The organism is Chryseobacterium carnipullorum, from assembly GCF_003815695.1.
Lineage (GTDB): Bacteria > Bacteroidota > Bacteroidia > Flavobacteriales > Weeksellaceae > Chryseobacterium > Chryseobacterium carnipullorum.
In genome coordinates this window covers 2,505,661-2,563,331 of sequence record NZ_CP033920.1, presented here as the reverse complement: position 1 = coordinate 2,563,331, position 57,671 = coordinate 2,505,661, and the positions used below count along the sequence as shown (strand labels likewise).

56 protein-coding genes, 2 tRNA genes and 1 other RNA gene (2 of these 59 only partly in view) are annotated in these 57,671 nt (G+C 37.1%); 35 read left to right on the top strand and 24 right to left on the bottom strand.

Features of this window, described 5'->3' with window-relative positions; all coding sequences use genetic code 11:
- From EG346_RS11720 to EG346_RS11705, 4 genes are all read right to left on the bottom strand, one after another.
- Nucleotides 1-647, bottom strand: partial view of an efflux RND transporter periplasmic adaptor subunit gene (locus EG346_RS11720; RefSeq protein WP_073335108.1) — the 5' portion only. 547 nt of this gene lie to the left of the window's left edge; 647 of the gene's 1,194 nt are visible here — the first part of the coding sequence; its start codon is at nucleotides 645-647; the stop codon falls past the left edge of the window.
- A 128-nt stretch (nucleotides 648-775) separates the two neighbouring features.
- Entirely contained in the window at nucleotides 776-2,047 is a 1,272-nt protein-coding gene (locus EG346_RS11715) for an ABC transporter permease (protein WP_073335109.1), read from the bottom strand.
- A gap of 56 nt (nucleotides 2,048-2,103) precedes the next feature.
- Nucleotides 2,104-3,333: an ABC transporter permease gene (locus tag EG346_RS11710; protein ID WP_073335110.1), complete on the bottom strand. Its 1,230-nt coding sequence runs from the start codon at nucleotides 3,331-3,333 to the stop codon at nucleotides 2,104-2,106.
- A 97-nt stretch (nucleotides 3,334-3,430) separates the two neighbouring features.
- Nucleotides 3,431-4,120, bottom strand: coding sequence for an ABC transporter ATP-binding protein (locus EG346_RS11705; protein ID WP_047449905.1), 690 nt, complete (start codon nucleotides 4,118-4,120; stop codon nucleotides 3,431-3,433).
- Between the two features lie 426 nt (nucleotides 4,121-4,546).
- Here EG346_RS11705 and EG346_RS11700 point away from each other — a divergent pair, with 426 nt between their 5' ends.
- The 5 genes from EG346_RS11700 to EG346_RS11680 all read left to right on the top strand — a co-directional run bounded on the left by EG346_RS11700 (nucleotide 4,547) and on the right by EG346_RS11680 (nucleotide 10,437).
- Nucleotides 4,547-5,521, top strand: coding sequence for a ribonucleotide-diphosphate reductase subunit beta (locus EG346_RS11700; RefSeq protein WP_073335112.1), 975 nt, complete (start codon nucleotides 4,547-4,549; stop codon nucleotides 5,519-5,521).
- Nucleotides 5,522-5,653: 132 nt separating this feature from the next.
- Nucleotides 5,654-5,941, top strand: a complete 288-nt coding sequence (locus tag EG346_RS11695; RefSeq protein ID WP_073335113.1) for a hypothetical protein — start codon at nucleotides 5,654-5,656, stop codon at nucleotides 5,939-5,941.
- Between the two features lie 48 nt (nucleotides 5,942-5,989).
- Nucleotides 5,990-7,657 carry a ribonucleoside-diphosphate reductase subunit alpha gene (locus tag EG346_RS11690; RefSeq protein WP_262487928.1) on the top strand — a complete coding sequence of 556 codons (1,668 nt, stop codon included), beginning with the start codon at nucleotides 5,990-5,992 and terminating at the stop codon, nucleotides 7,655-7,657.
- A gap of 632 nt (nucleotides 7,658-8,289) precedes the next feature.
- Entirely contained in the window at nucleotides 8,290-8,862 is a 573-nt protein-coding gene (locus EG346_RS11685) for a phage tail-like protein (RefSeq protein ID WP_123878800.1), read from the top strand.
- A 6-nt stretch (nucleotides 8,863-8,868) separates the two neighbouring features.
- Nucleotides 8,869-10,437, top strand: coding sequence for a hypothetical protein (locus EG346_RS11680; protein WP_123878798.1), 1,569 nt, complete (start codon nucleotides 8,869-8,871; stop codon nucleotides 10,435-10,437).
- Between the two features lie 183 nt (nucleotides 10,438-10,620).
- On the opposite strand, the gene EG346_RS11675 is transcribed toward EG346_RS11680, so the two are convergent.
- Nucleotides 10,621-13,806: a TonB-dependent receptor gene (locus EG346_RS11675; RefSeq protein WP_123878796.1), complete on the bottom strand. Its 3,186-nt coding sequence runs from the start codon at nucleotides 13,804-13,806 to the stop codon at nucleotides 10,621-10,623.
- Nucleotides 13,807-14,281: 475 nt separating this feature from the next.
- Here EG346_RS11675 and EG346_RS11670 point away from each other — a divergent pair, with 475 nt between their 5' ends.
- The 3 genes from EG346_RS11670 (at nucleotide 14,282) to EG346_RS11660 (ending at nucleotide 17,731) form a co-directional block, all read left to right on the top strand.
- Nucleotides 14,282-16,375 (top strand): T9SS type A sorting domain-containing protein, encoded by a 2,094-nt coding sequence (locus EG346_RS11670; protein WP_123878794.1) that lies wholly within the window; start codon nucleotides 14,282-14,284, stop codon nucleotides 16,373-16,375.
- Nucleotides 16,376-16,471: 96 nt separating this feature from the next.
- Nucleotides 16,472-17,362, top strand: coding sequence for a DUF72 domain-containing protein (locus EG346_RS11665; protein WP_073335119.1), 891 nt, complete (start codon nucleotides 16,472-16,474; stop codon nucleotides 17,360-17,362).
- A gap of 138 nt (nucleotides 17,363-17,500) precedes the next feature.
- A complete protein-coding gene (locus EG346_RS11660) occupies nucleotides 17,501-17,731 on the top strand; it encodes a hypothetical protein (protein ID WP_073335120.1) in 231 nt (76 codons plus the stop codon).
- A gap of 60 nt (nucleotides 17,732-17,791) precedes the next feature.
- Here the strand turns inward: EG346_RS11660 and EG346_RS11655 are convergent, their stop codons facing one another.
- The 7 genes from EG346_RS11655 to EG346_RS11625 all read right to left on the bottom strand — a co-directional run bounded on the left by EG346_RS11655 (nucleotide 17,792) and on the right by EG346_RS11625 (nucleotide 24,643).
- A complete protein-coding gene (locus EG346_RS11655; RefSeq protein ID WP_123878792.1) occupies nucleotides 17,792-18,385 on the bottom strand; it encodes a hypothetical protein in 594 nt (197 codons plus the stop codon).
- A gap of 39 nt (nucleotides 18,386-18,424) precedes the next feature.
- Nucleotides 18,425-19,069 (bottom strand): HD domain-containing protein, encoded by a 645-nt coding sequence (locus EG346_RS11650; protein ID WP_123878790.1) that lies wholly within the window; start codon nucleotides 19,067-19,069, stop codon nucleotides 18,425-18,427.
- Complete coding sequence (locus tag EG346_RS11645) at nucleotides 19,066-19,911, bottom strand: alpha/beta hydrolase family protein (RefSeq protein ID WP_123878788.1); 846 nt, start codon at nucleotides 19,909-19,911, stop codon at nucleotides 19,066-19,068. Before EG346_RS11645 ends, EG346_RS11650 begins: the two co-directional genes overlap by 4 nt.
- Before the next feature lie 89 nt (nucleotides 19,912-20,000).
- On the bottom strand, nucleotides 20,001-20,891 hold the full coding sequence (locus EG346_RS11640) for a ribokinase (protein ID WP_073335123.1): 891 nt from the start codon (nucleotides 20,889-20,891) through the stop codon (nucleotides 20,001-20,003).
- A 66-nt stretch (nucleotides 20,892-20,957) separates the two neighbouring features.
- Complete coding sequence (locus EG346_RS11635; RefSeq protein WP_073335124.1) at nucleotides 20,958-21,593, bottom strand: DUF4241 domain-containing protein; 636 nt, start codon at nucleotides 21,591-21,593, stop codon at nucleotides 20,958-20,960.
- A gap of 141 nt (nucleotides 21,594-21,734) precedes the next feature.
- Nucleotides 21,735-21,989 (bottom strand): GIY-YIG nuclease family protein, encoded by a 255-nt coding sequence (locus EG346_RS11630; RefSeq protein WP_123882648.1) that lies wholly within the window; start codon nucleotides 21,987-21,989, stop codon nucleotides 21,735-21,737.
- 38 nt (nucleotides 21,990-22,027) lie between these two features.
- Nucleotides 22,028-24,643: a valine--tRNA ligase gene (locus tag EG346_RS11625; protein ID WP_123878786.1), complete on the bottom strand. Its 2,616-nt coding sequence runs from the start codon at nucleotides 24,641-24,643 to the stop codon at nucleotides 22,028-22,030.
- Nucleotides 24,644-24,772: 129 nt separating this feature from the next.
- Between EG346_RS11625 and EG346_RS11620 the strand changes: the two genes are divergently transcribed.
- Together EG346_RS11620 and EG346_RS11615 are read left to right on the top strand one after the other, a co-directional pair.
- A complete protein-coding gene (locus EG346_RS11620) occupies nucleotides 24,773-25,237 on the top strand; it encodes a DUF1573 domain-containing protein (protein WP_034729320.1) in 465 nt (154 codons plus the stop codon).
- Nucleotides 25,238-25,456: 219 nt separating this feature from the next.
- Complete coding sequence (locus tag EG346_RS11615) at nucleotides 25,457-26,326, top strand: polyphosphate kinase 2 family protein (protein WP_123878784.1); 870 nt, start codon at nucleotides 25,457-25,459, stop codon at nucleotides 26,324-26,326.
- A gap of 42 nt (nucleotides 26,327-26,368) precedes the next feature.
- Here the strand turns inward: EG346_RS11615 and rnpB are convergent.
- Nucleotides 26,369-26,693: RNase P RNA component class A (rnpB, locus tag EG346_RS11610), an RNA gene on the bottom strand.
- Nucleotides 26,694-26,950: 257 nt separating this feature from the next.
- Here rnpB and EG346_RS11605 point away from each other — a divergent pair.
- The 3 genes from EG346_RS11605 to EG346_RS11595 are packed head-to-tail and all read left to right on the top strand — an operon-like array spanning nucleotide 26,951 to nucleotide 29,796.
- Nucleotides 26,951-27,442 carry an RNA polymerase sigma factor gene (locus EG346_RS11605; protein WP_034729370.1) on the top strand — a complete coding sequence of 164 codons (492 nt, stop codon included), beginning with the start codon at nucleotides 26,951-26,953 and terminating at the stop codon, nucleotides 27,440-27,442.
- Nucleotides 27,435-28,109 (top strand): DUF8845 family protein, encoded by a 675-nt coding sequence (locus EG346_RS11600; protein WP_123878782.1) that lies wholly within the window; start codon nucleotides 27,435-27,437, stop codon nucleotides 28,107-28,109. Before EG346_RS11605 ends, EG346_RS11600 begins: the two co-directional genes overlap by 8 nt.
- Nucleotides 28,110-28,167: 58 nt before the next feature.
- Nucleotides 28,168-29,796, top strand: coding sequence for an AMP-binding protein (locus EG346_RS11595; RefSeq protein WP_123878780.1), 1,629 nt, complete (start codon nucleotides 28,168-28,170; stop codon nucleotides 29,794-29,796).
- A 90-nt stretch (nucleotides 29,797-29,886) separates the two neighbouring features.
- Here EG346_RS11595 and rpoN read toward each other — a convergent pair whose 3' ends face one another.
- Together rpoN and asnS are read right to left on the bottom strand one after the other, a co-directional pair.
- The gene (gene rpoN, locus EG346_RS11590) at nucleotides 29,887-31,350 is read right to left on the bottom strand and encodes an RNA polymerase factor sigma-54 (RefSeq protein WP_076508197.1); all 1,464 of its coding nucleotides are present in this window, start codon (nucleotides 31,348-31,350) and stop codon (nucleotides 29,887-29,889) included.
- A gap of 158 nt (nucleotides 31,351-31,508) precedes the next feature.
- Entirely contained in the window at nucleotides 31,509-32,957 is a 1,449-nt protein-coding gene (asnS, locus tag EG346_RS11585) for an asparagine--tRNA ligase (RefSeq protein WP_073335131.1), read from the bottom strand.
- Between the two features lie 489 nt (nucleotides 32,958-33,446).
- Between asnS and EG346_RS11580 the strand changes: the two genes are divergently transcribed.
- The 3 genes from EG346_RS11580 (at nucleotide 33,447) to EG346_RS11570 (ending at nucleotide 35,533) form a co-directional block, all read left to right on the top strand.
- Complete coding sequence (locus EG346_RS11580; RefSeq protein WP_123878778.1) at nucleotides 33,447-34,028, top strand: Crp/Fnr family transcriptional regulator; 582 nt, start codon at nucleotides 33,447-33,449, stop codon at nucleotides 34,026-34,028.
- Between the two features lie 87 nt (nucleotides 34,029-34,115).
- Nucleotides 34,116-34,802: a hypothetical protein gene (locus EG346_RS11575; protein WP_123878777.1), complete on the top strand. Its 687-nt coding sequence runs from the start codon at nucleotides 34,116-34,118 to the stop codon at nucleotides 34,800-34,802.
- A 110-nt stretch (nucleotides 34,803-34,912) separates the two neighbouring features.
- On the top strand, nucleotides 34,913-35,533 hold the full coding sequence (locus EG346_RS11570) for a DUF2306 domain-containing protein (RefSeq protein WP_123878776.1): 621 nt from the start codon (nucleotides 34,913-34,915) through the stop codon (nucleotides 35,531-35,533).
- 208 nt (nucleotides 35,534-35,741) lie between these two features.
- Here the strand turns inward: EG346_RS11570 and EG346_RS11565 are convergent, their stop codons facing one another.
- The 3 genes from EG346_RS11565 to EG346_RS11555 are packed head-to-tail and all read right to left on the bottom strand — an operon-like array spanning nucleotide 35,742 to nucleotide 37,455.
- A complete protein-coding gene (locus tag EG346_RS11565; RefSeq protein ID WP_123878774.1) occupies nucleotides 35,742-36,341 on the bottom strand; it encodes a CDP-alcohol phosphatidyltransferase family protein in 600 nt (199 codons plus the stop codon).
- The gene (locus tag EG346_RS11560; protein ID WP_123878772.1) at nucleotides 36,338-36,979 is read right to left on the bottom strand and encodes a hypothetical protein; all 642 of its coding nucleotides are present in this window, start codon (nucleotides 36,977-36,979) and stop codon (nucleotides 36,338-36,340) included. The genes EG346_RS11565 and EG346_RS11560 overlap by 4 nt, the downstream gene beginning before the upstream one ends.
- An 11-nt stretch (nucleotides 36,980-36,990) precedes the next feature.
- On the bottom strand, nucleotides 36,991-37,455 hold the full coding sequence (locus tag EG346_RS11555; RefSeq protein ID WP_123878770.1) for a hypothetical protein: 465 nt from the start codon (nucleotides 37,453-37,455) through the stop codon (nucleotides 36,991-36,993).
- A gap of 96 nt (nucleotides 37,456-37,551) precedes the next feature.
- Here EG346_RS11555 and EG346_RS11550 point away from each other — a divergent pair, with 96 nt between their 5' ends.
- The 3 genes from EG346_RS11550 (at nucleotide 37,552) to EG346_RS11540 (ending at nucleotide 40,996) form a co-directional block, all read left to right on the top strand.
- On the top strand, nucleotides 37,552-38,478 hold the full coding sequence (locus EG346_RS11550; protein ID WP_123878768.1) for an XRE family transcriptional regulator: 927 nt from the start codon (nucleotides 37,552-37,554) through the stop codon (nucleotides 38,476-38,478).
- A gap of 1 nt (nucleotide 38,479) precedes the next feature.
- On the top strand, nucleotides 38,480-39,283 hold the full coding sequence (locus tag EG346_RS11545; protein ID WP_123878766.1) for an AraC family transcriptional regulator: 804 nt from the start codon (nucleotides 38,480-38,482) through the stop codon (nucleotides 39,281-39,283).
- 66 nt (nucleotides 39,284-39,349) lie between these two features.
- Nucleotides 39,350-40,996 (top strand): serine hydrolase domain-containing protein, encoded by a 1,647-nt coding sequence (locus EG346_RS11540; RefSeq protein WP_123878764.1) that lies wholly within the window; start codon nucleotides 39,350-39,352, stop codon nucleotides 40,994-40,996.
- A 427-nt stretch (nucleotides 40,997-41,423) separates the two neighbouring features.
- Here EG346_RS11540 and rimM read toward each other — a convergent pair whose 3' ends face one another.
- The 6 genes from rimM to EG346_RS11510 all read right to left on the bottom strand — a co-directional run bounded on the left by rimM (nucleotide 41,424) and on the right by EG346_RS11510 (nucleotide 45,286).
- Nucleotides 41,424-41,966: a ribosome maturation factor RimM gene (gene rimM, locus EG346_RS11535; protein ID WP_073335140.1), complete on the bottom strand. Its 543-nt coding sequence runs from the start codon at nucleotides 41,964-41,966 to the stop codon at nucleotides 41,424-41,426.
- A gap of 11 nt (nucleotides 41,967-41,977) precedes the next feature.
- Entirely contained in the window at nucleotides 41,978-42,541 is a 564-nt protein-coding gene (locus tag EG346_RS11530; protein ID WP_073335141.1) for a 30S ribosomal protein S16, read from the bottom strand.
- A 179-nt stretch (nucleotides 42,542-42,720) separates the two neighbouring features.
- Nucleotides 42,721-43,233: a nitroreductase family protein gene (locus EG346_RS11525; protein WP_123878762.1), complete on the bottom strand. Its 513-nt coding sequence runs from the start codon at nucleotides 43,231-43,233 to the stop codon at nucleotides 42,721-42,723.
- Nucleotides 43,234-43,274: 41 nt separating this feature from the next.
- Nucleotides 43,275-43,868, bottom strand: coding sequence for a DoxX family protein (locus tag EG346_RS11520; RefSeq protein ID WP_228429388.1), 594 nt, complete (start codon nucleotides 43,866-43,868; stop codon nucleotides 43,275-43,277).
- Between the two features lie 227 nt (nucleotides 43,869-44,095).
- Entirely contained in the window at nucleotides 44,096-44,545 is a 450-nt protein-coding gene (locus tag EG346_RS11515; RefSeq protein WP_073335144.1) for a hypothetical protein, read from the bottom strand.
- Between the two features lie 210 nt (nucleotides 44,546-44,755).
- On the bottom strand, nucleotides 44,756-45,286 hold the full coding sequence (locus tag EG346_RS11510; protein ID WP_123878758.1) for an SRPBCC family protein: 531 nt from the start codon (nucleotides 45,284-45,286) through the stop codon (nucleotides 44,756-44,758).
- 255 nt (nucleotides 45,287-45,541) lie between these two features.
- On the opposite strand from EG346_RS11510, the gene EG346_RS11505 reads away from it, so the two are divergent.
- The 16 genes from EG346_RS11505 to EG346_RS11430 all read left to right on the top strand — a co-directional run.
- Nucleotides 45,542-47,578, top strand: a complete 2,037-nt coding sequence (locus EG346_RS11505; protein WP_123878756.1) for a M3 family metallopeptidase — start codon at nucleotides 45,542-45,544, stop codon at nucleotides 47,576-47,578.
- 17 nt (nucleotides 47,579-47,595) lie between these two features.
- Nucleotides 47,596-48,024 (top strand): immunity protein PIM1 family protein, encoded by a 429-nt coding sequence (locus tag EG346_RS11500; protein ID WP_073335147.1) that lies wholly within the window; start codon nucleotides 47,596-47,598, stop codon nucleotides 48,022-48,024.
- Nucleotides 48,025-48,113: 89 nt separating this feature from the next.
- Nucleotides 48,114-48,854 (top strand): CPBP family glutamic-type intramembrane protease, encoded by a 741-nt coding sequence (locus tag EG346_RS11495; RefSeq protein ID WP_123878754.1) that lies wholly within the window; start codon nucleotides 48,114-48,116, stop codon nucleotides 48,852-48,854.
- Nucleotides 48,855-49,083: 229 nt separating this feature from the next.
- A complete protein-coding gene (locus EG346_RS11490) occupies nucleotides 49,084-50,076 on the top strand; it encodes a phosphotransferase (RefSeq protein WP_123878752.1) in 993 nt (330 codons plus the stop codon).
- A gap of 54 nt (nucleotides 50,077-50,130) precedes the next feature.
- Complete coding sequence (locus EG346_RS11485) at nucleotides 50,131-50,916, top strand: DUF4919 domain-containing protein (RefSeq protein ID WP_123878750.1); 786 nt, start codon at nucleotides 50,131-50,133, stop codon at nucleotides 50,914-50,916.
- A gap of 59 nt (nucleotides 50,917-50,975) precedes the next feature.
- Nucleotides 50,976-52,106: a lactonase family protein gene (locus tag EG346_RS11480; protein ID WP_317126644.1), complete on the top strand. Its 1,131-nt coding sequence runs from the start codon at nucleotides 50,976-50,978 to the stop codon at nucleotides 52,104-52,106.
- A 332-nt stretch (nucleotides 52,107-52,438) separates the two neighbouring features.
- Entirely contained in the window at nucleotides 52,439-52,645 is a 207-nt protein-coding gene (locus tag EG346_RS11475; RefSeq protein ID WP_123878746.1) for a hypothetical protein, read from the top strand.
- 13 nt (nucleotides 52,646-52,658) lie between these two features.
- On the top strand, nucleotides 52,659-53,375 hold the full coding sequence (locus tag EG346_RS11470) for a hypothetical protein (RefSeq protein WP_123878744.1): 717 nt from the start codon (nucleotides 52,659-52,661) through the stop codon (nucleotides 53,373-53,375).
- A 79-nt stretch (nucleotides 53,376-53,454) separates the two neighbouring features.
- On the top strand, nucleotides 53,455-54,765 hold the full coding sequence (locus EG346_RS11465; protein ID WP_123878742.1) for a hypothetical protein: 1,311 nt from the start codon (nucleotides 53,455-53,457) through the stop codon (nucleotides 54,763-54,765).
- Between the two features lie 15 nt (nucleotides 54,766-54,780).
- Nucleotides 54,781-54,855, top strand: a tRNA-Lys gene (locus EG346_RS11460).
- 3 nt (nucleotides 54,856-54,858) lie between these two features.
- Nucleotides 54,859-54,931 (top strand) — tRNA-Lys (locus EG346_RS11455).
- A 25-nt stretch (nucleotides 54,932-54,956) separates the two neighbouring features.
- Complete coding sequence (locus EG346_RS11450; protein WP_123878740.1) at nucleotides 54,957-55,688, top strand: class I SAM-dependent methyltransferase; 732 nt, start codon at nucleotides 54,957-54,959, stop codon at nucleotides 55,686-55,688.
- A gap of 59 nt (nucleotides 55,689-55,747) precedes the next feature.
- Entirely contained in the window at nucleotides 55,748-56,200 is a 453-nt protein-coding gene (locus EG346_RS11445; protein ID WP_123878738.1) for a hypothetical protein, read from the top strand.
- A 30-nt stretch (nucleotides 56,201-56,230) separates the two neighbouring features.
- Nucleotides 56,231-56,431: a YqaE/Pmp3 family membrane protein gene (locus tag EG346_RS11440; RefSeq protein ID WP_228423788.1), complete on the top strand. Its 201-nt coding sequence runs from the start codon at nucleotides 56,231-56,233 to the stop codon at nucleotides 56,429-56,431.
- A gap of 126 nt (nucleotides 56,432-56,557) precedes the next feature.
- Entirely contained in the window at nucleotides 56,558-57,634 is a 1,077-nt protein-coding gene (locus EG346_RS11435; RefSeq protein ID WP_123878736.1) for a serine hydrolase domain-containing protein, read from the top strand.
- A gap of 8 nt (nucleotides 57,635-57,642) precedes the next feature.
- On the top strand, nucleotides 57,643-57,671 hold the start of the coding sequence (locus EG346_RS11430; protein WP_123878734.1) for a hypothetical protein. Its footprint extends 421 nt past the window's final position; the window shows 29 of its 450 coding nt (coding positions 1-29); its start codon is at nucleotides 57,643-57,645; the stop codon falls past the right edge of the window.

The following is a 57,671-nucleotide window of genomic DNA, read 5'->3' as shown; positions in this document are numbered from 1 at the left end:
TGACTTCCCACTTTTACAGGAACTTCAAGAACAGTACCAGCGGCTTTGGAACGAATTTGCGTAGTCGCAAGCCCCTGAAGTTCAGGAGTAGCCCCGGTTTTTACAATCTGTAATCTTTTTTGAGCGGTAGCCAGCTGCTGATTGGCATTTCTAAGCGTCTGCTGTTGAGTGTACAACTGCTGCTGTGCGTTTAAATACTCCTGCTTGGAAATCACGCCCTGCTTGTACAGTTTTTCCTGCATTGAATACTGCTTCTGCATATTATCAACATTCAACTTGGCATTACTGATCTGCAGTTGGGAATTCACTACTTCCTGCTGAGCATTGTTTACGTCAGCAATGTTAGGGATGATTCTCACTGTAGCGATCAACTGTCCGGCTGTCACCTTATCTCCTTCATCTACTAAAATTTTATCAATGATTCCCGCAATGTTCGGCTTGATCTCAATTTCTTCTTTCGGAACGATTTTTCCTGTAGCCATTACCTTGTCCTCCATGTTCTGGTAACTTGGTTTTCTGGTCAGGAAAGCCTCACTTTCTTTAGAATTTGATTTCACGAGATACCCGATCCCGGAGAACAATGCCACTGCAAATAAAAGCCCGAGTACGATATAAATGGCTTTTTTCCAAGTGAATTTCTTTTTCATATATCTAGTTTATTTTTTACTATTAAAGTTTTTTTTAACTGATTTAAATATTTAATGATTTAAGAATTTAAACATTAAAAAAATCCGTCATTATTTTCAAATTACTACATCAACCTATTACCCCATTATTATTCTGATCTCAAGGCTTCAATTGGTCGGATCTTTACTGCTCTCTGCGCAGGGATCATTCCGATAATTAATCCCAGAACAACCATTACTGCCATAGCTCCAAATACGTTTCCGTAATTTACCGTAGGATTATAGAAAGGAAATTGATCCTGATTCTGTGTCAATGCATTTAAAATGATGAGGACAAAGATTCCGCACATGAACCCGAGAATTCCCGAGGACAGTGTAATCACAACGCTTTCCAATAGAATCTGGTTGCGTACTTCTGCAGGTTTTGCTCCTAAAGCTCTCCTGATCCCGATTTCCTTTGTTCTTTCTTTTACCGTGATTAAGAGGATATTGGAGATCGCAATCACTCCGGCAAGAATGGTCAGCGTTCCCACAATGATCGTTAAAAGCTGCATCCCTGTAAGGAATCCTGTCAGTTTTTTAAATTCTTTTCCTAAATTGAAACTTCCGAAGGCATTGGTATCTTCAGGAGATACTTTATTTTTCGTTTTCAATACCTGCTTGACATTTTCTTCTACTCCATTCACATTGGCATTGGGTTTACTTACAATAGCAAACATATCGATCTGCTCTCCGGCATTGTACATTTTGGTATAGGTTGACAGCGGAATAAATGCTGTCTGATCATTTTCAAAGCCGCCTCCTTTTTTAACCCTGAAGACCCCAATTACATTAAAAAATATTCCTTTTATGTTCACCTGTTTTCCAACCGGATTTTCTTTTTTCTTGGCATCAAAGAAGTTCTTGTAGATTTCTTCTCCAATCACTACCACATTCTTATTTCCCATCACATCGGCATCATTGATATACCGTCCGAAAATAAGTTTCTTTTCTGAAATTTTATTTCCTACCGAATAATCTCCCGTAAGAGAATAGGTACCGTTTTTACCGTTTCTTGACATGGATTCACCGGGTGTTCCGGTAAAGCTTCCTCTTGCGTTTTGCGGTGAAATATAGTCGATAGCGTTCACTTTTCTTTTCAGCATATCCATATCGGATAATTTCAGATGTACTTCTCTTCCTTTAGGAAATCCATCGTAAGGAATAGAGGTTTTCTGAGCCCAGAGAAAAATAGAATTGGTTGCAAATCCGGAAAACAATTTATCAAAACCATTTTCCATCCCTTTTGCTGCTCCAAGAAGGCTCACATACAAAAACATTCCCCAGCCTACACCAATCATGGTAAGGAACGTACGAAGCTTATTATTCCTCAATGAATAATAAATTTCCTGCCAAGTATCTTTTTTAAATAAAATGTTCACTTCTTTGAGTTATAAGTTTATACTATATAATGGATCAATTATTATTGATCATATTCCTACTCTGTCCTTAATGCTTCAATCGGCTTGATTCTCGAAGCTCTGTATGCCGGAACGAATCCTGCAATAAGTCCTGAAAATACCAGAGCAATAAATGCCATAAAGATCGTCACCCAGCCTACACTCGGGCTTTTGATGAAATATTCTTCGAGGCTGTCTCCTATTAAACTAAGCACCAGCACTCCTACTCCAACACCAACAATACCTGAAACTACCGTGATCACGACACTTTCCTGTACAATTAAAGCTACAATACTTCTAGGTTTAGCACCGATTGCTTTACGGACACCAATCTCTTTGGTTCTTTCTTTTACGATATACACCATGATGTTACTGATCCCAATAATTCCTGCAAGCAAAGTTCCTAACCCGATAAAACCTACAATAATCGTAAGCACAGCCATAAACTGGAAGGTTTCGTTCATGTTTTTGGCATTATTCCAGACACGGACTCCGTTTTCATCGTCAGGAGCCACATTTTTTCTTGCTTTCAATCTGTCCTTCAGCTCATCACCATATTTAATAGCTTCCTCAGGAGATAGTTTTTGATTATAGGCAATATAGGCAGTCGATACGGTATCGGACCCTTTTTTCATTTGCTGAAGCGTTGTGATAGGAACGACAATATGTCTTTCATCCCAGTCTCCCCCATCATCAGAAAAAACACCCACCACTTTGAACATGGTTCCGTTGATATTCAGGTCCTTTCCTACCGGACTTCCGTTTTTGATAAGGTCACGCTGAACCATTCTTCCGATGACCGCAACATTTTGCTTTCTGGAAAGGTCCATAGAAGTAAGATAACGCCCATCAAGCATCTTTCGGTTCTCAATAACCTGTTCTCCAGGTTCTGCCCCGTTTACCTGATAAGTACCGCTTTCTTTACCGTATTTTATCATTAAGCTTGTGCTGTATCTTGGACTGGCATCGCCTACTTTTTCTTTATCCGTATTGATCAGAAAATCGTAGTCGTCATTATTCATGGTAACAGTTCTATCAGACTGAAGTCCTTTATAAGCCATCGTAGTTTTACCGGTATAGATGGTGATAAGGTTTTGTGCATCTCTTGCAAATCCTGCGGTAAAAGCATTTTGCAATCCCTTTCCTATTCCGAAAAGAACCACAAAAATAAACAGCCCCAAAGCCACTGTAAACCCCGAAAGCACCGTTCGCAATACATTACTGCGAATAGAACTGAATATTTCCTGCCAACGATCTAGGTCAAACATTTTTTATTGTATTTAAAGATTGAAAAATTTAAAGATTAAAAAATTGTACTTTAAATTTTCAAATTATCTTATTATCAAATTTTCAAATCAGCACATTTTACAAAACGATCTGCTTGATAAACTCATCACTTTCAATAATTCCGTCTTTCAGGATTACGTTTCTCTTGGTCTGTGCAGCTACGTCAGGTTCGTGAGTTACCACGATGATTGTTCTTCCTTCATTATTGATATCCTGAAGAAGTTTCATAATATCATGTGTCGTTTTTGAATCCAGTGCACCGGTTGGCTCATCTGCAAGAACCACCTTTGGATCCGTGATCAGTGCTCTGGCGATCGCTACTCTTTGTTTCTGTCCTCCGGAAAGCTCATTGGGTAAGTGATCCGCCCATTGAGCAAGACCTACTTTCTCCAGATACTCCATTGCTTTCTTGTTACGTTCTTTTCTGGGAACATTCTGATAGTATAAAGGAAGTGCTACATTTTCCAGCGCCGTTTTATAGCTGATCAGATTAAAAGACTGAAATATAAAGCCTAAGAACTTACTTCTGTACTCTGCAGCTTTCACTTCAGACAGATGCTCAATAGGAACGTTATCCAGTTCATAAGTCCCCGAATCTTTTTCATCCAGAATACCGATGATATTAAGAAGCGTAGACTTTCCGGACCCGGAACTTCCCATAATAGAAACAAACTCGCCCTCAGAAATATTAAGATTAATTCCTTTAAGAACGTGCAGCTTGCTTTTCCCCGTATCGTATGACTTATGTAAATCCTGAATTACTAACATGAAGTGATGCTTGTTTTATACCCCTATAAGTAGATGATATTTTCAATTTGTTACAAGAACCATAATATATTCGAATATTTTATTGTTTAATTCATTTCACCTTTATTTAAAGCATATTACACAAACCTGTTTAACTGTAAGTCTGGTTTTCCATTTATTTTTTACCCAGAACGCGCTGTAAGCCATTACCCGTGCTGGTTTCATGTAAATGTGGAAAACTTTTACAGTTAAAACTCAGCCAATTAGTATTTACCCCTTTCAAAATCAGTTCTTTTTTTCGAACTTTGTCCCTAGTTCTTTACAAGAAACCGACATTCATGAATGTGAATATGTTTCAAATGTAAATGCCAAACATACAAGAAGTTAAGCATTACTTCCACTTTATCCACAGTGATGCTGATTATTTAATTTTAAAGCTATTTTAATATGGGAATTTTCGATAAGAGAGTAAGTTACAAGCCATTTGAATACCCTGAGGTTCTTCAGTTTGTAGAAGCGATCAACAAATCGTTCTGGGTGCATTCGGAAGTGGATTTTACTGCAGATGTTCAGGATTTTCATTCGCAGTTAGAGCCGAACGAAAAACACGCTGTGAAAAATGCGCTTTTAGCCATTGCACAGATCGAGGTGTCTGTCAAGACATTCTGGGGAAACCTATACAACCACTTACCAAAACCTGAATTCAATGGACTGGGCGCTACTTTTGCAGAATGCGAGTTCCGTCACTCAGAAGCTTATTCCCGTTTGGTAGAAGTGTTGGGATACAACGAAGAATTTACGAATGTTATAGAAATTCCTGCCGTAAAAAAGAGAATTGACTTTCTTTCCAACGTTCTGAAACATGCCAATTCTACAACACCAAAAGAATATGTATCTTCTCTTTTATTATTCAGTATCCTGATCGAAAATGTATCTCTTTTCTCACAATTTGCGATCATCCTTTCTTTCACAAGATTCAAAGGATATATGAAGAATGTTTCCAACATTATTGCATGGACCTCTATCGATGAGCAAATCCACGCTAATGCAGGAATCTACCTGATCAACAAAATCCGTGAGGAACAACCGGACCTATTAACAGATTCAGATATCGAGGACATCTACACCTTGGTAGATCAGTCTATTGAACTGGAAGGCGAAATCTTAGACTGGATCTTTGAACTGGGAGAATTAACCGTTTTCTCAAAAGAAGACCTTCTGAACTTCATGAAATACCGTGTAGACGACAGTTTAAAGAAAATCGACATGGAAACCCGTTACAACGTTTCTCCTGAACAATACCGTCCAATGAAATGGTTTGAAGAAGAAGTTTTTGCCAATTCTATGGATGATTTCTTTGCTAAAAGACCAGTGGATTATACAAAGCACGATAAGAGTATTACAGCGAACGATTTGTTTTAAATAGGAAAGCGCGAGCGAAGCGAGCGTCAAAACACTAAGTATTAGCGATGCCCTACTGACTAAAAATAAGTATTTCATAATCATATAATTCCTTAGTCCCTCAGAAAAATAAAATATTTCAAAGCATAAAAAATGATCAATGTCATTGTAACCTATACCGTAAAGCCTGAATATGTTTCAGAAAACAAAGCCCATATTCAAAAGTTTTTAGATGATTTTAAAAATCTTGATCAGGAGACATTTGAGTATAAGGTGTATGTAAAAGAAGACGGAGTTACTTTTGTACATTATTCAAATTATATCAATGAAGAGGTTCAGCATGAGGTTTTAAATGTACCGTCCTTTAAGGAATTTCAACGATTAAGAGATGAAAGCGGACTGAACGGTACGCACAAAGTGGAAATTTTACAATCAATATAAAAAGCAACAAAATTCCGGAGTATAAAAACTGCTCCGGAATTCGAAAATATAACATCTATGGAAGAACAAAATTCAAATATATGGTGGCTCAATGAAGAGTCTGAGCAGATGCTAAACAGAGGATATCTGTTAAAAGGGGAAACTGTAGACGGAGCCATCGACAGAATCACCACTGCTGCCGCAAAAAAATTATATAAGCCGGAACTGCAAGCCGCTTTCAAGGAAATGATCGTGAAAGGGTGGATCAGCTTCTCTTCTCCGGTTTGGGCGAATATGGGAACACAGAGAGGTCTTCCTATCTCTTGTTTCAACGTTCACATTCCGGACAGCATTGAAGGCATTACCCACAAAATGGGTGAAGTGATTATGCAGACAAAGATCGGAGGTGGAACTTCAGGATATTTCGGAGAACTTAGAAACAGAGGGACTGCCGTTACAGACAACGGAAAATCTTCAGGAGCAGTTTCGTTCATGAAATTATTCGATACTGCAATGGATGTGGTTTCTCAGGGTGGTGTAAGAAGAGGTGCTTTTGCAGCCTATTTAGATGTAGACCACGGTGACATTGAAGAATTCTTATCCATCAAAGACATCGGAAGTCCTATTCAGAACTTATTTACAGGGATCTGCGTTCCTGATTACTGGATGCAGGATATGATTGACGGTGATATGGACAAACGAAAAGTATGGGCAAGAGTACTTGAAAGCCGCCAGCAGAAAGGTCTTCCTTATATCTTCTTTACCGATAACGTTAACAGAAATAAGCCACAGGTTTACAAGGATTTAGGAATGACGGTGAACGCAAGTAACCTTTGTTCTGAAATCATGCTTCCTTCTACCAGAGAAGAATCTTTTATCTGCTGTCTGTCTTCAATGAATTTAGAACTGTATGACGAATGGAAAGATACGGATGCTGTAAAATTAGCAGTTTACTTCCTGGATGCTGTTTTAACTGAATTTATCGAAAAAACTGAAGGTAACTATTACCTTCAGGGAGCAAGAAACTTCGCATTGCGTCACAGAGCGCTTGGATTGGGAGTTTTAGGATACCACTCTTATCTACAGAAAAATATGATTCCGTTTGAAAGTTTTGAAGCGACTCAGTTCAATGCAAGAGCTTTCAAACATATCAAAGAACAGGCGGAAACTGCTTCAAGAGAATTGGCCAATATTTACGGTGAACCAGAATTGTTGAAAGGTTATGGATTGAGAAATACCACTACGATGGCTATTGCTCCTACTACTTCAAGTTCTGCGATCTTAGGGCAGACCTCTCCTGGAATTGAGCCGTTTGCTTCGAACTACTATAAAGCTGGTCTTGCCAAAGGAAACTTTATGCGTAAGAACAAGTATTTAGCTAAGCTATTGGAAGAAAAAGGTCTTGATAATGAGGAAACCTGGAGAACGATCATGTTGAACCACGGTTCCGTACAGCATTTAAAAGAGCTTACTGACGAAGAAAAAGCAGTATTTAAAACATTTAAAGAGATTTCTCCGATGGAAATTATCTCGCAGGCTGCTCAAAGACAGCAATATATTGATCAGGCTCAATCTCTGAACCTACAGATTCCTTCTACGATGCCTGTAAAAGATGTGAACTATCTTTATATTGAAGCCTGGAAAAAAGGAGTAAAAACACTTTATTATCAAAGAAGTTCTTCTGTCTCTAAAGAAATGATGGTTAACTTTGTTAGCTGCTCTGCTTGTGAGGCTTAGTGATCATTAATCATAAACATCTGCATAATAAAGCACGCTTTTCAGCGTGCTTTATTGTTGTTTTAAAAATTTAACAAAAATTTAACATTTGACAGTGGAAAATTTATTTTTCGTTAATCATTCATCAACACTGAAAATATCCGCTATTCACTCCCTAAGCAGTGAATCAAGTGCCTGTATCACGACATTTAGGTTATTAATATGAAGCAATTTTATATACATTTGTTTAAAATTTACTAATCAAAATGTCTTTTTAGTGAAAATATCAATTAACAATAGAAGCATTATTGATATTAAGCCAACAAGAAATGGAAATGGAAATTAAGTATCAGTAATTTAAATATCTTTTAAGTAATGAATACATTTTAAAATTGATCGATTTTTAAATTGAATGAAAAATTAAATAATCTTAAAAAACACATACTACCAATTACAGAAAACAAAAAAATAAAACAAAAACACAAAAAAGCATAATAAACAACACCATAATGATGAGTGATGAATATAAAAATTAACCCTAAACAAATCCCGTTTAAAACACAAAATACACAAAACACTCCGATTGAAAATTTAATTCTCTATTGACAAGAAATTTATTAATAGAAAAAAAACACACAAAAAATTATTTCGAAATGAACAAGATTATTACTTTAATTTTGGTAATGGCTTTTTGCACCATTACTGCGCAAGTGGGCATCAACACCTCTTCACCTGATCAGAGCTCTGCATTAGATGTTACAAGCACTAGTAAAGGAGTTTTACTTCCCAGAATCAGCAATCTTTCATCGGTTACCAATCCTGCAACAGGACTCATTATTTTTGATACCAATAAGAAATGTATCAGCCAAAACGTTGGAACTCCGGCTACACCGGACTGGGTATGCCTTTCTCCCTATGTCGCAAAATTTTTCTACATGCCAAGTGTAGTGTTTGACACGACAACGACAGCAACAGGACAGACAAAAGACCTGTATACATTGTATAAAAATCAGTTTTCGAATGTCCCTGCGAACGCAAGAAGTGCATCCGCACCCGCCTCGATCCCCTTTTTCCCCAATGCAACAGATCTACATTATTACGTAACCGGTTACGATGCTTCAGTTTTTAAAATCAACAGCATCAGTAACACAGGGGTATTAAATTATGATGTTTTATCGAATGCTACTTCAGCGTCTTTCATCAACATCGTATTTGTCGTAAAATAAACAGCCATGAAAAAGAATTATAAAGGGCTGTCTTTGATGAGCCTGGTTTTCGCACTGCTTACTAATTTACTGTATGCACAGGCAGACAGTACCGAAGTGGCAAGTATTTACGGATTTTATGCCTACTCAAGTTCGCTGATGAATGCGTCTTCAGCACCAGAACTTACCATACAGGGAAATGCATCACACACTGCTACCGGGGTACAGCTTACTCCCGCAAGTTCAGGGCAGTTTGGAGGATTGTTTATCAACGGAAGAACTTTCACATCTGTCAACGGACTTCATGTTGAATTTGAATATGATATGAAAAACGGAACTCCTTTAACCGGAGTATACGGAGATGGTTTATCTTTCTTTCTTTATGACGGAGCGGTAACAAGCCCTACCATAGGAGCACCTGGTGCCGGCATCGGATATTCTTACAACAGAACAAAGGACACCTACGCCAGCCAAAGAAAAGCTGGTTTATCAGGGGCCTACTTAGGGATTGCTCTGGATGAATTTGGAAATTTCAAGTCTAAACGTTTTCAGGGTGAATCCAGAATGAATGGTATTACAGGAGTAACCTGGAGCCAGGCTTCAAGTCATATTTCTTTAAGAGGAGCAAGAGGAGCCGCTATCAATACAACAGGATTAGGAGCAGGATTTACAGGATATCCTGTTCTGGTAACCCGCTCTACCCTGAGCAATTCAGGAACAGTAGGCAGGATTCTACAGAGTGACAGAAGTTATCAGGCAACGACCAACACCCTTTCTTCAGTATTTGATCTTCGGAATAATGCAGGAGAATTCAGAAAGGTATATCTTGACCTGATTCCTCATTTTACAAGTCCTACGGTCACTGACGGATTTGATATCAAGGTGGATATCCAGACGACACAGGGCGGAACACCGGTTAATGTCATCAATTATTATCATTATAAAACCTCAGTGCCTTATACTGAAAATGCCAACCCACAGACAACCGACTTTGACACCTCAGATGTTGAAGGAGCTGCAACTTCCCAAACTCTGAATGCCACGGTGCCGGCTGTTTTAAAACTGGGTTTTGCAGCAGCTACAGGAGCTGCATTTCAACAACATATCATCAGAAATGTGAAACTAACCCTTCCCTATGCGGCAGTAACTAATGACGATGTGACTTCTACCTGTAAATTTCAGCCGGTCACTATTCCTGTTTTTAATAATGATATAGCCTATAAAGGGGCGATTAGCATTGCTACTCCTCCAACTGCAAGTAATGCGAATATCGACTACTCTACGTTCAGTTTTACAAAAACCAGTGACACAGATCTTACACTTTATCGTAAAAAAGTGACTCCACAAGGAACATGGTCTTACAATAAATCAACTGGCATTGTAACATTCAATCCTTCAAGTGGATTTACAGGAACGGCCACTATGACGTATACGGTAAAGGGAAGAACGGTAAAGGATTCCAACGGAAAGATCATTGAACCGTATGGTGACACCGCTTACCGGTCTGTTCCGGCAACGATCACCGTAAATTTAAAAACGTCAGGCTGTATCTATTCAGTGATTTCCAACATAATGGTAACGCAGGACGTAAAATAAAACAGCAAAACAAATTGAATAATAAAAAACCATAGAGCTTTCTATGGTTTTTGTTGTGTCCTGTAAAAGAAAAAATAAGTCCGATTGTCTGTTTATTTTAAATCAAGTCCATCACAAAAACAGCCCGGACAAAAAAATCCGGGCTGCTGAAAAAATTATAAGTAAAAAATGAAAGACTAGTTATTAAAAGTTATACCGCACTCCGAGCTGCGCCTGGAATCTGGAGGCAAACTGATCAACTGTATAAGGCAGTCCCGGGGTTTTAAAGTTATAGGTAGGATCACCGGCAGATGGCTGACCAGCAGCTACGTTTCCTACCTTTGTAAGCCCAACGCTTGCAGTAGAATTAAAAGTATTGGGGACAAAATAAACTTTACCCCAGTTTTTATTCAGCATATTGGTAAGGTTGATGATACTTAATGAGATCTGGATATTATTCTTAGACTTTTCACTCAACCTGATCTCATCCATAATTTTGAAATCAGCCTGAATATTCCACGGTGTAAAATCTCCGTTTCTTTCCGTAAACTTGCCTCTTCTGGTATTTAAATATTTATTACCACTGACAAAACTTTCATAATCTGCAATCTGCTGTTGGGCAGTTACCAGCACATTTCCGGAAGCATCTTTTATCGGAACAATATATTTTGCGGCTTCTGCTGCATCTTTAAAGATATAGGAAAGTCCTGCAGCCTGTCCTGTATTGGCAATCGTACTGTTGACAAATCCCCATGAGAAAGGATTTCCAGACTGTGCATTAAAATACACATTAGCCGATAATCTGTTCGATTTGGAAATATCGAAGCCATATCCCAGATTGGCCACCACTCTGTTTTTAATTGCAAAATTGGAGGTGGTAAGCTTAGGATCATTCGGCGTCAGAGACTGGTTCATCTGCCAGTTACTTTCCATTGAGTTTCGGATTCCGTTGGTAATATCTTTTGCATCACCATAAGTATAAGCAACGAAGAAATTGAACCCGAAATTATAGGATTTGGAAATCTGTGCCGTCAGGTTATATCGGTAACCTTCCCTGGTATTGGATAAAAGGTAGGCATTGGAAAAGTTACTGTTGATATTGGTCGTATAAACAGGCATTTCATGATTTGTATCATAGCTGTAATACGTTACATTATCTGTTTTGTTCACCTGCTGGAATTTCAGATCATAAAGTACTTTCGTATAGATTCCTTCCAGGGTAAGTTTATATCCGGCGAATGTATAATCGAAGGCTAAAGAACTTCTCCATACTTTAGGCATTTTAAAATTGTTATCGATAAGATCTACCTGTACTTTGGAAGAGTTCTGCCATTTCGGAAAATTACCACTTACCAAAGGATCTCCATTGGCCGCAAGCTGTGCAGCGGTAGGCGCATTGTAATCATAACTTCCGAAACCTACTCCGTCATTGTAATAAGCATACCCCAGCCACGCAAAAGGAATTCTGCCGACAAATATTCCCGAACCTCCTCTTACGACTACAGATCTGTCTTCTGTGACATCCCAGGTAAATCCTAATCTTGGAGAAATGGTCGGCTTGGTAAGATAGTCGTTGTTTAATTGGCTAAGTGGCGTATAAGTATAGGTGTTTCCATAATTAGGATCCATAGGAGAATTTTGTACCTGCGGACTTAAAACAGGTTTATTGGGAAGATCCGTATAATCTACTCTTACGCCCGGAGATAGTCTTAACCTTCCTAAATTGATCTCATCCTGAAAATACAGTGAGAGAAGATTCACCTTATACTGAGCATAGGGATTATCGAAAATCGTCTGTCTGTTTTCACCATTAAACGGATAGGTTCCTCTTATCCTCGACGGATTAGAATTATAAAAATCGGCTAAGCTTTTATACGAAATCCTCCCATTAAGAGCATTGACAAAACCATAGTCAATATTATACAATTCATTGTGTGTTCCTAACAAGAATGTGTGATTTCCTGTTTTATAGGTCAGGTTATCCGTGATCTCAAAAGTTTTCTGTTTCATATTAAAAACGGTAGCTTCCCTGTCATTTCCCAATAAAATAGTTCCTCCGTTATAAGCTATTTCCACTTGTGGAAACATGGCATTGCTGGAAGTAGGATCTCTGTAATCATGAATAGAAGAATAGCCCAATACTAAATTATTATTCCATTGATCATTAAAACGGCTCTTCAATTCCAAAGTAGTTGAGGAAGACGTATTTTTCTGGATAAAATCCATACTGGCAAACCTGAAATTCGCTCCATCTCTTTCAAGATTCGATGCCTGTGAGAATACGGTATTATTTTTAATGGATAATGTGTGTTGATCATTGATTTTCCAGTCCAGTTTATTAAAAAGCTTGGCACTTTCTGAAAAATTATTGTATCCGTCGAAGCTTCCTGCATTAAAGCCATATTTATTCCGTACAAAATCTGAAATCTGCTGAGCTACGGCATCATTCACCAATGCGTTGGGATCATTCGCATTATAGAATACCGGATCTCTTCTTTTCGTGTATTCAAGATTTGAGAATAAAAATACTTTGTCTTTTACGACAGGCAATCCTATCCTTCCGCCATAGATAACGTCTTCAAAAGCTTTCGGCATTTTTGAATGATCTCCGATCCTGTTGTTTCCGGTAATAGCGGCATTTCTTCCGTACGCGTAGATGGACCCTGTTACATCATTACTTCCGCTTCTGGTCACCGCATTAATACTTCCTCCCAGAAAGTTTCCAAGCTTCACATCATACGGAGCGATATAGACCTGAACATCCTGAATAGCATCCAGACTTATAGAATTGGAGCGTGTACTGCTTCCCGGCATTCCTGAAGTACCGGTCTGCCCACCCAAAGAAGGACTGAAGCCGATCGCATCATTATTAACAGATCCGTCTATTGTAACGTTATTATATCTGAAGTTTGTTCCGTTAAAAGAGTTATTGGCACTTTGCGGCACCAATTTCGTTACATCCTGAATGCCTCTGTTGATATTGGGGAGACCTGAAATCTGAGCCTGGCTGATTCCTACACCATTTTTAACAGTGGTTCTCTTAGAGGTGATCCTGACTTCATCAATGGTCTTTTCACCAGCCCCAATCTCCACAATGGGAAGGTCATTATTTCCAAGAGACAGCTGCAGGTTGGTATTCGTGTAGACGATTTGCGATCCATCGGAAATCTCAATGCGGTAAGGACCACCCGGCTGAAGATTATCTAAACTAAACTGCCCCTTCGCATTACTTTTGGTCTCAAATGCAGTATTGGTGGGAACATGAACCACTTTTACCGTCAGTTCAGAATTGACTCCTTTTAGCCTTCCAAAAATTTTAGAGGTCGTTTCCTGTGAGAATGCAAATCCAAAGGATAGTAAAGCAAAAGCACAGATCAGTTTTTTTTTCATATTTTTTTCTTCTTAGTTGACAGGGCAAAATTAGATTCCCTGAACATGAAGGATGGTAACATACAATTAACATTATGTAACACAAAGTTTACGATTTCCTTAAAAAAAAATTAATAGCCTCACAATATGATCTGATTTCAAAGCCTATTAAGTAAATGAAAACAAGGATAGTATTGATATCTGACATTTTAGGCTTGTATGAACGAAACATGAACAAGGATAAAAAGCAATCAATTTCCGGGGATCAATATTTTTGAGAAGAGCTTTTTTTTATTTTGAAATCAGCAATTAGCAAGAAAGTATAATGATAAAGCAAGACAGATGATCTTTCAATGTATCTCTTTATCATGCTGATTAAATTTAAAACATAAACGATACAAAAAATTTAGAATGAAATTCAAAAAAAAGATTATTTTTGTACGATTGATTTTAATTCCCCCTGATTAGAATTATAAAACATAATACACACAAAAAAATGAAAAAATTTATTCTCATCCTCTCTGTAGGCTGTTTCTCTATGGCTTACGCTCAAAATTTAAATTTTGCAGACGCACAGTTTAAAGCTTTAATTCTAAGCTCCAGTACAGCCAATAACATTGCCAAAAACAGCAGCGGAAACTCTATTGCTGTAGATACCAATGGTGACGGAGAAATCCAGGCTTCGGAAGCTCAGCAGGTGAAAATTCTAAATCTTCAAAAAAGTGGAACCGTTACTTACAGCGATCTCCCCAACTCCATTGAAGATGCACAACTTTTCTCCGATATGGAAGAACTGTATATTTACCATACCCGGTCTGCAGTCATTAGTTTTACGGGTCATAATACAATCAAAAAAGTACTGTATACCGGAACAGGTGGTTTTACAGACGCTTCCGGAATCTCCCATACAGTTCCCATCGACTTTTCCTTTGATAGTTGTTCAGCGGTGCAGGATATCAATCAGTTTGCCAGTGATATTAATCTGAATACCCCTATTAGTACCATCCTGAGATTCAAAAATTGTCCGCAACTTACCGGAAATACAATCATCAACTCTAAAAACATTAAAGAACTGTATCTTGAGAATTCGAATATCACCACCCTGACGTTCAATTCCTGTCAATTTTTAGACAAAATTTCGGTTCCAAACTCAAATACTTTAACCAAAATTTCTGTTACAGGATTGCCACACTCTGTAGGAACCACTATTAACCAAAATATTGAACTGATTGCTGATCATTGCACTAATTTACAGGAGATTATTGCTGATACAGATCATTATGATACCAATGGTGCTTATTTTTCATCTGTTAATCTTAATGGATCAATCAATCTCAAAAAAATCAAAGGGCTCAATACACCAACCATTGATTTCTCAACAACAGGATTGGTAAATCTTGAGGAACTCGACTGTGCTTATTACAATAGGGATGGATATCATACAACTTCAGGAATTTACTTTGGAAATGTATCTTCTCTGAATCTGGCCGGCTTGCCAAAGCTTAAAATATTAAAAGTCTTTAATCAGAAAATCACGAATAATGTCAATTTTAGTGCAGCATCTTATCTGGAAAGTATTGACTTTACAAATTCTGCAGGTTACATGAATTGGTTCAATGTAAATAATCTTTCCCATTTACATACTTTGAAAACGGATCGATCTGAAACTTTGAATACTCAGGGCAATGATGACCTTCAAAAAATTACGGCTAAAAACTGTACGGCTTTAACCAATTTGATTTTTAAAAATAATCATCATCTACAAGAATTGGATCTCCAAAACTGCGTAAGTCTCGAAAGATTAGCAATGGGTTTTTATGTAGCTAACAGCAATGGAATATTCACTGAACTGCACACCATTAATTTGAATCAATGCACGGGGCTTAAAGAACTGGTGGTAAACAATACCCAAATAAATGCTTTAAATATTACAGATTGTATTGCTTTAAAGTCACTGGAACTGAATCAAAATGATTTACTTCCCGCTGTAAATGTTTCCCATAACATCAATCTGGAAGATTTGTCGGTAATCAATTTACCTTTATTATCAAGCTTAAACACTTCAGCCAATATCAATTTAGTCAATGCTAATTTTAATAACTGCCCACAAATTACCGAACTGAATTTTTCAAATTCTCCTACTCTTCAATTCATAGCGCTGTGGAATATGCCTAATCTTACTTTTGCTAATATAAGAAACGGCTCTATTGAAGAAGGGATTGATTTTATGAATTATAACAGTAACCTGTCGATGTGTGTAGATGATGCTCAACTTAATGATCTTCAAAATCTATATCCGGATATCACTTTTACGACCAGTTGCGGAAGTTTTTTAACCACTGCCAGTTCAAAAATCAGAAAGAATGCAATTAAAATAGCACCGAATCCTGTAAAAGATTTTGTTACGATAAACTCGGAAGAAAGTATTAAAAATGTAACTATTTTTGATGCCCAGGGAAGAATCATTTTCAATCAGCATTTGAATAATGAAGTGACCAAAATCAATCTTTCGGCACAACCTACCGGAACTTACACCGTAAAAATTAAAACCGATACGACAGAAATTTCTAAGAAAATAATCAAAGAATAGTCTGTTTTTCCGCACCAGTTTGAATGAAAACCATAGATGATTCTATGGTTTTTGTTTTATATTTGTTACCCTAGTTTAATCCTAAAAATATCAGATATGAAATTCGGACAAGTAGAAGACCCTTCAAAAATAGATTTTACACTTCCTAAAGATCATCCCAGAACCAAGGAAATTTTAAATCAAAATAAAAAAGGACTGGAAAATATTTCCATAGGATGTGCTAAATGGAATAAAACCGATCTCAAAGGATTTTATCCCAAAGGAACTAAAGACGAACTGACCTATTATGGTACCCAGTTTAATTCTATTGAACTAAACGCCACTTTCTATGGGATGCCTACTCCTGAACAGGTAGCAGTCTGGAAAGATAAAACCCCGGAAAATTTTAAATTTTTCCCTAAAATAACCAATACAGTTTCTCACTTCAGAAGACTGATTGACGTTACCGAACCGGTGACCCAATTTGCATCAGCCATTATGAATTTTGATGAAAAACTGGGTATGGCTTTTCTGCAGCTCCATGATAATTTTAAACCTAAAGATTATGACAGACTGGAGAAATTTGTGAAAGACTGGCCCAAAGAAGTTCCTCTGGCCATAGAACTCCGAAACACGGAATGGTTTACTGATGAAGAAATTTTCAATACCACCTGCGACCTTTTTGAAGCTCATGACATCACCAACATCATTGTGGATACTGCGGGCAGGAGAGATATGCTTCATATGCGTCTTACGACTCCCAATGCTTTTATCCGGTATGTAGGTGCCAATGCCGAAAGTGACTATGAAAGACTGGACGACTGGTTGAAACATCTTACCCAATGGAAAAAAGAAGGGGTTCAGAACATCTATTTCTTTGTACATCAGAACCTTGAAAAAGCATCTCCATTATTATCTGCTTATTTCATAAAAAAAATGAATGAGGCGTGGAAAACGGATATTCATATTCCGCAAATGGCTTCTGACAACAATGGAACTTTATTCTAATTGATGTACAAAAAGTGCATCTTTCAGCCTGATTTTCAAAAAGCTGCGTCAAAAGCTGTTTTAATGGAAAAATTGTAGTAACTTAGAATGTACTGCCATTGATATAATGGAGGTCTACTTTCTAAAATACAAAATGTCATGGAAAAAGAAATTTGCACGATCAGCATTGCGAGCAACTGGCTCGGCGACGAATATACATTTTACGAAGATCATACCATCAAAAGGGTCTACGATAACCACAGCCTTAGTGCCAACCGTACGGAATGGCTGGAACCTCACCAGATCAGTAAACAGAATAAAGATAAATTGATCAAAAGCTGTCCTGAAGAATTTAAGGAGCAGATCATGCAAATTCTGGATTATCCATAATAAATAGGTAATGAGCGATAAGTAGTACGACCTAAAGAATTGCTACTTATTGCTCACTACTTATTGTTTATTTTTTCTCAAAAGAAGCACAAGGTTCAGGAAAAGAAGTAAAAAATCCAAGGATACCCAAATTCCGAGCTTTGTATTTTCGTAATTATAGGCATCTACCTCTTTTTTAGCAGCGTCGGAAAGTTTTACACTCTGATTGATATAGTTCTGTACTTCTACAATCTGGTCAATATTCTTATTAGGGACTGCATGCTGGGAGAAATAAACCATATTTTTCTTACCCAGATATCCTATAATCCAGTATTCATCGGACTTATCCATTTTAAGATATTCTACCCTGTAATATTCCGGACGTATTTTTCCCATATGCTTGGGCTCAAGATTTCCGTTTTTGGCACTATCCACTTTAATAAGGTAAAAATCCAGCGTTTGAGGAAGTTTATTGACAACCTGAAGACCAACTGAATTATCCACAAAACCTACCGAGCTTTTTTTGATAAACCAGTATGTAAATGTAGATATAGAAAAAACTACCGTAAGTATACGGAACAGTTTTGCCCATTTTGCCAATCTTGCTGATTTTACTTTAGACAAAACCAGAGAAAGCACACAAGCCCAGAAGATAAGAAAAATGATAAATACCATACTGCAAAGATACTGATTTAAGATTTTTCGGGAAGTGTGTTAATCAACATTCCATTCTTTGAAAAACTGATCCAGGAATCCCAGCATATAATCATGTCTTTCCTGAGCCAGCTCCTTTCCTTTTGTGGTATTCATAAGATCCTTCAAAAGAAGAAGTTTTTCGTAGAAATGATTAATGGTGGTTCCATTAGATTTTTTATACTGATCTTTCGTCATATTCAGACTTGGCTGGATTTCAGGATCATACATCGGATTATTTTTAAAACCTCCGAAATTGAATGTTCTTCCTATTCCAATGGCACCGATAGCATCGATACGGTCAGCATCCTGCACGATTTTAAGCTCAACAGGAAGTTCAGCGGGAACCTCTCCTCTATTCTTAAATGAAATATTTTTAATAATAAATAAAACCTTTTCTATAACGTCTTCATGAACGTGCTGTGCCTCGAGAAATTCTCGTGCTATTTTGGGAGCTATTGTTTCGTCACCATTATGAAACTTGGGGTCTGCAATATCATGCAACATTGCAGATAGTTCTACAACCTCCAGGTTACAATCTTCAGTTACGGCAATTTTTTTTGAAAGCTTCCATACTCTTTCAATATGGTACCAGTCATGTCCTGCTTCAGCGCCTTCCAGTTTTCCTTTTACAAATTCTACGGTGTTTTCGATCGTACTTTTCATTGAGTTGTCAATTCGTTTAAAATAATATTCCAGAGTTTTTTATTATAACTTCTAAAAAAATTGATGTGTCCGATTTCTTTTTTATCAGATTCAGCGGTTTTCACCAGTCTGTAGGAAGGTCTTAGATTTGGATAGGTATTGTTCAAAAGGCTTAGTACCCCTTTTTCAGTAAGCCATGCATCATCTTCCGCCCGGATCACAAAGACTTTCTGGGTCAAATTTTTAGAATAGTCCTCCATTTTCTCCAACAATCTGTTGGTAGATTTCCTGTTTAAAATTAAGGTTCTCCAGTCATATGCGCAATTTTTTGGAAGACTTTCTCCAAGCCCAAACCAATTGGCTGGAAAATACCCTAATAATCCGGTAGTTAAGGGCTGAACAATTCCAAATCCGAGATAAGCTTCAATTCTCGTGCTGAATTTAAGGTTTCCCACGAACGCATTTTGAGTTCCCACAAAAATAAATTCGTCAAACATTTCGGAATCTTCATTCATTCCAAGGATCAATGCTCCTACAGAATGTCCAAGACAATATTTTTTATATCCTGAAAACTCTGCTTTAATATATTGGGTTATGGTTTTGTAGTCTTCAGAACCCCAAATCCGCATTGAAGCTCTAAAGCCTTTCATATTATCCGGTTTTGACAGCCCGATTCCTCTGTAATCATAAGCAATCACCGTAAATCCATGTTCCGAAAAGAAACGGGCAAATGAGAAATACACCTGCTGTTTCACTCCCGTTGCGGAATTGATCAGGAGAAGTTTCCCATTGCTTTTTTCAGGTCTGAAAAGATGAACTGCCAGTGACACCTGATCTTTTGTAATAAGTTCCAGTTTTTCCATAGATAAAAAGAAAAAATCCACTATAAAAGTGGAGATTTTACTTATATTTTTATGTTAAGTTTCTAACTTTCGATATGTGACAAATAGTTTTAGGAAAAGAAATCCGACATTCTTGGAAGTCCGGTCTGTGAACCTTTCCCGCCTGAAACCCTTGAAGAAACCTCATTCCCGAATTTCACACAATCTTCGATGGTATTTCCATGACAGAGTGCAACAGCAAATCCTGAAATAAATGCATCGCCCATTCCCATTTTATAAACGGTTTCATCTTTGTCGTTTCTGAAGTATTTCATTTCGGTTCCGTCAAAATATATCGTTGAATTAGTATCATCTCTGACAAAAACTTTATTGAAATATTTTTTAAGAATTTCCTCTCTCTGCTCTTCTCCGAAAACAGTATGAAGTTCACTGCTTTTAGCAACAATAAAATCGACATTTTCGATAATTCCTTCACTGATCTTCATGGCAGGTGAAGCGTAGAGTCCTACTTTTTTACCGTATTTCTTGGCTTTTCTAATGGTATATTCTACCACTTCCATTGCCACTTCAAGCTGTACCAAAATAAGGTCTACCGTTTGGAAATACCGATCTGCTTCTTCTATATGCTGGATACTCAAACATTTATTCGCTGCAGGTACCACTACAATAGCTGCACTGCCATGGCTGGTGGTCACATAGGCTGTCCCCGTGGATTCCATATCCGTCTCATGAACAAAGCCTACATTTACGTTTTCACCTACGAGATTACGCATGATCTGTTGTCCAAGAGGGTCCATTCCTACACATCCGATAAAATAGACACTGGCTCCTAGCCTTGCCGTTCCTACCGCCTGATTGGCCCCTTTACCGCCAAAGTAACTGTCTGAATGAACAGCTAAAACAGTTTCGTTCTGCTGAGGAATTTTTTCTGTTTCTAAAACCAGATCTATAGAAGAGCTGCCTACAACAATAATTTTGGGTTGTTCTGATGAGAAGTTCATTGGTGTTTTTATGTTAGTTTAATATAATCTATTCAGAAAACTAAGTTTCAAAAATAACTAAATTAATTAACTTATCTCAATAAATTCAGTAATTATCTTCACAGGCTTGTGATCTTTATCATAGGCTATATAGCTGGCATAAAAACCTTCACCATATCCTGTTTCAAACGCGAAAATAGTTCCCGGATGCTCATCCGCAGGCTTCAGGAATGCGTACTGATCGATAGCTCCTTTTTCGTCAAAGAAGTACTCATGGAAAAACTCTTCATAGATTCCCATGAAATCTGCCCCTTTACTGTGGTACAGTCTATTCTCAAGTTCGTTAAGACTATTTTGGGTATCTGCATCCATAAGACATCCCATTCCACTTTCTACAGGATATCCGAAAATTTCCTCATCAGCAAGATCTTTTACATTTTGCCCTTCAGTAACTGCCATTTCCCATTCCGAGATCGCGGCATTGCTGAAAATAATTTCTGCATAGGCTACACAGTTGCTTTCTCTTTCTTTATGCAGCAAAACAGAAAAATCCCCTTTCGGAAATTCTGTAGTGAAAGGCTTCATATCGTTGGTGATCACCGGATCACAGGCGACCAGCTTTCCGCTTGAAAGGTAGATTTTCCCAACTTCAAAGCTTTCCAATAAAGGGCTTTCTACGAAGTTCTTTGAGAATAGCTTTTTTATGTTTTCTAGGTGTGTCATTTATTCTTAATTATTTAAACTGTCAGGCTGAACGGAGTCGAAACCTTCGTTCTTTTCTTCAGAATTATCCGAATGACTTTGATTTTGACAAACAGATAATTCTTTTAACTTTTCCCAATTATCATGGATAACTGCTTCTTTCTACTTTCTACTCCAGCCTTTTACTTGTTTTTCAAATAAAATAGTCTGCGTTATATCATTAAATTCACAAAAGAAGACTAGCTTAACCGGTCTTCTTTTGTGGGTATAGCTTTCAGGAAATTTTCCGGACTGATATTGAGACAATCGAGTTTCAATATCGTTGGTAACTCCTGTATAATAAGTGCTGTCGAAACATTTTAAAATATATACAAAATATTGCTTTGTTTCAAGATTACAGACTTCGACTCCGCTCAGCCTGACATTCCGACAAACTTACTGTCTATCTTTTAAATTTACAAACTCTTCAGCTTTTCTTCTAAGATAACAATTTTATCCTGAGCATCTTTCTGTTTCTGTCGCTCAACTTCTACAATCTCAGGTTTGGCATTGGCTACAAATTTTTCATTGGAGAGTTTCTTGTCAACAGAAATAAGGAATCCTTTTAAATAAGCTAATTCTTCTTCTGTCTTCTTTTTTTCTTCTCCTAAATCTAAATTCTCACTCAACGGAATAGAAACTTCAGTCGCTCCTACCAGAAACGTAAAGCTTGGCTTATCTGTTTTTTCACCAAAATGAATGTCTGCAACATTGGCTAATTTTCTGATCACGGCTTCATTTTCAAAACCTGAAGCACCGGTATACACCTCCACCGCTTCTCTGGGAGAAATTCCTTTTGTCTGACGGTAATTTCTTATTCCTGAAATAATCTCTTCAGCAGTTTCAAAGTTTTTGATCATCTCTTCGTTAAATGCTTCAGCTTTTTTCTGCTGGGCAATAACCAAAGCTTCATCGGTATTTCTTTCAGAAATTAACTGCCAGATTTCTTCGGATTGGAAAGGCATAAACGGATGCAGAAGTTTCATCAGATCTTCAAAGAAAATAACGGTTCTGTCATAAACTTCCTTGGAAACTCCTTCTCCATAATTAGGTTTGATGGCTTCAAGGTACCAACCACAAAAATCATCCCAAATCAATTTATAAATTAAATGAAGAGCATCAGAGATTCTGAATTTCTCAAACTGCTGGTCAATTTCTGCAATGGTTTTATTTAATTTATTTTCAAACCATTCAATGGCTTGTTTATCTGCATCATTCAATGGTTTGTCTTCATGTTTCCACATGTTGATCAAACGGAAAGCACTCCAGATTTTCGTCATGAAATTTCTTCCCTGAACCATCAGGTCTTCATCAAATAATAAATCATTTCCTGCGGGTGCACTTAAAAGACTTCCTACACGAACGCCATCTGCCCCATATTTAGAAATCAGATCTAAAGGATCGGGTGAGTTGCCTAATTGCTTAGACATTTTTCTTCTTTGCTTATCTCTTACAATACCTGTAAAATAAACATTTTTGAATGGAACCTCTTTTCTGTATTCCAATCCGGCCATGATCATTCTGGCTACCCAGAAGAAAATAATATCCGGACCTGTTACCAAATCTGATGTCGGATAATAATAATTGATATCTTTATTTTCAGGATCAAGTAATCCATCGAAAACAGACATTGGCCACAACCAAGATGAGAACCAGGTGTCAAGAGCATCTTCGTCTTGTTTTAGATCTGATGTTCCGAGATCCGGGTTTCCTGTTTTTTCTTTGGCTAAAGCTAGAGCATCTTCTACATTTTCTGCAACTACAAAATCATTTTCTCCGTCTCCATAATAAAATGCAGGAATCTGCTGTCCCCACCAAAGCTGACGGGAAATGTTCCAGTCACGGATGTTTTCCATCCAGTGTTTGTAGGTATTTTTAAACTTTTCAGGATAAAATTTAACCTCATCATCCATTACTACATCCAAAGCGGGCTTAGCAATTTCAGACATTTTCAGGAACCACTGAACTGAAACTTTAGGCTCAATAACAGCGCCTGTTCTTTCTGATGTTCCTACTTTATTTACATAGTCTTCTGCTTTCAACAAAAGATCATTTTCCTCTAATTCTTTTGCAATCTGCTTTCTTACATCAAATCTATTCTTACCTGCATAATGCAAACCATGCTCGTTAAGATTTCCATCGTCATCCAAAGCATCAATCATTTTCAACTGATGTTTCTGCCCGATTTCGTAGTCATTGATATCGTGAGCTGGTGTGATTTTCAAAGCACCCGTTCCAAATTCAATATCTACATATTCGTCTTCGATGATAGGAATTACTCTGCCAACGATCGGTACGATTACATTCTTCCCTTTCAGATGAGCATATCTTTCGTCATTGGGATTGATACATACTGCAGTATCTCCGAAAATAGTCTCAGGACGTGTAGTCGCAACAGATAAAAACTCTTCTGTTCCTTCTATTTTATACTTCAGGAAATATAATTTTCCGTTTTGCTCTTTAAATATTACCTCTTCATCAGAGATATTGGTTTTTGCTTCAGGATCCCAGTTGACCATTCTGTAGCCTCTGTAGATCAATCCTTTATTGTATAGATCTACAAAGCTTTTGATCACCTGCTGAGACATTTTGTCTTCCAAAGTGAAACGTGTTCTGTCCCAATCACAAGAGCAACCCAACTTTTTTAACTGCTCGAGGATGGTTCCTCCGTATTTATCGGTCCAATCCCAGGCATGCTTTAAGAATTCTTCGCGGGTAATATCAGATTTACTGATTCCCTCTGACTTCAGTTTAGCAACAACTTTGGCTTCAGTGGCGATTGAAGCGTGATCTGTGCCCGGAATCCAGCAGGCATTAAAGCCCTGCATTCTTGCACGGCGGACGAGAACATCTTGAATGGTATTGTTCAGCATATGCCCCATGTGTAATATCCCCGTTACGTTTGGCGGAGGAATTACCACAGTATATGGTGGTTTCTCATTAGGTTCGGAATGGAAATATTTGTTTTCCATCCAGAAGTTGTACCATTTCTGTTCAGTTTCCTGTGGATTGTACTTTTCTGAAATCTGCATAAAATTCTATTTCTTTTGCTTACAATTTGCAAAAATAGTCTAAAGAAAAAAAATTTTAAGTATGAATTAAAATAATTTTTAACTTTGTTTCTCAAAATTTATCTAACAAACATATTAACATTCAAGAATATGAAAAAATTAATTGCAGGAATTGCATTATTTGGAACATTTGCATTGGCATCTGCACAGACTATTACATTTGATAAAACTACATTTGACTATGGTACGATCAAGCCAAGTGCAGACGGTACAAGATTTTTCACTGTAACCAATACAGGTGACAAACCTTTGATCCTTTCCAATGTAAAGCCTTCTTGCGGATGTACGACTCCTGAGTTTAGCCAGGACCCTATCATGCCAGGAAAGTCTGCGAAAATAAAAGTAGGATACAATACTACTCTTAACGGACCTTTCAATAAAATGATTGAAGTTTTCTCTAACGACCCGGCTAACAGCAGAAGTGTTATCTACATCAAAGGTAATGTAGACGCCAGCGCTCCTGAACCAAAACCATTAACAGCCGAAGAGCAGAAAGCAGCAGCTAAAGCTGAAAAAAAAGCAGCTAAACTTGCAAAAAAAGCCGCCGCAAAGTAATCTCTACTCAAAAAAATAAAGGAACCGTCTTCAATGAAGACGGTTTTTTTATTACATTTAAATAAGATATTAGAAATTAGAGGCTAGAAGTTAGATTTTAGACATCAGACATCACACTTAGGAACTTAAAATGAGAGGTGAGTTAGAGATCTTTTCTTCATGTATTAGCCCCGCAATCTTTAATTTTTTTTAATTTTTTTAATCTTAAATATAAAAAACATGGACACCAATTTCTCAGATGACTTCCTGGTAAAGGGAAAATTTTCAATAAAAAAAAGCTCAACAGCCTATGAAGGAAAGCTCACCAAGGAGGAAGGAGGGCAGCTATTAATCAAAGAGAAAGAAAAACTCCGCGAGCTGCAGGAAAAACTTTATGCTGACGGCAGCCAGTCTCTGCTTGTCATTCTTCAGGCGATGGATGCTGCCGGAAAAGACAGCCTTATCGAGCATGTTTTCGGAGGTGTAAATCCACAGGGCTGTAATGTGACCAGCTTTAAAACCCCAACCTCTAAAGAATACTCCCACGATTTCTTGTGGAGGCATTACCTTGCTCTTCCCCAGAAAGGAATGATCGGTATCTTCAACAGATCCCACTATGAAAGTGTCTTGGTATGTAAAGTTCATCCGGAATATAACCTCAGCGAAAGGACATGGTCTTCTGTGAAGGATTTTGATGATACTTTCTGGAAAAACAGATATGAGAGTATCAGAAATTTTGAACAACATCTTGCCCAAAACGGAACTACGATTGTAAAAATATTTTTAAATGTCTCCAAAGATGAACAAAAGAAAAGACTGCTGGACAGAATCAACGAACAGGAGAAGAACTGGAAATTTTCTGCAGCCGATCTTCCGGAAAGGGCATTATTCCCGCAATATATGGAAGCTTATGAAACGGCTATCAACGAAACTTCAAAAGATAATGCTCCCTGGTATGTACTTCCCGCAGACAATAAATGGTTTGCAAGAGTAGCAGCCGTACAGATCATTATCGATACCCTGGAAAAGATGAGTCTCAAATATCCTCAGTTGGGAAAAAAGGAAAGGGCGGAGCTTGATGAAGCTAAGAAAACACTTGACAACGAGTAAGTTTAGCTTAAATCATTAATTTAAAGTCAATTAAATAAAAAAAACACGAGAAAATCTATAAGCCGGATTTTGTTCTTCCTGAGAAGTGCCTGTTATTTATCTGCGTCTTACATTGCTGCAAAACTTGAGCTGATTACCCCTCGGCTTTCAGGACGAGCCGCCCCTAATTTCCATTGCTGAAAAGAACCGATATACTTATCATTGCACCGCAAAGAGTTTACCTGGTTTCACTACAGCCGAACTGTACTTGCTTTCTGTTGCACTTGTCCTACCCTCACGGGTGACGGATGTTATCCGCTTTGCTGCTCTATGGTGTCCGGACTTTCCTACCCCTGCCGAAGCAGGAATCAACAAGCCGATTTTCTCGCGGTTGCAAAGATACATATTATTTGGTGATATGTATCTTTGCCAATAAGGTTATTCAGGCTTTGATAAAGAAGATCGTTATTTTCAGTTTTTTGACTAACGGAGGGGAAGTGTATTCCTACCAAATATTAAATCTTCTTATTCATTAACTCACTCTCAAATCATCGTTAAATCATCAAAATATTGTCTCAATAAATTATCCTGTCATCATATCAACAAATCACTGCATTATTATTATCTTCGTGCCATTATATACCTATGACTTCCAGAGAAAAAGAATTTGCGCAACTTATTAAAGATAATCAAGGCTTGATTATTAAAGTTTCGCGTCTCTATACCAATTCTCTTGAAGATGAAGAGGACCTGTTTCAGGAGATCGTACTACAGCTTTGGAGAAGCTACGATTCTTTTAAAGGGAACTCCAAAATTTCTACGTGGATGTACCGCGTAGCCCTGAATACAGCCATTACTCTTTTCAGAAAAAAAAGCAAAAGCCTTCCTACGAACGAGCTGGATATCAACCACAGAGATTTTGTGGAAGATGATGATGACAAGCAGCAGCAGATTTCACTTCTGTATACCGTGATCAAAACCCTGCCGAATGTAGAAAGAGCGATTGTAATGATGTACCTTGACGACCTGCCTTATAAGGATATTGCAGAAAACCTTGGGATCACCGAGGTCAATGCGCGTGTGAAAATGAACAGATTAAAGAAAACCCTTAAAGAACAGATGGAAAAATATGCCTGATTTTGATTTAGACAGCTTTAAGAAAACATGGCAGGAACAACCTGTTCAACCCAAATATGACAGCTCCGAAATTCTTCAGATGCTGAACAAAAAGTCGCGCAATTATGTGAAATATATTTTCTGGATCAGTGTGGCAGAGTTTTTATTCTTTTCTGTTCTGGGATTATTTTATTTCTTTCAGGATGAGGAGTCAGACAGTTTCCGTAAGATATTAGAAAAGCTTGGAGCTCAGGAAGCTCCTGAAATAGAAACCAATTTCGATCATGCTTATTTAGCGATTAAAGTTTTAAGTCTTCTGATCACGTTTTATTTTGTTCTGAAGTTTTATCAGAATTACCGAAAAATAAAGATTGAAGAAAATCTCAAAGGTCTCATTATAAGAATCATTAAATTCAAGAAAACGGTTAATGCATTTATTCTGATCAGTATTGCCTTGCTGGTCGCTTTTACTTTTGTATTTACAGCCTTCATTTTTTACGTTTTAAATTCTCAGAATGTACAGCCTTCCAATTCCAATCTCATCATTGTTATTATCGGAATCATTGTCAGTACCGTATTATGTGTGCTTCTGATCTGGCTTTATTACAGACTTGTGTATGGAATTATTATCAGAAAACTGGATCGAAATTTAAAACAGCTTAAAGACATAGATTCTCAGGAAAATTAGCATAAACAGGCATCAGTTCAAGATTTTTCATTAATTTTATTCCACCAAATCTTAAACTATGCCATTATCTTACGTCTATGGAGCTTCTTCCATTCCATTATTGGGACAAACAATCGGAGGAAACCTTAAAAAGACTGTTGAAAAATACCCCAATCAGGAAGCGTTAGTCTGCGTTCATCAGAATTACAGAGCTACATATCAGGAATTTTATAATCAGACAACCGCTGTTGCCAAAGCTTTAATTTTTTCAGGGGCAAAAGCAGGAGACAGAATCGGAATCTGGTCTTCAAACCGCTATGAATGGGTCTTACTTCAATATGCCACTGCCCGGATAGGAACCATCTTAGTCAATATCAATCCTGCCTACAGAACTCATGAACTCACCTACGTCATTAATCAATCCGGTATTCGTTTTATTTTTTCTTCTTTAAGCTTTAAAACAAGCAATTATAAAGAATTGGTAGAATATGCAAAGGAAGTCTGCCCCAGTCTGGAACATGAAATTTTCTTTGATGATAACTGGGAGGATTTTTTAAATAAGGGACAGGATATTTCAGATGACACGCTTCACAGTTTTGAAGACCATGTCCAGTTTGATGATGCTGTGAATATCCAGTATACTTCGGGAACGACAGGTTTTCCAAAAGGGGTCACCCTTTCCCATCATAATATTTTAAATAACGGATATTCTATAGGAGTACGCTTAAAATACTCGCAAAATGATCGTGTCTGCATTCCGGTTCCGTTTTATCATTGCTTTGGAATGGTGATCGGAAATATATGCTGTACAGCTCACGGAGCATGTATGGTGATTCCCAATGACAGTTTCGATCCGGATATTACGCTAAAAGCTGTTTCTGATGAAAAATGCACTTCTTTATATGGAGTTCCCACTATGTTTATCGCAGAACTGGCGGTTAAGGATTTTGATACTTATGATTTTTCAAATTTAAGAACCGGGGTCATGGCGGGCTCGGTCTGCCCTCCTGAGATCATGAAAAAGGTAGAAAATCTTATGAATATTAAAGAAATGAGCATTTGCTATGGCATGACGGAAACGTCTCCTGTTTCTACGCAGACCCTCATCGGGACACCATTGGAAAAGCAGGTCAGTACCGTAGGAACAGTCCAGGATCACCTTGAAATAAAGATCATTGACGAAAACGGAAAGACGGTAGAACGCGGTGAGCACGGTGAACTCTGTACGAGAGGTTATTCTGTCATGCTGAAATACTGGAATGATCCCGAAAACACAAAAAAAGTACTGGACGATGCCCGATGGATGCATACCGGTGATATGGCTGTCATGGATGACGAAGGTTATATTACCATCTCAGGAAGAATAAAAGACCTGATCATTCGTGGTGGTGAAAATATTTCTCCTAAAGAAATCGAAGATTTTCTGTATACGTATGTCAATATTCTTGATGTACAGATCATTGGAATTCCGAGTGAAAAATATGGCGAAGAAATAATGGCCTGGGTAAAAGTCCGAAAAGGTTTTGATATAACGGAAGCTGAACTTCTGGACTATTGCAAAGGAAGAATTGCTCACTATAAAATTCCGAAATACTGGAAATTTGTGGATGAATTTCCGATGACGATCTCAGGGAAAATACGAAAGGTGGAAATGCGGGAAATTTCTATAAAAGAACTTGAGCTGAATCATTTTAAACAGCGCACCTAGAAAATCTCCCACAGATATCACAGAGATTTTTAGATTAAAAATAAAGAAAGCCCGGAAATTCCGGGCTTTTACTTATTTATAGATCACTTATTAAAGTTCTTTTCTTAATCTTGCAACCGGAATATTAAGCTGTTCACGGTATTTGGCGATTGTTCTTCTGGCAATATTATAGCCCTGTTCCTTCAGAATAACTACCAGAGCATCATCTGTAAGAGGTTTTCTCTTGTTCTCCTTACTGATCACTTCCTGAAGATGCGTTTTGATTTCTTTGGTAGAAACTTCTTCACCATCATCATTCGTCAGACTGTCTGAGAACAGGTCTTTCAGATAAATGATTCCGTTCGATGTATCAGCATATTTACTTTTTACTACTCTTGAAATGGTAGAAATATCAAATCCTGTAATGTCAGCAACATCTTTCAGAATCATTGGCTTCAGTGATTTCTCGTCACCGGTAATGAAATATTCCTTCTGGAATTTCACAATAGCCGTGATGGTTTGCAACAAGGTATTCTGGCGCTGATTAATAGCATCGATATACCATTTGGCAGCATCCAATTTCTGTTTAATAAATAAAGCGGCCTGCTTGTGTTCCGACGAATTTTTATCATGAGAATAGGTCGTCAAGATATCTTTGTATTCTTCAGAGACTCTTAATGTAGGTGCATTTTTGCTGTTAAGCATTGGGATCACCATTCCATCTTTCACCTGAATCACAAAATCCGGAATAATTTCCTGGTTGATGGTGATGGTTTGGGTATCAAAGTTCCCTCCTACTTTAGGGGAAAGCTTTGAAATCTCTTCAAGGGCATCTTTCAGATCTTCTTCTTCGATATCGTATTTCTGGATGATCTTATTGTAATGCTTATTGGTAAGGGCATCGAACTGGTGTCTCAGAATATTGGCAGCCAGAGATACGGCTTTATCAGAGCTTACTTTCTTTTCGATCTGAAGCAACAGGCATTCCTGAAGTCCACGGGCTCCTACCCCAGGCGGATCAAGCTTCTGGATATAATTTTCCAGGATATCATCTACTTTTTCTTTGGTGGTATAAATTCCCTGTGAGAAAGCAAGATCATCTACAATCGCTTTGATTTCCCTTCTTAAATAGCCATCCGTATCAAGATTTCCGATCACATATTCTGCGATCTTCTCATCTTCGTCACTGATATTGATCAAACGGATCTGCTCCAGAAGATAATCATATAAAGACTGTCCTTCAGTCAGAAGACTTTCGTTATCAAATTCCTCGTCGTCCGGAGAATAGTTGCTGGATGCAGTTTTATAGCTGGGTTCATCGTCATAGATATACTCGTTGACGTCAAAATCTGTTTCAATACTTGCTGTCCCTTCATCCTGATAAGCGTCTTCAAGAGAAGAAAAATCGTCTTCTTTAGGATCTTCCTTTACAATTTCCAAAGCAGGATTCTCTTCTAGCTCTCTTTCCAGCTCCTCTTCGAATTCCAGGGTGTGAAGCTGAATAAGCTTCATCAGCTGGATCTGCTGAGGTGCCAGCTTCTGTCCTAACTTGAGTTGTAAGTGTTGTTTAAGCATATTAGTCTTTGTGTTTTAACATAACATATTCTACGAATTTAATAAATTAATTCGACAAAAAACACATTTAGCATGATTTTTGCATTATCTTATTAACATAATAAACTATCAGAAAATAAAAAAGCCTTAATTTTTACATTAAGGCTTTTTTTATTGATCTAGAATTCAGCGCTTTTCGGTGTTCTAGGGAAAGGAATTACATCTCTGATATTGGTCATTCCCGTTACGAAAAGAACCAGTCTTTCCAAACCTAATCCGAAGCCTGCATGAGGTACAGAACCGAATTTTCGGGTATCAAGGTACCACCAAAGTTCGTGTTCATCTACATGCATATCTGCCATCTTCTGTTTTAGTACATCTAATCTTGCTTCTCTTTCTGATCCTCCGATGATCTCGCCGATACCCGGGAAAAGAACGTCCATTGCTGCAACGGTCTTATTGTCATCGTTCAGTTTCATATAGAAGGCTTTGATTTCTTTTGGATAGTCGAACAATACTACCGGGCATTCAAAATGCTTTTCAACCAGGTATCTTTCGTGTTCAGACTGAAGATCAGCACCCCAGTTTTCAACCGGATACTGGAATTTCCCTTTCTTATTTTCTTTAGAGTTCAGTAAGATCTCAATGGCTTCCGTATAGCTTACACGTTTAAAACGTTTAGCGATAACGTTCTGAAGTTTTTCGATAAGACCTTCTTTAGCTCTGTCTTTTTCAGGTTTTCCTTTTTGTTCTTCCTCAAAACGGGTGTTCAGGAATTCCAGATCATCCTTACAGTTGTCCAGAACGTACTGGATCACATATTTTAAGAAATCTTCTGCAAGGTCGATATTGTCTTCAAGGTTGTTGAAGGCCACTTCCGGTTCTATCATCCAGAATTCCGCAAGGTGTCTTGTTGTGTTTGAATTTTCTGCACGGAAAGTAGGTCCGAATGTATAAATTCTACCTAATCCCATGGCTGCTGTTTCTCCTTCAAGCTGTCCGGAAACCGTCAGGTTGGTCTTTTTACCAAAGAAATCCTGTGCAAAATCAATCTCTCCTTCTTCAGTTCTTGGCATATTGTTCAGGTCAAAGTTCGTTACTCCGAACATTTCTCCTGCTCCTTCTGCATCCGCCCCTGTAATTACCGGTGTGTTGATATAGAAAAACTGGTTTTGGTTAAAGAATGAATGCACGGCAAAGCTTACGGCATGACGCACTCTGAAAACAGCTCCAAATACATTGGTTCTGAATCGCAGGTGTGCCTGCTCACGAAGTTTCTCTAAGCTGTGTTTTTTAGGCTGAAGAATCGTATTCTGAAGTTCTTCTGTGAAGTTATCGCCTAGAATAACGATCTTTTTAGCAATAATTTCCATTGCCTGTCCCGCTCCCTGGCTTTCTACGACTTCTCCCACTACTTTAAGGGAAGATGCTGTACTGATCTTTTTAAGAATCTCTTCATCAAAATTTTCAAAATCAACAACTATTTGCAAATTATTAATCGTAGATCCATCATTAAGGGCAATAAAGCGATTCGCACGGAATGATCTTACCCATCCGTAAACAGTAATGTCATGATGTAATACTTTTTTGTAATCCTGTAGGATTTCTTTAATCGTCTGCTTTTTCATTTGTTGATTATAAATTTTCGTATAAAATTAACGTCCGCAAAGTTACAAAAAAACAGCGCAACTTGATGACTGCAATCTCTTTTTAAAAAATAGCTTATCCATTCCTTAATTCATAATATATAATTTAAACAAGTTTTAATTAAAAGAATCATGTTTTTTTCCATATCACAATATTCAGCTTCTTTCAGGATTTACCTGTTTCAGATGATTCGTTTGTGCACTTCAGATGCATTTTGCAAAAACGAAACTCATTCCATAATTTTTCCTGTTTTTTTTTGAATTGATAATATCTGTCTCAAAGCATTTTTTTAAGTATCAACAATCAAATTAAGCCATTGCTTATATTTCAGGTTTATTGTCAGGAATCATCAGCCAGACTGTAAGATATAAAAAAAGTTTACAGAACCTAAGCAACAGATACCTTATGTTTGTCATGATACATCACCTTCTTCTAAAACTCATTAATTTGTAAATAATAATTATTTATATTTGAGAACAGATATGGATACTTCACTTCGGCAAATAATAAAAAATACGATTTCAATTTCTGATGATGATCTTGATTTTATGGCTTCTCTTTTCAATCCTACAGCATTGAAAAAGGGTGACTATTTTTTAGAAATTAGTAAGCGTTGTGACCAGATTGCTTTCATAAAAACAGGAATGTTACGAATATTTTACCCTAACGCCAGAGGTGAAGAAACAACCTGTTATTTTTCTTTACCCAATGAATTTGTAACCTCTTTTTCAAGTTTTACAACGCAAAGTTTATCTACAGAAAACATCCAGGCCATTCTGCCCAGTGAATTATTTGTCATCAATAAGCATGATCTGGAAATGCTTTATCAAAAAATTCCGGCGGTTCAGGAATTTGGAAGAATAGCTGCCGAAAATCTGGCTATCATTATGGAAAAACGAATTTCTCTTTTTCTGAATAATTCTGCGGATGAACGGTACCAGTTTTTATTGAAAAATAATCCTATTCTGATTCAGAAAGTTCCTTTGCAATATCTGGCTTCCTACCTTGGCATGTCCCCACAACATTTAAGCAGGTTGCGAAGAGGCATTTAATGTGTTTCATTTCTTAGCAAATGTTCAGTAAAATACAAGCAGCATACACGAGTTTTGTACCATCAAACAATTTAAACAACAGGTACAATGCAAGTTTCAATAAAAAAAATTTTCGCAGGAGCAGCCGTTTTCCTCCTCACCCAGAATTCCTACGGACAAGAAAATAAAGACTTTTTATACTCAAACCGTGTTAGTGTTTTAGCAGGTATGATTCAACCGATATTGCTGAAAGGCGGCAATATTGAAGTGACTTACTTTTCAAAAAAAATGAGTTTTGATTATTCCCATGGCTTTTTATTAAATATGTCGGGAGGTACCATTACAGGCGATCCTAAAACTCAACATTTAGCTTATCATTTACCGTACTCAACAGGTTTTGGAGTCGGCTATCGTTTTACTTCATATTTCGATGTAAGAATCGAATCAAAAATGCATAGCTGGGAAGTATATTATGATGGAGAAACTCAAAATAAATCCAATTTGATAAAAGCCTATAAAACGTATTCGTTGGGGCTTGGTGCCTATTACCGATATATGCCCTTCCATAAAAAAGATAATTGGCTGCAAGGGATTACAACCAGTACAAGTTTGCGCTGGTGGCCTAATGTAGCCAGTAGTCTTACAGATAATAAATTCACCTATTACAATAAATTCTCAAACAAAGATGAAACATTAAAAGCATCAAATATTGGAATCGCCGGCTCACAATTTCTGATCAATTTAAGTATCGGCTATACATTCGGAGAAAAAAAACAACAGATAAAAGAGGAGTGATCATGCTACCGCTTTATAATAATATTAGTATGAATAGCTGCATCTGGGCTGGGATAAACATTCAGCCAATGCTTATTAATTGAATTTCCAATAGTGTATTTACAGAAAAAATGAAAAAGATCATTCCCCTGCTTATCATTACAACAGTTATTACCATCACTTTATATACGTTTTACTCGTATATTTATTTATCTCCCGGCACAACTGTTTCGCCTCAGCAAAAGACCGAGTACATCAAACACCATATTTCAATCGCTGTTCATGCAGGATTTGGTGCAGTAGCCTTACTTTCAGGTATGTTTCAACTAATGAAAAGATTTCGGGAAAAATTTCCTGCAGCAAATATTACTTTACGAAGAATATATTATTTTTCAGTATGCATTAGTGCCGTTACGGGTCTCTACGTGGCAACGTATGCTCAAGGTGGTTTAGTAAATAAAATAGGCTTTTTTCTCCTTGATCTCATTTGGATTTTATCAATAATTCAGGCGGCTGTTGCTGATAATAAAGATGATATGCCTGCCTTTAGAATTTGGATAGTCCGCAATTATGCGCTTACATTTGCATCGGTAACTTTGCGCTTATGGCTGGTATTGATCTGGAATAGGTACAGTTTTGAGCATTCTCATTTTTCTGAAGTATATCAAACATTAGGCTTTCTTTGCTGGGTTCCCAATCTGATTTTTATTGAATGGTTCTATCTGAGTAAAATAAAATATCAGCCAAGGTAAAATGTGAGTTTACACAATTTCCATTCCAGTATCCGGGCTATCTTATGAAGAATTCTAACCTACTGGCCTTTCATTTACTGATCATAGATCTTATGAAAACCCATGTTCGAGAGACTACAAAAAGACAGCGTAACTTCATGAGTACGCTGTCTTTTTGAAAAAAATCATTTATCAATTATTTAACGAATAACTATACTTCAAATAGTATTTAATTAAAGAATATGCTCTTTCTCCTCTGCTTTCCATTCCTGATTTTCCATGCATGATAGCAGCTTGGTACATCAAATTGCCACTTCGGAAGTATTAAAACAATCAGGATCACATCAATATGAGAAACAAGTCCTAATCCTATGGTGAGGTAAAACGCCCAGCCCGCTTCCTGAAATCCTACTAAATATGTAAATGCAATCAGTAAACTCAATCCCCACATTTTCGAGATAAATGCATGAGTACACGTTTCTTTTCCAAATTTCCAGATGCTTATCATATAGCAAAGAGCTTCCATAATGAGGAGTAAAAGAATTCCCGGCCATTCATTTTTAATTAATTCAGGATTCAGAAAATAAGATGCAAACCCCAGTGAAAGCCAGAAAATAAGATCTGTCTGGCTGTCTAGTCTTCTTAATTTTTCTGAGGAAACACCCACTTTTCGTGCAATAATTCCATCAAAGATGTCGGTTAATAGTCCGAAATACATCAATGCTACAATTAAAAATCTTGATTCTATGCCTTTGAAATACGCTAATAACAAAATGATTGGAGCAAGGATAAACCTGATTCCGATAAGCAGAGAGGGTAACTTTTTCATAACTTTTTATTTTTAAAATTCCAGTTGATCAAAGGCATTTTTCTTTTTCCATTTTCATTCCAAAAGCCAATCTGTATTCCCTGTGAATCTTTACAAACATTAATTAAAGCCACCTGAATGCCTCTGCACTTTTGACTTACATTCGCAAAAGTAGAAATGGCGGCACCTTTTGTGGTATGATGAAAATTGTATAATGGTGAAATGGCAACTCCATTGATCACGGAAGGTGCGCCTATATTACTTGATAAGCTTAATTCCAAACCGTTAGTCACCGTAGGCTCCATATTAACAATAGATAGTTGCATCCCATTAATTGTATTCATTTTATCAGGTAAAGGTTCTGAACCAATATCATTAATACCCCAGTTATCGATGGATGTAATATTGACAAGAAACAGTACGGGAAAGAAAATCCCTAAACCATTAAAGCCTAGCTCAACCCCATTAATTTTCTTAGGCTGTATTTCCTGATCAATCTCATCGTAATATTTAATGAGCATTCCATTCACATTTTTAGTTGCCTTCGAAGGTGAAAAAGCAATAAACTTTGGCTTATCCAAATTAGCATTTAAACTGTCCTGAGCATTGATGATATATACCATAAAAAAGCTGATCATCATTAAAAATTTTGTTTTCATAATTTTCAATTTTAAAATCCTATTTTTAATTTTCCGTAAACATTATCTTTATGGGTAAGTCTAAACGTAATCCCTGCCGTGAATCCTTGTATTTTCACCTTACTGTTGTTATAAGATTTTGAATATCCTATTCCAATATCACAGGAATTAAATAATGATATTCCGACTACAGAATAGGCATGGGAGAAAGAAGAGCCCGCCTTAACAAATAAAAGTGTTCCTATATTATAACTCAAATGCAGGTCCGGAATTCCGTGTATTTTACCCTGATCGCCTACTACTCCATACCCTGTTCCTAAAAAAAGTTTATCCTGATTTTCACCTCCATCCATCAGAATAAATTCTACCCCTCCACGCAATACATGCTTGCTGGCATAAGAATAATCTATATAATAAATCGGCTGGATCTTTTGTTGTGCTTTCACCTTTAATGATAAAAACAGGCATGATATGGCAAGAATTATTTTGTGTTTCATTTCTTAAATATTTCTTCAAATTTGAAAAGAATATTCACTTTCTTAAATGTGATAAACCATTAACATTTTGCTTACATTTGTGAAAATCACAAAAGCATGTATCAGGAACTTTTACTTAAGGAAATTCGCAGAAAAATTGGTGACAAATCTTTGAATGATGAGATTGCCAATATTCTGAATATAAGTTATGATGCATCGCATAGAAGAACCTCTCTGAAAGCAAAGTTCAGTTTTGAAGAAGGCTTGGAACTGGCCAGATATTATCAGATTTCTCTCGATCAATTGATCACTTCAGACCAGCAGCTGTTGGTTCGGAAAACTTCAGTGGTAAACGAAACGGAAGATTTACAGTCGTTTTTTCAGAATAATCTCAGCATTTTTGAAAATCTGCCGCTTTCTGATGAGATGACCATTTATTATTCTGCCAAGGATATTCCCTTTTTTTATACGCTTTCAGATACCTTGCTTTCCCGCTTTAAAATCTATGTCTGGATGAATCTGCTGAATGCAAAACAGGTTTTTATTCCTTTTCTGCAATTTTCGCCTCCTCATTTTGAATCCAATACTCAGGAACTCAAGAAAAAATATGAAGCACAAAATATAGTGGAACTGTGGAATGACAGGACTATTTCCAGTATTCTGCAGCAGATCTTATTTTATTATGAAACCGGACTTTTACAAAAAAATGAAGCTGAAATTATTCTGAAAGAACTGAAAGAATTGATAGAGTATATTGAACAAAAGACAGAAAACAATCCAAAATTTCAATTGTATGAAAATGAACTGATGCATCTTTCCAATGACATCTTTTTTCATCATCCGCAACAATCACTTTTTGCCTTACCTGCGAATATGTTTGGTTATATTTTGATTAATGATGCAAAAACCTGTCTTGAAACCCGAAATTATTTTGAACATCAGATCAAGAATTCAAAATCTCTGAATACTTCCGGCAACCGTGACCGAAAAATATTTTTCAATAAAATGTACCAGCAGATTGAACATTTAAAACAAAAACTGTAATATGAAAAACCTTCATAATGGTGAATTTTTTGGACAGACCAATGAAACCCTTCGTTTTGATGGGCTGACCATTACAGATACGGAATATACCCATCCTTATGTGGACTGGCATTATCATGAAAATGCTTATTTCACATTTCTGCTGCAGGGCAATATGACGGAAGGGAATAAAAAAGAAATCTATGACTGTCCGGCAGGCACACTGCTCTATCACCATTGGGAAGATGCCCATTACAATATTAAACCCGACCTATTTACGAGAGGGTTTCATCTGGAAGTTACTGAAAACTGGTTTAAAAAATTTCAGCTCTCAAAAGATTCTATCGAAGGAAGTTTTAATTTGAAAAATCCAGCTTTAAAATTGTTAATGTACAGGATTTTCAGAGAAACGAAATTGAATGATCTTTCTTTTGAACTGTCTGTTCATGAACTTTTGCTGAATATTTTCGGTGAATTATCAAATAAGGTTCAACCTCATGATAAAAAGCCTGGCTGGGTACGCAGGATTGATGAAATTTTACATGAAAACTTTACGGAAAAACTGAATCTGACAGACCTTTCTACCACATTGGATGTGCACCCGGTCCATCTGAGCCGGGATTTTCAGAAACATTTCCATTGCAGTTTGGGAGCGTATATCAGACAACTAAAGGTCAATAAATCTTTAACCCTTCTCAATACTTATCCTTCTTTAGCTGAAGTGGCTCTGGAATGTGGTTTTGCAGATCAAAGTCATTTTATAAGATCGTTTAAAGAACATACGGGAATTACTCCATTACAGTACAAAAAACTACTTATAAAGTAATAATGTTAATTTCATTCTATTTTCTATCAACACTTGTTCTTACTTTTGTTCAGATAAAAAAATAAAATGAAATCTATTCTCCTTTTTGTTATACTTCTTAGTTTTGGACTTTCTTCAGGTCAGTCACAAAATGTTACAGATCCCGATGCCATCATTCAACCCATTCATAAAAAATACAACAACCAAATTATTTTTCTCGATAAAACAATATCTCCGGACCAGATAAAAGAATCTGATTTCCTCAAAACGATGGTATTTCAGGAAGATAAAGATCTTGATATCCGCATATTTATGGATAATTCTTTAGTCAATTATCTACATCAGATTGATCCCGCTTTATCCACTGACGAATTACTCAAAAAAGGAAATTATCAATTCAGTTTCTCTGTGGACGGAAAATTAATTTATACAGAAAATTTAAATACCGGAGCAGGATTACCGGAAGACAAAAAGAAGAAAACGACTTTTAGAATTCCTTTATTAAGTTCGAAAAATGAGGATTCATGGGGGAAATATATGTGGATGAGATTTTATCTGGGCAATGGCGGAATTGATGCATTGACAGAAGGAAATCATGTATTAAAAATTGAAATAAAACCTTATTTAAAAATGCCATCACTAAAGGTTGGCAATACCATTGCATCAGGTGAAATTCACTTAACAGTTCCTCACAAAAATACTTCGGAGCAGCAGATGGCCATTCAAAAAATAAAACCCAACAGCGGATGGAAAGTGTCTGATGAAAAATTTGATCAGGAAAAAATCAGGCTTTTAAATACAAAAATTGCAGAGAACAGGTTCAGAGACATCACCAGTATTGTGGTCATTAAAAATGAAAAGCTTCTTTTGGAGGAATATTTCAGCCAGTCAGGAAGAGATTCTTTGCAGGATACACGGTCCGTGGGTAAATCTTTTGCCTCAACTTTGATGGGTATAGCTATTAAAGACGGGTATTTTAAAAATGAGAATCTCATGCTGAAAGAATTCTATGATTTAAAGAAATCCGAAAATTATTCTTCCAGCAAAGACAGTGTGACGATAAAAAGTCTGTTAACGATGAGCTCAGGTTTTGACGGAAATGATGCAGATGAGGAATCTCCGGGAAATGAAGAAAATATGTATCCTACAAAAAATTGGGTGAAGTTCGTCCTGGATTTACCCACTACAGAAAACAAGCCTGAAAAAAACTGGAGCTACTTTACAGCAGGTGTGGTACTTACAGGTGATATTTTGGATCAGAAAGTTCCAAAAGGTCTTGAAAACTATGCCGGAAAAAAGTTATTTCAACCTCTTGGAATCACAAACTACAAATGGCAGTTTACGCCTCAGCAGAAGCCTTCTCTGGCTGGTGGACTTCGTATGAGAACATTGGATTTTGCAAAATTCGGACAGCTTTATAAAAATAACGGGATGTGGAACGGTCAGAATATTATTGATAAAAATTGGGTAAAGAAATCTTTCACCAATTACTTCACGGACAATCAGGATTTCGAAGGCTATGGGTATTTATTCTGGAGAAAAGTTTATAAAGTCGGAAACCAAAGTTTTGAGACGTATCAATCCAGTGGAAACGGGGGAAATAAAATTATTATTTTCAAAGAAATCCCACTTGTCATCGTTATTACGGCAAAAGCTTACAACAAATCTTACGCTCATTTACAGGCGGATAAAATCGTTGAGGAATATCTGTTGCCCGCTGTTTATCATAAGTAATGAATAAGAAGTAACCTTCAATAAAAGATGAGTGATTAGCAATAGTCACTCATCTTTTTTCACAATGTTCTATTCTGAAAGGGCTCCCCTGTACTTGCAGCTTTACCAGAAGATAGAATTCTCTCAGATGGAGAGCCATTTATATCCTAAAATCCGTACATAGATACTTTGTCGTTCAGGGTAAAGGATAAGATTGTTTCAGGAAACCCATGGTTCAGCATCGGAAATTATTTCGTAGGTCCGTCTGGATACCATCCTGTCTGTATGTATTATTACGATGTAAAAATTAGAAATAAATTGGTTTTCCACGAAGGAAGAGCACACGAAAATAATCGCTTCTGATCCTGTAAAGACCAAAACGGGAAAATATTTTCTGGTAAGTAATGTGAAAGAAGGGAAATTTCAGATCTGCTATCTGAAAAACTGATTATTCGTCTTTTTTAGAGGACACTAAAAAAACATCGATAAGTCCTTCCGGAAGTTGCATTTTGATGAATCGTTCTTCCCTGTCTACCTCAAGAATCCAGTCTTTAATGATAGGAATCACTACTTCTTTTCCATCAAGATTGGTTACGAAATAGTTTTGGGCAGTCTGGTCGTTCACAGATCGTATGACACCGCATTCTTTGCCATTTTCATCAAGGATATCGAAACCGATGATCTCATGATAGTAAAACTGTTTTCCGGTAAGTTTCGGAAGTGTGGCAAGCGGTAAATAAACGCTTTTTCCCAGAGACTGATCTACTAATGCTTCAGAAGAATTTTTGAAAGCAAGGTTCAGCGCATCGTTTTTGCTCCATGCTGATCTTTCAATAAAAAAAGGAACCAATAATCCGTTGATTTCAACGAATATTGATTCCAATTTATTGTAAAGCTCGGGTTGATCGGTATCCAGTTTAAGGATAACGTTTCCCGCAAGGCCATGTCTGCGTGTGATTTTTCCTAGTAAATAGCAATCTTCTTTACGCATACAGGTATTTTTTAAGCTTCAGTGTTTTCTTCAGTTTCAGCAGCAGGAGCTTCTCCTTCTGTAGCTTCTACAACTTCTTCAGCAGGTGCGTTAGCAGCTTCTTCAGCAGCTTTAGCATCAGCTTCAACTTGTGCAGCAGCAGCCACTCTAGCTTCGTTTACTTTAACTTCAGCATCTAAAGCAGCTTTCTTAGCGTCAGCCTGAGCTTTAGTTAAACCTTCTACTTTACCTTGTACTTTTTGTTCTTTAGATTCTAACCAAGCACCGAATCTTTTTTCAGCTTCAGCTTCGTCAAAAGCACCTTTAGCAACTCCACCTTGTAAGTGTTTTTTGTAAAGGGCACCCTTATAAGAAAGGATCGCTCTTGCAGTATCAGTTGGCTGAGCACCGTTGTTTAACCACTTTACAGCAGCATCAACGTTCAAATCGATAGTAGCAGGGTTAGTAATTGGGTTGTAAGTTCCTAGTTTCTCGATGAATCTACCATCTCTTCTAGCTCTAGAATCTGCAACCACGATGTGGAAAAAAGGCTTACCTTTTTTACCGTGTCTTTGTAATCTGATTTTTACTGACATAATGTTGTGAATTTTACGGGAACTCGTCCCAGTTAAATATTTAAGAGTGCAAAGATAAATAAAAAATTTTATCCGACAATTATTAAATGTAACAATTTATCAATCTCTCAATGTAACCGTTTTTTGGACTTTCTTATCCAGAAATCATTGCTACATTGTTATATTATTAGATTGGTATATTAATCTACTTTTCCCATATAGAAAAGGCCCAGACATTTTTGATTTTCTTCAATGGTCAAAGAGTCTTTAAGGTGATTGACAAGACCTGGAGAACTCCAGTAACTGCCTACATTATTGGCTGTACACGTTAAATACATATTTTGTACGGCCATAGAAACGGCCGCGATTTCTTCCCATTCGGGAACCATTCCACTGAAATTAACGACAATAGAAATAACAGCATCTGCTTTATTGATTTTAAAACCGATATCCTGGTATTTTTTCTCTAAAAAAGTCTGCTCGGATTGTGTAGCCTTGTAAATAGCCTGCATTTCTGATGCCAGCTTAACCTTTTCTTCCCCTTTGAAAATCTTAAAACGCCAGGGTTTTGTACGCTTATGATTCGGGGCTAATGTTGCTGAATGGAGTATTTCCTCTATAATTTCCTGAGATATTTCGGTTTCAGAATAATCTTTCGGGAATATACTTCTTCTTTGTTCTATGATTTCTTTTAAAATTTCCGCTTTATTCATACTGCAAATTTACAATATGTAATTGAATGCATTACATTGATTTAAGCCTGATTTTTCAACAATGCGTTCCGGTTTTTATACACTTTATAGTGTGTGAATAAAAATGTGAATACAATGACCATGACTGCTCCCCGGGAAATCCATAGCTCCAAGCCATCAGGGACAGATCCCGGAAATGATAAGTAGAGAAGACACACAGTGTACGTGAGTCCGGCATTGATCCAGGAACGTTCCGGATCAGGATAAGCTTTTATTGTCATTGGCTGGTTATATCTCAGAATAGGAATCAGCTTATGATGGTCCCAGATCAGTAATATAATCACAGCAATCATCATGAGAGACGTGATGACCCATGTTCCGGTAAAGGAAAGACTGATGGTAATGATCCATATATTGCTTAATATTGCTAAAAACATCAGAGTTCCAAGAAGGGCCAACCGCTGAGTCATCAGCAAAATTCCAGCGATAACCTGAGAAAGTCCTAAAAAATTCCAGTAAAATCCTGTCTGATACATGGCTTCAAAGAAGTACCCTATTGGTGTATCTGTTGAAAGGACGGTAAATCTGTTTCCGATTAATTTTGTCAGTCCGGAAGGAAAAAAAGCAAATCCTACCAAATAGCGTAAGTGGATCATCACCCACTGATTAAATCTATTGGTTCGTAATTTTTCAAAGGTCATGGTGTTCGGGTGGCAGGGTTGAGTTTTGGGTTATTGGTTTTAGGGTAGTATTAGTGTTTGCCGGTTGCTAAAATCACTATAAAAATCTTTGCAGTAGCATCTTTATTCTTTATTCTTTATTCTCATGTCTAATATCTCATGTCTCTTATCTCTTATCTCTTATCTCTTATCTCTTATCTCTATCAAATCACCTCCACAATCTCCTGATGAATATTATTCAAGGTAAAAGCATCGCCGGACTTCATTCCCATCATCTTTTTGGCCATTGGGCTTTCGGGCGAGATGGCATAAAAACGGTCTCCTTCAAAAAAGAATTCTCCTAATGAAACTGAAATATAGAACCGGGCCTTGTTGGTGATCACCAAAGAACCCAGCTGTATCATTTCTGTGGAATTATTCAGAACCTTTGACATATTTCTTTTAAGGTCATTCAAAGCTCCCAGCTGGCGCTGCATCTGGTAAATCTCTTCCTGCATTTCCTCTCTCATGCTGTCATATTTTGGCGTCTTTTTAATATCACGACTTGCTTCCAGGGTGAACTCTATGAAATTTTTAAGTTTTTCAATTTTCTCAGAGATAACTGTTTTGACATAATTTCTTATATCACTTTTCACAAATACGATCTTCTCCATAAATCTAATCTTTACATAAAGATAATAATTTTTTAAAATAACAATTGATATTTTCGTTCTCGATAAAAACAAGTAAGAATTTCCTAAAAAAACTGATAATGTGGAGTCCTAAAATGGGTTACTATTGATGGTATGAATTAAACAGATTTTTTGGGTTCTTAAAAAATAGGACATAAAAAAGCCTTGCACTTCTACAAGGCTTATATTTCTTTATTTTTCAGAGATTTTCTTAAGGTCTCCCAGTCCCTGGTCAAACATGGTTTTCATATTCATATCCATCATGGGTTTCATGATTTTCATCACCGTATTCAATTCATTGTCTATTGACCAGGTCACTTTTGTTCCGTTTCCTTCAGGTGTCAAAACAAATTTTGCAACAGCGTTACCTTCAAAAGGTTTGATAAAATGAAGTTGAGTTACCAGTTTATCATTGGGTACAATTTCGGTAATGGACTGCTCACCCTCTCCTACTTTATCATTGCCTTTCCAGTGGTAGGAATCTCCAACTTTATCACCAGTTCCGGAATAGGTGATGACAATATCTTTATCGGCTTTTGAAAATGGATCCCATACATTGTATTCTTTTAATGAACCTAAGTGCTGCCAAACTTTTTCTGTCGGAGCATTGATGACTACTGATTTTTCAAAGTGATAATTCTTACTGAAAGCCAGCATGGCTATCACTGCGTATACAACAACTAAAAGGATGATTACGCCAAGAATTTTTAAGAGTGTTTTCATAGTTTTGATATTTTGTGTTACTTGTTTTATTTTTTCACCTTAAAAACTGAGAAACAGGAGCCCTGTCAATGGTCAGTATTTTATGATTTATTGTTTTCAAAATTAGTCATTCCACCCTTTTCGTCTCTTTTCATATGACAAGATTATTAAAGATAAAGCATTTTTGTCACATCCTGATATCGGGGCATTATTTTTGTGCATTTCAGCTGTGATTCCCAATGAATCATTAAATTTACCTTACCTAAAAATCGAACAATGAATATTTTAACAGAGAAATTTACGACACCATATCACTCAGCACCTTTCAATGATATTAAAAATGAAGATTTTCTTCCTGCATTTAAGGAACTGATCAAAAAATCTGAAGATGAAATTAATGACATTGTCAGCAATTCCGAGGCACCCACTTTTGAAAATGTCATTGAAGCTTTGGCCTATTCGGGAGAACAGCTGGATGTGGTTTCCAATATCTTTTTCAATTTGAATTCTGCGGAAACAAGTGATGAAATTCAAAAGCTGGCTCAGGAAATTTCTCCGCTTTTAACTGAATATTCTTCAAAGATCTCTCAAAACGAACCTCTTTTCAATAAGATCAAAAAAGTATACGACGAAAAAGAACAATATCATCTTAATGAGGAGCAGAACATGCTTTTGAACGAAACGTACAAAGGTTTTGTAAGAAGCGGTGCTCTGCTGAATGAAGCGGATAAAGAAAAACTACAGAAGATCAATATGGATCTGTCTTTAAAGTCACTGCAGTTCGGACAGAATGTTTTAGCATCTACCAATGCTTATTTCAAACAGATCACGAATAAGGAAGATCTGGCAGGAATTCCGGAGGCTATTCTCGACCAATATGCGGAGGAAGCGAAAGAAAGGGAACTTGAAGGCTGGGTGGTTACTTTGCAGTATCCAAGCTATATTCCGTTCATGACCTATGCTGAAAACCGGGAACTGAGAAAGGAAATTGCTTTGGCAAGCGGTAAAAAATCGTTTGACGGAGGAGAATTTGACAATCAGGAACTGATTAAGGAACTTCTTCAATTAAAACAGCAAAAAGCAGAATTATTAGGCTATCAAAACTATGCAGATTATGTTCTGGAAGAAAGAATGGCCAAATCTCCGGTGAAAGTTTTTGATTTTTTAAATGAACTTTTAACGAAAGCGAAACCTTATGCAGACCAGGAGATTGAGGAATTAAGATCTCTAGCTAAAGCTGACGGAATTGAGGAACTACAGGGCTATGACCATACTTTCTATGCTGAAAAGCTCCGCAAACAGAAATATGATTTCAATGATGAGGAACTGAAGCCTTATTTCCCATTGGATCAGGTACAGGATGCTGTTTTCGGACTGGCCGGAAAACTTTTTGGACTTCACTTTAAGGAAAGAAATGATATTGAAAAATACCATGAGGAGGTGAAGGTGTATGAAGTTTCTGAGGCTGGAAGTGTGCAAGCTGAAGAAAAGTTCAAAGCTTTGCTCTATGTAGATTATTTCCCAAGAAAAGGCAAAAGAGCCGGAGCCTGGATGACGAGCTATAAAAATCAGTATAAAAAAGACGGTGAAAACTCCCGTCCGCATATTTCTATCGTTTGTAATTTCAGCAAACCAACAAAAGACACTCCTAGTTTACTGACTTTCCAGGAAGTAACCACTTTATTCCATGAATTCGGACATGCCCTTCACGGAATGATGGCCGATACACAATATCCAAGTCTTTCCGGAACTTCTGTGAAGTGGGATTTTGTGGAACTTCCTTCCCAGTTTCTGGAGAATTTCTGCTACGAACCTGAATTTTTAAAGACATTTGCCAAACATTATAAAACCGGGGAAATACTTCCTGATGAAAAGATCGAAAAGATCGAGCAGTCCAAAAACTTTATGGAAGGTTACCAAACGATGAGACAGCTTGGTTTCGGACTTCTGGATATGAGCTACCATACAAAGGTGGCAGAACTGGAAGGTGAAAGCGTGAAAGCGTTTGAGGATAAGTACACGAAGGCAACAACGCTTTATCCTACCAATCCGGAAACAGCGATGAGTCCTAGTTTCTCTCATATTTTCCAGGGTGGATACTCTGCGGGTTACTATTCTTACAAATGGGCTGAAGTTCTGGATGCAGATGCGTTCCAGTATTTTAAGGAAACCGGAATTTTCAATCCGGAAACTGCTGCAAAATATAAAGTTCTTCTTTCTTCAGGCGGAACAAAAGACCCGATGGAGTTATATAAAAGTTTCAGGGGAAGTGAGCCGAAAGTGGAGAGCTTGCTGAAGAGAGCGTTTGGATAAAATAGCGGGATACGACGATGATACAGGAATTGAATCAGCTAGGAATTATTTTTAGACAATCATTAGAAATAACCCTTAGTACTATTGGTCATGAAGATATTGATCTTATTTTAGATAACCGGGATGAGGCGGAATTTTCAAACGCATGGACGCAGGCGTATCAATCTTTCGAACAGAAAATAATGGGTCCTGAAATAAAGACTACCATTGATGAGATCCGAAAGGAAATGTTTATGCTCACCTTCGGAATTACCAAGTCATCTGACTTATCTGCCTATATTTCTGATGATATTGATCTTATTTGTTCCTGTTATGTTCACGGTGGTGAAAACAATTGGATAGCCCATTTACTTTTTACTTATCTCCACCATCAGATTCCGCAAGGAAAGCTGATAGAAACAGATCAAACATTAAATGACTTAATCAAAGGAGCTACTGAAAGGTAGCTTCTTTTTGAAATATAGTACATAATAATCTGGGGTTCTTCAATTGAATTTACTCTATTCAAGCACTCATCCATTACAGACAAACATTTATGAAACCACCCTACAAGATAAAACTGGGACTTTTACTTTTCACACTAGGTTTTCTAGGAATTTTATCTCTTTTAACCATGGAGATTCCCATTATAGAGAAACTAAAAACTGACATGGCAGAGGTCTTCACTCCCTTTCAGTTCAAATTGCTGGTCCTGCTTAACCCTACTATTTTATTGATTATTTTTACAGTCATTGGAACTTTAGCTTATGATAAGGTTGGATTTAAACTGCCTGTCTTTGAATATTTAACCCGAAAGAGTAAAGTTTCTGTTGATTATAAAAATATATTGAAATTTGGACTTCTTGGAGGAATACTAAGTGGATCGTTATTATCTTTTATTTCATGGATCTTTAATTCTGACATTCCCCAAGCGTTAAAAAACTTTAAGCCTAACCTATTAAACAGATTTCTTTATGGAGGAATAACTGAAGAAATCGTCATACGTTTTGGATTAATGACTCTTTTCGTGTGGCTATTTCACTGGATTTTCAAGACCAAAAATGCGATGATTTATTGGGTTGGAATTTTACTTTCATCCCTGTTATTCGGGCTTGGGCATTTACCGATCGTGAATGGTTTGGTTGAAAATCCTTCTTTTAGTCTCATCCTCTATATTATTTTAGGAAATTCAGTGGGTGGAATTATATTCGGATGGCTATACTGGAAAAAAGGACTTGAGTCAGCCATGATTGCCCATATCCTCACTCATATCATATTTCTGATCACCGGAGTCTGAAAATAATGGAATAAGAATTTTTTACAGGGGAAAACATTTCATCAATCATAACGATTCAAATCTTTAGAAACATTAATTGTCAAATACAAGAAAACCCCATCAAAAAACGGAACAAAAATCTGAATTGAAAACTCACTGATTTAATTTTGTTTTTTGTAATTTCACAGCAGTAAAAAAGCTGCTCAAAGCAGCTTTTTTACTATCGAAACTATAACAACAGAAAACACTAATGACAGAGAAATTTCCGGTAATCCACAGTACCCTTTCACCAAAAGGACTAAGCACTCTTATTCAACAACAATATCATCTGAGTAACCTTACCGAATGTAAGTTATTCCGGGCTGCCATGAACCATCTTTATATCGTTACAGATGGAGAAGAAAAATATGTGTTCCGGGTGTACACTTTTGACTGGAGAACATCATCAGAAATAGAAGAAGAATTAAGACTTTTAACTCATTTAAAAGAAAATGGCGGATCCGTAGCCTATCCCATTGCAGACCAATCCAATCAATATATACAGGAAATAAACGCGCCCGAGGGAAAAAGATTCGGGGTATTATTTTCGTATGCAAAGGGAACAAAGACTGCAAAATTTTCAAGCCAGGCCAGTTTTGTCATAGGTCAGGCATTAGCAAAAGTTCACCAGTCGACAGAGAATTTTGCACTCCACAGAATCACCTACAATACCCAGAGTTTACTTTCAGATTCTCTTTTAAGAACCAAAATGTTTTTCAAAAGCACGACGGATGACCTTCTTTTTTTAGAAAAACTATCCCATTTTTTAACTGAAAAATTTGACAATGCAGACCGGCAACCCATGAGATACGGAGCCATACATCTTGACGTTTGGTTTGACAATATGCATATTGATCATGAAAAAGAGGTAACTTTTTTTGACTTCGATTTTTGTGGAAACGGCTTTTTATGTCTTGACATTTCCTACTTTTTATATCAGTTATTTTCCACCAACATCAATGAAAACGACTATCAGATCAAAGCAGAAAGCTTTTTAAAAGGGTACGAAACAATCAGTGAAATAAGCAAAGAAGAAAAAGATTTTTTACCTTTCGCCTGTTTAGCCATCATGAATTATTACATCAGTATTCAATGTGACAGATTTGAGTACTGGACGAATATTTTCCTGAATGAAGACCATTTAAAAAGAATGATTGGAAATCTGAAACGCTGGATGGCGTACCATAAAATCGAAATTGAATAATATAAAAACAGAGAAACAACCACAGCTACAGCGACTACAATACAATCTGCAAACATGACAAAAAATTACGTCCTCCCTTTTATTCTATTTCTATTCAACCTGAGCTATGGACAGGCTCCCCCATCACCACCAGCTCCTCAGGAAGTAAAAGATTTTAAAGCCAATGGAAACTCTGCAGCTAAAGTAATAGAAGTTAAAGCTAAAAGCAATAATAAAGCGGAAACTCCCAAAAATACCATTCCAAAATTCAGGATATCCGTAAAGGAGTCCACCGATAAAAATTCCATTTATTATTTCAAAAATATTGAAACTCAAATAGCAAAACTGGATACCCTTTTGTCTGAGGAACAAATCATCAGCCTTACCCAATACAAAATATATACAAATGCAATACATCCAAAGGATCTGGACAGTTTAGCCAATAAGGCTTATCAGCTCAACGAGAAAAAAAACTATTCTGAGGCTATTGAAACCGCAAAAAAAATACTTATTCAAAGCCCCAACAACATCACCGCCCACAAAGAAATGGCCTACGCCTACAAGCGGCTTGATCAGAATGATCTATCTCAACTCCATTTTTCAATGATGGTGAAAATCATCAATTCCGTCTTGAAATATGGTGATGGAAGTCGCCAGACTCCGTATATCCTCAATAATTTTTTTGAAGGGCTCTCCCTATATGAAGCAAAATTCGGATGCTTTCCCAAAAAGGTAACGTTACTTTTGACTACCGAAAAAAAACTTTTAGGAGGTTATGATTGTTTCCACATCATGCGTTTTTCAGATTTGACACACTGGCTGCCCTCATTGGAAGAAGAAGATTATACAACAGAACAGTAAAACAAATAAGCCCTTATCCAATAACATTCGATCTGCCACACTCTAAAAATTAAATTAAATTGAAGAAACTAATAAGCCTTATCGCTCTGATTTTAATCTGTATCAATGGATATTCACAAAATACCTACGTCTTTTTTGGATCATTCAACCGTGATAAAAACACCGAAGGAATTTACGTTTATAAGCTGGATACTGTCAAAGGTAAATTATCCAAGGTAACATCGGTTAAAGGAATTTTAAACCCCTCATTTCTTACTTTATCGCCCAATGGAAAATATGTATTGGCCTGTACAGAAAGTAAAACGCCCAATGCAGGAAGTGTGAGCAGTTTTAAATTCAACCCGAAAGATGAGACGCTTACTTTTATAAACAGTCAGAAAAGTGGTGGTGAAAATCCGGTCTATGTCACGGTTCATCAAAATGGCAAATGGGTGGTGAATGCCAATTATACAGAAGGAAGTGCTTCCGTATATCCTTTTTCTGAAGATGGAACCCTACATCCTGCGGTACAGAATTTTCAGTTTTCGGAAGGAAGTATCAATGAAGACAGGCAGGACAGATCGCATGTTCATGCCGCAGTTTTTTCACCTGACTTTACTCATCTATTCTTACCGGATCTCGGAGCAGATAAAATAAGATCTTATACGTTTGACACTGATAAAGCAGAACCTATGCAGGCAGCTCAACCCCCGTATATTCCCACCACTTTAGGGGGTGGACCAAGGCATTTTACCTTCCACCCCAATGGAAAATTTGCGTATTGTATCGAGGAATTATCCGGAACGGTCAATACTTACCAATATGAAAACTCTAATTTGAAAAGTATTCAAAGAATCAATACACATACAGACGAGTACAAAGACAACTTTGAAAGTTCGGACATTCACATTTCGCCGGACGGGCGCTTTTTATATGCCTCTAATCGTGGTGTTGAAAATAATATCGCCATTTTCTCCATTCTTGAAGACGGAACGTTAAAAAATGTCGGATACCAGTCGATTTTGGGGAAACACGCAAGAGTATTTGACATCGATGAGTCCGGAAAGTTTTTAATTATAGCCAACGGCGGGAGTGGAACTATTGTTGTATTCAAACGGGATGCAAAAACCGGTTTGTTAAAAAAAACCGGGAGAAAAGTGAAAATTAAAAGTGCTTCCTGTGTAAAGATCAGAAAGTACTCATCTACTTAAACAGAATATTCATACCATCAATATAAGTGAAGATAACCCGAAAATCAATTGTTTTTAATACCGTCTTGTTCAGTGCACTTTTACTGAATTTAGTGAATCTTAAGTTATTTGAAGAAACCATTGTTTCCGTCAAAATTATTGTCCTTTTTTACATGGTAGGGGTTTTGATTTTCATACTCTTTAAAAGTAAATTGAAAGAGATCAGTCCATGGAATCATATCAATAATTTTATCTTTTGCCTATTTGTTGTTGGTAGTTATTCCACGGTATTATTTTTAGGTTCCAATTATTACTTCGCTGAAGAAGCTACTGAAAATAAAACCTATCAAATTATGAGAAAAACTGAAATTCTGGGGCCCAAATACAATCGTGGCAAAAAAACGCCTGCTGTAATTATTAAAACAGAAAAAAATAATACAAAGAGAATAGAATTTAATCGAAATATGAAAGCTAAAATAGATAAAGCTGACTTTCTGGAATTGGAATTATCTAACGGATTATTTAATTTTGATATTATCCGCAGGACGAAACTAAAATAAAAGACCAATTCCTATGACTGAAAAATTCAAAAAAATATCAGACACTTTTTTTACGGTTTTAGGAATAGTCGTAGCTGGAGGAGGAATACTGTTTGTTGTCTTTATAGAAAACCCTGTAAGGTATTTTTTTTATGCTTTATTTCTCGTAATTGTCACTAATTTTAAGAGCTTCCGGAATTTCAGAAATGATTTTAAAAAAGTGGTCAGTAATTCCCTGATTGCAACAGGGGTGGTTTATCTTGCTTTAATTACTTTATTATCTCTTTCTCCGTTTCTGAAAATCCTGGAATTTAAATGGTCTCATCCAGATTGGAAACCGGTGAATGCCCAAATGATACAACCATTTACTTCCTGGGACAACGGTTACAAACGAAAAGGAAACTCCTACGTTACAGTTGACTACGAATATCAGTTTAACGGAACAACGTATAAAAATTCAGAGCTTGAAGCTTTGTACAGATATTATCCCTTTTGGAACGGGAAAAAAAGTCAGGAGCTGGTCAACGAATTTTCAAAATCAGTTTCAGAGAAAATACAGAAAAAGGATTATCTTATTCTCACCCATCCTCACCATCCTGAAAAAAGTAAACTGTTTTTATCCGCAGATTTATTTTATTTTCAGGGGTCATTATTTTATGATGCTGTTACGGGTCTGGTCGGATTTATTCTGATCTTTTTAGGAATTATCGGAGCTATTTTTCTGTGGTCATTGAAGAAGAAGCACAAGTAGAAAATGATCCTGATCAATGCTGAAAAAATCAACCACATACCTAGTCTAATCATTATTTTTTGATAATTTTGATCGTATTATGACAACCGTTGAAGAACTTTATAAAACATTAGACCAACGCAGACGTCCGGAAGACGTCGCGGAAATGATTATTGAGTTATTAGAAGATAAGATTTCTAAACATGAACACACCATTTTGGAGAAAGCCGCTCAGGGTTCTCTGAAAAGAAGTGTGTTTGGGTACACTTCAATGCTGGAAACGTTCGGCCAGGCCATCGGCGCAGAAAAACAAATTCATAAAGCGATTGAAATTTTCAGAATCAGTGAAGGAGAAAAAACAGATTATAACAATGCTGAAAATATTGAAGCCTTTTTAAATCAAATATCACCTCTGATTCAAAAATCTGTAGGACAGAATGATTTCAGATCGGACAGACTTAATAAAATTCAAAGAAAAGAAGCCGGACTGGATCTTTCCAAAAGAAATTACAACAAAAAATGGCGTCTTTTAAAACGAATTGAAAAAAGACTGTCCCAATTTATTCATGAATCTCAAAAGATTGAATTTCAGAAAATTGCAAAACACGGACTTTCACACACGATTCATCCGGAAGATTTCACTGAAGATCTCAATACAGCATGTTTCATTGCCTATTTCAATGCGAGAAGCGGCCTTAGAAATACCTTTACCAATCAAAGTCAGGAAAGACCGTTTGATGAAATATGTGAGGTCCTGTTCAACCGATGCAAAGAAACTCCGGAAAAAACCAATTGGCTTGCGGTCTCCTATATCTACACCAGCGAGGAAGTTTTGCAACATCTGACCGATGAACAGAAAGGAGCTCTGCTGGGCAGATGGACCGATATCCTTCAGGAGATTGCAGCGTTTCTTGGAGAACTCTGGGATCAAAACGACATCAACAGGAAAACAATGGCTGTAAAAGCGGGCAACGACTCTACAACATGGAATAATACTGCAGGAGCCTGGAACAAAGCAAGAGACAACTGGATGAACCTGATTTATGCTTTGGGAATGGAATATATTCTTGAAGATATCAGTTTTGGAAAAGTCATGCGACTGATGGCGGCCGATGTCATTGCATGGCATCTGTCAGGCGGCGGAAAACTGGATCCCAATACAGAAGTCTGGAATAGATTACCTTTGCCCTGGGAAGTCTTTCAGGAAAAAGAATTCTGCAATAAAAAAATGATTGTTGAGGCTTGCAGAAAAGCAGATATTGATCCTGAAAAATCAGGCTGGATTGCCCCGCGGACTCATCAGGTAAGCCCATTTAAACCTACCCCAGAGCTTGTACACGGAGTTACCGTTTCCAATCCGTTCCTGGCTTCGGTTTTAAGAAAAAATAAATATTTCTCAGGCAAGATCTGAAAAATAATACCGTAAGGATAGGTTAGTTCAGTGGTAGAATTCCCGGCTCTTCACCCGGGTTGACGCAGGTTCGAGCCCTGCACCTATCCAACTTCTGATATAGCTCAGTGGCAGAGCACCCGGCTCTTGGACCGGGAGGACACAGGTTCGAGCCCTGTTATCAGAACATCAATCAATGTTTGGCAAATCCTATGAAAGAAAATAAATACGATAATTCATCCTTTTTCGAACAGTATGAAAAAATGCTTCGTTCCCAAAAAGGATTGGAAGGGGCCGGTGAATGGCCTGCGCTGAAAAAAATGCTGCCAGATTTTAAAGGAAAAAATATTCTTGATCTGGGATGCGGTTTCGGCTGGCATTGCCGTTATGCTATAGAACACGGAGCAAAATCTGTTATCGGAGCAGATCTTTCAGCAAAGATGCTTGAAAAAGCCAAAGAGATCAACCAACTTGAGGGTATTGAATATGTACAGGAAGCGCTTGAAGACCTCCATTATCCTTCGGGAAAATTTGATATGATCCTGAGCTCTCTGACTTTTCATTATATAGAATCATTTGATGCCATGGCTCAAAACATTTACAATTGGCTTCAACCTCAAGGACATTTCATATTTTCTGTTGAACATCCCGTTTTTACAGCACAAGGAACGCAGGATTGGGTGTATGATGAAAATAAAGAAAAATTATATTGGCCGGTTGATCATTATTTCACAGAAGGAAAAAGGGACACTACATTTTTAGGAGAAAATGTCATAAAATACCATCGAACATTGACAACTTACCTGAATACCTTGTTAAAACTGGGATTTAAAATCAATGAAATCACAGAGCCGGAACCCAGTGAAGACCTGTTGAAAGAATTTGATGAAATGAAGGATGAATTACGCCGTCCCATGATGCTGTTAATCTCAGCAGAAAAATAATAGAGCGTAATTTCAGAAACCTACATCATTTAGAATAAAATAAGCCAAAAAAGCTCATCATGAATATTACGTGTGATCAATGTAAAGAAACATTTACAGCATCCCCGGATCAAACGACGTTCATCTCTGATTCACAGAAAAAAGGGATGCGCTTTATCATGCTGGAATGCCTTTCCTGTTACAGCAGTTTTTCATTGAATCCGATGACGATGGAGCAACCCATTCCAAAAAAAACAGCAGATGAAGACGGTCTGAGATGTCCATGCAATAGCTGTTACGGGCTGCTTTCTTATGTCGATGATTCAAAACCCTTCTGGGGATGTGGTGAATGCGGAACAGTATGGTTCTCCAAAGCAGATTTATTTCAGTCCATCACCAACAGCATTGAAAAATACCCTTACCGGGCAAAAGTCTACACAAAAAAAGGAAATAATTTCCATCCTGTTCCGTTAGAAAATGAACCTGAAAATTACGAAGACGTCGTCGCTCAGGAAAAAACAGACTCTAAATGATGTTAAAACTATAAAAATCAAAATATAATCATGTTACTAGCCATCCTACTGCCCTTCCTGTCTTTCATGTTCAGAGGGAAAATTTTAACCGGAATCATCTGTTTAATTTTACAAATTACAGTCATCGGCTGGCTTCCTGCTGCTATCTGGGCTGTTTTATCTTTAAACAACGCAAGAGCGGACCGTCGCAATGATAAACTGATCAGAGCTATGAAAGAAAATCAAAGATAAAATGGGGCTGTTATGCTCTACCAAAAATAATAAAATGATCAAATCGGTCATTTTTTTTATCAATCACTATAAAGTATAACATAGTAATAGCAATTAATTATATCTTTGTATTACAAATTAATAATAATGACGACCAAAAAACTTTTAACAGCATTTCTATTTCTGTTATTCTTTTGTGAAAATACGAAGGCTCAGACCTATGAAAAGAAAATAGACAGTCTTATCCTTACCGGATTTGGCAATCAAAATGAACCCGGTGGCGCATTTATGGTATCAAAAAACGGAAAGACCATTTATCGCAAAGCTTTTGGAAAAGCCAATCTGGAGCTGGATGCCAACATGACCCCAGACCATGTTTTCCAGATCGGATCCATGACCAAGCAATTTACTGCTGTAACGATTTTGATGCTTGAACAGCAGGGGAAATTAAATGTAGGTGATCCCATTTCAAAGTATATCAAAGACTACCCTTCCGGTGACAAAATCACCATCCATCATCTGCTGACCCACACTTCCGGAATTAAAGATTTTACAAAAATGAAAACTTTATCCACGATTGCACAGAAAGAAATGAAGCCCGAAATGATGGTTGATTTCTTTAAAAACGAACCTGTAGATTTTGCTCCCGGAGAAAAATTTGACTATAATAACTCGGGATATGTCGTATTAGGCTATATTATTGAACTGGTTTCAGGGCAGACCTATGAAGATTTTATTAAAAAGAATATTTTCGAAAAAGCAGGTATGAGTCATTCTTACTATGCTACCGACCGACAGCTTATTCCTAAAAGAGCTTACGGCTATCATCGGAAAGACCATGGATTTGTCAATAAAACCGTAATCAGTTTCAGTGTTCCTTTCTCCTCCGGTTCCCTGATGTCTACAGTAGACGATATGCTGAAATGGCAGCAGGCTTTAAACCGGAATATCCTCCTCAATACAGCTGAAACAAAAAAAGCTTTTCAGAAATATAAGCTGAACAGTGGCGAAGAATTTACCTATGGTTACGGATGGCACCTTAAAGATATCAACGGAACTCCGGACAGGGAACATGGCGGAAGTATTTTCGGGTTTAAAAGTATGGGGGTGTATATTCCTTCTGAAGATATTTACGTTATAGGATTCAGTAACTGTGATTGTCATTCACCGACGGAGATCACAAGAAACATCGCAAAAATTACGTTGCAGTCGGTAAAAAAATAATCAAATAAATGAAGATTACAACACCCAAAGGAAGGAT

Excerpts from the sequence above, each read along its gene's own strand:
- EG346_RS11615 (WP_123878784.1), top strand. The coding sequence starts at position 25,457 with ATGGACACCAATTTCTCAGATGACTTCCTGGTAAAGGGAAAATTTTCA.
- rimM (WP_073335140.1), bottom strand. The coding sequence starts at position 41,966 with ATGCGTAAAGAAGATTGCTATTTACTAGGAAAAATCACACGCAGACAT.
- EG346_RS11660 (WP_073335120.1), top strand. The coding sequence starts at position 17,501 with ATGGAAAAAGAAATTTGCACGATCAGCATTGCGAGCAACTGGCTCGGC.
- EG346_RS11500 (WP_073335147.1), top strand. The coding sequence starts at position 47,596 with ATGATACAGGAATTGAATCAGCTAGGAATTATTTTTAGACAATCATTA.
- EG346_RS11695 (WP_073335113.1), top strand. The coding sequence starts at position 5,654 with ATGATCAATGTCATTGTAACCTATACCGTAAAGCCTGAATATGTTTCA.
- rpoN (WP_076508197.1), bottom strand. The coding sequence starts at position 31,350 with ATGCTTAAACAACACTTACAACTCAAGTTAGGACAGAAGCTGGCACCT.
- EG346_RS11495 (WP_123878754.1), top strand. The coding sequence starts at position 48,114 with ATGAAACCACCCTACAAGATAAAACTGGGACTTTTACTTTTCACACTA.
- EG346_RS11440 (WP_228423788.1), top strand. The coding sequence starts at position 56,231 with ATGTTACTAGCCATCCTACTGCCCTTCCTGTCTTTCATGTTCAGAGGG.
- EG346_RS11465 (WP_123878742.1), top strand. The coding sequence starts at position 53,455 with ATGACAACCGTTGAAGAACTTTATAAAACATTAGACCAACGCAGACGT.
- EG346_RS11490 (WP_123878752.1), top strand. The coding sequence starts at position 49,084 with ATGACAGAGAAATTTCCGGTAATCCACAGTACCCTTTCACCAAAAGGA.
- EG346_RS11595 (WP_123878780.1), top strand. The coding sequence starts at position 28,168 with ATGCCATTATCTTACGTCTATGGAGCTTCTTCCATTCCATTATTGGGA.
- EG346_RS11515 (WP_073335144.1), bottom strand. The coding sequence starts at position 44,545 with ATGGAGAAGATCGTATTTGTGAAAAGTGATATAAGAAATTATGTCAAA.
- EG346_RS11485 (WP_123878750.1), top strand. The coding sequence starts at position 50,131 with ATGACAAAAAATTACGTCCTCCCTTTTATTCTATTTCTATTCAACCTG.
- EG346_RS11710 (WP_073335110.1), bottom strand. The coding sequence starts at position 3,333 with ATGTTTGACCTAGATCGTTGGCAGGAAATATTCAGTTCTATTCGCAGT.
- asnS (WP_073335131.1), bottom strand. The coding sequence starts at position 32,957 with ATGAAAAAGCAGACGATTAAAGAAATCCTACAGGATTACAAAAAAGTA.
- EG346_RS11570 (WP_123878776.1), top strand. The coding sequence starts at position 34,913 with ATGAAAAAGATCATTCCCCTGCTTATCATTACAACAGTTATTACCATC.
- EG346_RS11685 (WP_123878800.1), top strand. The coding sequence starts at position 8,290 with ATGAACAAGATTATTACTTTAATTTTGGTAATGGCTTTTTGCACCATT.
- EG346_RS11640 (WP_073335123.1), bottom strand. The coding sequence starts at position 20,891 with ATGAACTTCTCATCAGAACAACCCAAAATTATTGTTGTAGGCAGCTCT.
- EG346_RS11600 (WP_123878782.1), top strand. The coding sequence starts at position 27,435 with ATGCCTGATTTTGATTTAGACAGCTTTAAGAAAACATGGCAGGAACAA.
- EG346_RS11675 (WP_123878796.1), bottom strand. The coding sequence starts at position 13,806 with ATGAAAAAAAAACTGATCTGTGCTTTTGCTTTACTATCCTTTGGATTT.
- EG346_RS11680 (WP_123878798.1), top strand. The coding sequence starts at position 8,869 with ATGAAAAAGAATTATAAAGGGCTGTCTTTGATGAGCCTGGTTTTCGCA.
- EG346_RS11470 (WP_123878744.1), top strand. The coding sequence starts at position 52,659 with ATGACTGAAAAATTCAAAAAAATATCAGACACTTTTTTTACGGTTTTA.
- EG346_RS11605 (WP_034729370.1), top strand. The coding sequence starts at position 26,951 with ATGACTTCCAGAGAAAAAGAATTTGCGCAACTTATTAAAGATAATCAA.
- EG346_RS11700 (WP_073335112.1), top strand. The coding sequence starts at position 4,547 with ATGGGAATTTTCGATAAGAGAGTAAGTTACAAGCCATTTGAATACCCT.
- EG346_RS11550 (WP_123878768.1), top strand. The coding sequence starts at position 37,552 with ATGTATCAGGAACTTTTACTTAAGGAAATTCGCAGAAAAATTGGTGAC.
- EG346_RS11620 (WP_034729320.1), top strand. The coding sequence starts at position 24,773 with ATGAAAAAATTAATTGCAGGAATTGCATTATTTGGAACATTTGCATTG.
- EG346_RS11655 (WP_123878792.1), bottom strand. The coding sequence starts at position 18,385 with ATGGTATTTATCATTTTTCTTATCTTCTGGGCTTGTGTGCTTTCTCTG.
- EG346_RS11635 (WP_073335124.1), bottom strand. The coding sequence starts at position 21,593 with ATGACACACCTAGAAAACATAAAAAAGCTATTCTCAAAGAACTTCGTA.
- EG346_RS11665 (WP_073335119.1), top strand. The coding sequence starts at position 16,472 with ATGAAATTCGGACAAGTAGAAGACCCTTCAAAAATAGATTTTACACTT.
- EG346_RS11505 (WP_123878756.1), top strand. The coding sequence starts at position 45,542 with ATGAATATTTTAACAGAGAAATTTACGACACCATATCACTCAGCACCT.
- EG346_RS11705 (WP_047449905.1), bottom strand. The coding sequence starts at position 4,120 with ATGTTAGTAATTCAGGATTTACATAAGTCATACGATACGGGGAAAAGC.
- EG346_RS11560 (WP_123878772.1), bottom strand. The coding sequence starts at position 36,979 with ATGAAAACAAAATTTTTAATGATGATCAGCTTTTTTATGGTATATATC.
- EG346_RS11625 (WP_123878786.1), bottom strand. The coding sequence starts at position 24,643 with ATGCAGATTTCAGAAAAGTACAATCCACAGGAAACTGAACAGAAATGG.
- EG346_RS11475 (WP_123878746.1), top strand. The coding sequence starts at position 52,439 with ATGAGAAAAACTGAAATTCTGGGGCCCAAATACAATCGTGGCAAAAAA.
- EG346_RS11450 (WP_123878740.1), top strand. The coding sequence starts at position 54,957 with ATGAAAGAAAATAAATACGATAATTCATCCTTTTTCGAACAGTATGAA.
- EG346_RS11650 (WP_123878790.1), bottom strand. The coding sequence starts at position 19,069 with ATGAAAAGTACGATCGAAAACACCGTAGAATTTGTAAAAGGAAAACTG.
- EG346_RS11540 (WP_123878764.1), top strand. The coding sequence starts at position 39,350 with ATGAAATCTATTCTCCTTTTTGTTATACTTCTTAGTTTTGGACTTTCT.
- EG346_RS11510 (WP_123878758.1), bottom strand. The coding sequence starts at position 45,286 with ATGAAAACACTCTTAAAAATTCTTGGCGTAATCATCCTTTTAGTTGTT.
- EG346_RS11555 (WP_123878770.1), bottom strand. The coding sequence starts at position 37,455 with ATGAAACACAAAATAATTCTTGCCATATCATGCCTGTTTTTATCATTA.
- EG346_RS11575 (WP_123878777.1), top strand. The coding sequence starts at position 34,116 with ATGCAAGTTTCAATAAAAAAAATTTTCGCAGGAGCAGCCGTTTTCCTC.
- EG346_RS11670 (WP_123878794.1), top strand. The coding sequence starts at position 14,282 with ATGAAAAAATTTATTCTCATCCTCTCTGTAGGCTGTTTCTCTATGGCT.
- EG346_RS11545 (WP_123878766.1), top strand. The coding sequence starts at position 38,480 with ATGAAAAACCTTCATAATGGTGAATTTTTTGGACAGACCAATGAAACC.
- EG346_RS11445 (WP_123878738.1), top strand. The coding sequence starts at position 55,748 with ATGAATATTACGTGTGATCAATGTAAAGAAACATTTACAGCATCCCCG.
- EG346_RS11565 (WP_123878774.1), bottom strand. The coding sequence starts at position 36,341 with ATGAAAAAGTTACCCTCTCTGCTTATCGGAATCAGGTTTATCCTTGCT.
- EG346_RS11435 (WP_123878736.1), top strand. The coding sequence starts at position 56,558 with ATGACGACCAAAAAACTTTTAACAGCATTTCTATTTCTGTTATTCTTT.
- EG346_RS11530 (WP_073335141.1), bottom strand. The coding sequence starts at position 42,541 with ATGTCAGTAAAAATCAGATTACAAAGACACGGTAAAAAAGGTAAGCCT.
- EG346_RS11525 (WP_123878762.1), bottom strand. The coding sequence starts at position 43,233 with ATGAATAAAGCGGAAATTTTAAAAGAAATCATAGAACAAAGAAGAAGT.
- EG346_RS11520 (WP_228429388.1), bottom strand. The coding sequence starts at position 43,868 with ATGATCCACTTACGCTATTTGGTAGGATTTGCTTTTTTTCCTTCCGGA.
- EG346_RS11645 (WP_123878788.1), bottom strand. The coding sequence starts at position 19,911 with ATGGAAAAACTGGAACTTATTACAAAAGATCAGGTGTCACTGGCAGTT.